Raw genomic sequence first — 57,671 nt, 5'->3', positions numbered from 1 at the left:
AGTGAAATTGCATTTATCATTCTGGCAATCTTAGGTACGTTTATGTTTGTCAATAAAGGTGGGGTAGGTAACTCGACATTATTAGGAAGTCTATTTGCTCTTTTATATACATTCTTTTTTGCATTGACTAACATTTTTATTAAGAAAACTCTCTCTAAAGATAAAAACTCAAATTCTATATTATTTACAAACAATTCTATCACGCTGATTTTTGTCTTGATTTATGCAGTATTAGTTGGTGATTTATTTGATGGTAATTATTCGTATAAGGGCATATCATTAATTATTTTATCCTCAGTTATAACTGGATTTATTGGAACAATTTTATTATATGAAGCACTTAAATATTTGCGCTTTTCTATTGCCAACGTTACTAGGGCGTTTAGCCCTGTTATACTTGCAGTAATTTCATTTCCGTTTTTCCCTATCGAATTAACTGTCCTTAATATTATTGGAGCCATCCTCTTGGTAGTATCTATTTTATTACTTTCATTGGGAGATAATAAAAAACATAGAGAAACTGAAAACCAACCATCTTGATTAAATACTCTTCAACTAACGGGTGCCGCTCGACAAGTTCTGTTATAAGCGCTCTTAACGTGAAAGACAGAAGATAATCATAGATTAATCTTAACTTTATAACCAAGAATGGGAATGATAGAACCATGTTTCTTGAAACCATTCCGTCAATACTCCTGCATGCGCCTCGACTGACAGGTCAAGGGGTTTGAAGTACAGGTAGATTCGGCAGAATGGAGGCTGAAGCCATTCCTTCGGAAAAGGTATGCCAACAGATATGCCGCACGGCTGAAAAACTAGATATGGTGAGAATTGTTCTACTGCAAAAGAACTGACGAATAACCGAAGGTAAGGGTCTAAAGTTTGAACATAAGGAAACTTATGGACCATCCAACGATGGTGTGAGTGGTGTAGAGTAAAAATGCACCCTATGAAACACGCTATACCGAACAATTGGCGGTATCCAGCTCACAGGCTTAAAGGTTACACCTACGTCTAGAAACGATAGCTAGGTTATAAGGGACTTGGAAAACAAGGAACGTTGCAATAAGGACTGTCATCCTAAACGGTTGCTATAAGGTAAAACGAATTGCATTTATCCTTGTGAGGGTAGGGGCATGACTAATGAACCTCTTGTAATGAGAGTGGAGGAATAGCCCCAAGTCTAAGGATATGGAATAATTATTTTTCAAAAGTGTATTGCACCGATCGGGTAGGAATGTGGGAACATTAACTCCTAAAGGAGTGATGCCACAGTGCAAACTTTACGATATTGGGATTACTACGGCATGACCGAGACTTTTACGAAATTATATGATGAATCATCCAAACAAAAGTCCTTTTCACAGTTGTACGATATTATAACATCAAGAGAAAACATCTTACTGTCCTATCGGATAATAAAGTCTAATAAAGGTTCCAACACTCCTGGTGCAGATAGAAAAACCATAAAAGATATTCAAAAGCTATCTGAGGATGAACTGGTAGAAGAAATTAGAAGCAAGTTGAAGCATTATCATCCCAAGAAAATAAGAAGGAAGCTTATTGAAAAAGAAAATGGTAAATCGAGACCACTTGGAATTCCTTGTATTGTAGATAGAATTATACAACAATGTTTTAGGCAAATTGTCGAACCTATTACCGAAGCGAAGTTTTATAAGCATAGCTACGGCTTCAGACCACTTAGGTCAGACTGCCCAAAGATGGTTTCATGCTGTAAGACTATATATAAAACAACGTCTGAGACTAGATATTTCTCCAGAGAAGTCACAAGTTATAAATCTGCGAAAGCGAGAGTCTGAATTTCTTGGATTCACGATTCGTGCGAATCGAAAAGGGAAAAAGAGAGTAGCACATACAGGTATTAAACCTAACAAGAAGCGAAAAATCAAGGCTGAAGCTAAGAAACAAATTCAAAGAATTAAAGCCTCTCCTACCGCTCAAAATGCACTTCTTTTTAATAGTTTTGTTTTAGGAATTCATAATTACTTTAATCGAGCAACACATGTAAACATCGAGTTCTCACGTCTTGCCTATGAGTTGCAAGCATTTATATATAATCGTCTTAAACCAGTTGGGAAATATGAACATCCTACAAACCCACCACCAACTTATAAAAAGTTTTATAGTTTGGGTTTCAAAACATTTAAAATAGCAAATGTGTATCTATTTCCTCTCGCTAATGTAAAAACGAGAAATGCTATGAACTTTAGCCAAGCTCTTACACCTTTTACTAATGCGGGAAGAGAGAAGATACATAAAACGCTTCGTTCAGATATTCAACAGGAGATTTCGCAACTGATGAAATCTAAACTCCCGACACGAAGTGTCGAGTATATGGATAATCGAATAAGTCGGTACAGTATGAAAATGGGCAAATGCGAAATTACTGGCATGTTTCTATCCGCTAGCGAAGTTCACTGCCACCATTACATTCCGACACATCTCGGAGGAAGCGATAAATTTAGCAATTTACGTATCCTGCACAAAGAAATACACAAATTTATCCATCAAACAGACACAACGACGATTGACTCGCTCAAAAATAATCTTGGAATCACTGAACTTATGGTTCAGAAGATAAATCAATACCGTCAGCAATGTGGTATGGAACCAAGTATATAATCTCGATTGTATGAGTAACTAGGAACTTATAATTTAGTACATATCTTTAGATGGAACGCGGGGTGCTGGGAAACTAGCACGCTCCGTGTGGAGCAGGGGAAAAGCTGGAGATAATCTCAAATGCTTACCTATTGCTGACTTTCCTTGAATAAGGAATTGCATCCTTGTTCAGCTGTAGTAGCAGGATTTATAGAACAATAGGTTGATGTTATTAAGTAAGATAAACTAAACAAGTGAGAGGATGGATACAGTTAATGTTATTTGGAGGTGTTGGTATTGGCTCGTTGTACTAATTGTAATTATAAATGGAAAGCAAGAGATGTTTTAACAGTTGGATTATCCAAGAATGGGAAGGATTGTTCTAATTGTGGTGACAGACAATATGTTTCTGCTAAAACCCAAAGAATATTAACTTTAGGATATCTAAGCCTTATTTTTTAGCCATTGTTTCCGTTTATAATCAAGTTTAGCAATAAAAATGAAACAATGTTGGACTAGCTTATTGGTGCTCTAATATTGGTGGTTAGCAAGTTCGTATAGTATGAACAAAAACGCATTGCTCTAGTGTCGCTAACGGGTGCGTTAGTTCAAGAAGCAGTTGAAAATAAATAGATGAAAAATCTCAGTTCAGTGAACTGAGATTTTTAACTTTTAATTACAAATAACACTACAAGTACGATGCAAATAGTTATAGTTTACTTCTCAGTTTATACCTACCACGTATTAGATCCAACCATTGAAAATGAAATTCTATTCATATTCATCCTTAAAGTGGAAGGTTTTATATGTCCCAGCCTCTTCCTTTTAATCTATGAAGCTGTTCACGCCCACCACATCTCTCCAACAGACTCTTTCACCATAACAGGCTTCAGGTTCTCGACAGCTTTGGTGAACCCTTCATCAATGGACATTAATCCATCCTCATGTTCAATGCTAACGACATAATCATAATCCATAAGACGTAGTGTACTGACAATGTCTGCCCATGTTTTGACGTCATGGCCAAAGCCAACTGTTCTGAAATACCATGCCCGATCACGCATTTCTGAGTAGTCAGTCATATCAGTGAGCCCATTTCGGTTCATGTTTTGCTGATCGATAATTGTATCTTTTGCATGGAAGTGATGGATCGCATTTTCACGTCCCAGAATTTTAATTGCCTCTACAGGATCAATACCCTGCCACCACATATGACTCGGGTCAAGGTTGGCACCAATTGCAGGACCACATGCTTCACGTAAACGCAGCATGTTACCTGGTGTATGGACCGAAAAACCACCATGCAATTCCAAACCGATTTTCACGTTATGTGCTTCTGCAAGATCATTTTTATCTTTCCAATATGGAATCAGTTTTTGTTCCCATTGCCATTTCAGTACTTCCTGAAAGTCATGTGGCCATGGGGTTACAGGCCAGTTTGGATACAGTGCTCCTTCATGGTCGCCAGGACAGCCTGAGAACGTATTTACAACTCGAACATCAAGCTTTGAGGCGAGACGTATTGTCTTGTTCAATAATTCATCTGCAGGCTCAGCAATTTTCTTTTGGGGATGAAGTGCATTACCATGACAGCTTAGTGCACTTATTTCTAAACCATATTCTCCAATCTTCTGTTTAAATTGCTGAAGCTTTGTCTCATCATTCAATAGTTCATCAACCTTGCAATGTGCATCCCCTGGGTATCCACCGGTACCTAACTCGATTGCTTCAAGTCCTTTTGAGGAAACATAATGTAACATATCATCAAAAGTCTTATCGGAGAATAATACTGTAAAAACACCTAATTTCAATGAAATGACCTCCTATAAATATAATTATCAGAATATACTGCCTTGTAATCCATTACATTACTAACATATATAATTTATCCTATGAAATCAATAGTTTTATAGAATTTAAATTTTTGTATTGACAGATAATTTGATATCGATTACTATAAAAATTGTAAACGATTTCAATGAAATAGTAAATTGATATGATGGGGAGTAGGACATACAAGATGGCGAACATCCAGCAGGTTGCTAAACAAGCAGGAGTTTCCGTAGCAACAGTGTCCAGAGTATTAAATGGGCAAAGTACGGTAACCGCTAAAACAAGAATTAAAGTAGAAGATGCAATTAAAAAATTAAATTATGAACCTAGTTTGCTGGGGAGAAACCTACGAAACTCGGAAAGTCGAATTCTTTTAATTCTAATACCTAAGATTGCAAATCCATTTTATTTGGACATAATTAATGGAATTGAAACTGCAGCATTAAGTCAAAATTACAATATTCTTTTATGTGAAACGGATTCGAATCCTGAGCGGGAGAATATTTACTTTGATCTGGTAAGGAAAAAAATGGCTGACGGAATCATTTCGATGGATCCGGCTGTTAACATTGATACTTTAACTGAACTGGCCGAGCGTCATGCAATTATCCAATGTAGCGAATACTCAGAAGACAGCGGAATACCATATGTAACAATTGATAATGAGGAAGCTGCATATCGAGCAGTAAAACATTTAATTAAAATTGGCCATGAAAATATTGCTTTAATAAATACAGATGAAAAATACTTATACGCACGACAACGTAAAGCAGGGTACAGAAAGGCATTGGAAGAACAGAACATACCGGTTAATGAAGACAATATTTATTACACACAGCATTTAGGATTTGAGTATGGTCAGCATGCAATGAAGAAAATATTAGGTTCAAAAAACCGACCGACAGCAGTGTTCGCAGTATCAGACTTATTAGCAATTGGGGCATTAAAGGAAATTAACAGCTATGGCCTAAGTGTACCTGAAGACATTGCAGTTGTAGGGTTTGATAAAATCGATTTTTCCAATATGACAAATCCAACACTGACAACAATCGCACAGCCAATGCACAGGATGGGCACGATAGCCGCGGAAATGCTGATTGATAAGATAAAAGGTGCGGATGTTGAAAGTATTATATTAGATCACGAACTAGTTATACGCGAATCTACCTCAGGATAAGGCAGCTAAGAGTAGCGCTCTGTTATTGAATAGTATTTTGATAATAGAGCGCTGGCCTTAGATGTTGATGTAATCGATTACATTAAGGGGAGCGTTTCAATAAAAAACTAAGGGGTGAAATTTGTTGAAAAAATTACTAGTTTTATGTTTGGCATTAGCAACGGTAATTAGTTTAGCAGCATGTAGTGAAGAAGGAAATAGTGAAAGCGGGGAAGATAGTCTTACAATTGGGATTTCATTACCATCAGCAACACATGGCTGGATGGGAGCACTAATTGATAACGCAGAAAATCAGGCAAAAGAAATCAAAGATAGTGAAGGCATTGATTATGTAATGACAAATGCAGCAGATCCAAATAAACAGGCAAATGATGTTGACGATTTAATCTCACAAGGCGTTGATGTTATTGTAATGCTTCCAATCGAGTCAGCAGCACTGTCACCAGTAGGACAGAAAGTAAAGGATGCTGGAATTCCATTAGTAATTGTCGATCGTGAACTTGAAAACGATGCAGCAACTGTTGTTGTTAAAGGTGACAACGAAGGAATCGGTGTGAACGCCGGTAAATATTTCATTGAACAGTTAGACGGGGAAGGCAAAGTTGTTGAAATAACAGGTCCTCCAAGCTCAGTAACAGAGCAGCGTGGTGCTGGATTTCAGGAAGCAATGGAAGGTGCAGAAGGAATTGAGGTAGTCGCTTCACAAAGTGGTGAGTTTTCAACTGAAACATCATTAGAGGTTATGTCAAATATTCTCCAGGCTCAGCCGGAAATTGACGCTGTATTCACGCAGGATGACGGAATGGCTCTTGGTGTCGTTCAGGCAATTAAAGAAGCAGGACGTGAAGATATCCAATTTGTAACTGGTGCAGGCGGAGCTAAAGGGGTATTCGAAAGCATTAGAGATGACGGTTTAATTTCAGCAACATTCCTTTATTCACCAACAATGGTTAGAGATGGTGTGAAAATTGCAGCAGATTTAGCACAAGGTGAAGATCCAGAAGAATCAATGGTGGTAAAAGAAGCAACGAAGGTTGTAAAAGATAATGTTGAAGAGTATTACAATCCAGATTCAAAATTCTAATAAAATATTAGGAAATACAGTATGTGTGAAAACCACTACTGTATTTCCTCTTTTCCTATAAAAGGAGAGAATTATACATGTCTGCAAATCCTTTCATGACCATGAAAAACATCAAAAAATCATTCAACAACGTCCCTGTATTAAAGGACGTTTCATTACAAGTGGAGCACGGTGAGATACATGCATTGCTTGGAGAAAATGGCGCCGGTAAATCAACCTTAATGAACATTTTGGGAGGAGTTCATCAACCTGACAATGGCACTATACAGATGAATGGAAATGCCGTTAAAATGACCAACCCTATTGTATCGCAGCACCAAGGGATAAGTTTTATTCATCAGGAACTTAACGTGGTCTCAGATCTCAGAGTTTATGAAAATATGTTTCTGGGGTCAGAACTTCGCAATAAAATGGGTTTTGTAAAAGTAGAAGAAATGTGCGATCAAACAAGAGATGTACTTGCCAAGTTAGGTGTTGACATTAATCCGAAAGAGTATGTACGAAATCTGGATACCTCGTATAAACAATTAATAGAAATTTCAAAGGCTCTACTACATAATTCCACACTTATTATTATGGATGAACCAACATCAGCATTAGCAGAACATGAAGTTGATCGGTTGTTCGAACTCATGAAAAATCTAAAAAAATCAGGTGTTTCAATTATTTATATTTCCCACAAACTGAAAGAAATAAAAGAAGTTTGTGATCGCTATACAGTACTTCGTGACGGGGAATTGGTGGGCAGTGGAAGTATGGAAAATGAAAACCTGGATACAATCACCAACCTGATGGTAGGAAAATCAGTATCTGAGGACCGGTTTGTACAAGATCATGATTTTGGGCCGGAAGCATTAGAAGTGAACAACTTAACAGATAAAGATTTCTTTAAGAATATTAGTTTTACTGTTCAAAAAGGTGAGATTGCCGGTTTCACAGGGTTAGCTGGCGACGGCAGAACAGAGTTGTTTGAAAGTCTGTTTGGTTATCGCAAAAAATACACCGGTGAAATAAAGATAAACGGCCAGGTGGTAAATATAAGTCATCCAAAAGATGCATTAAAGGCGGGATTGGGCCTTGTCCCAAAAGATCGGAAGGAAAATGCAATTATTAAAGATTTAAGTGTGGTTCATAATATGAGCTTATCCTCTATGGCACATTTTGAAAAAACAGGCTTTATCCAGGAAAAAGTGGAGAAGAGTAAGTTTCAATATTATAAAGACAAATTAAATATCAAAGTAGCTAATCCAGGAGTAACAATTGACAAGCTAAGCGGTGGTAACCAGCAAAAGGTTATAATAGCCAAATGGCTAGAGGTGAATACTGATATTATTATTTTCGATAACCCTACCCAAGGTATCGACGTAGGGGCTAAGCGGGAGATTTATCAGCATATTATAGATTTAGCTGAACAAGGAAAAGGCGTTATTATATTATCCTCGGAGGCACCTGAACTATTAAAGGTTTGTCATAATATACATGTCATGTACCAAGGTGAAATCACTGCGGAATTTAAAGGAGAAGAAGCAACAGAAGATGAAATCATGAGTTATGCAACTGGCTCGAAAAGGGAGGTCGTAACAATTGGCTAATACAGAACGAAAAGAAACCAATCATCAAACAAGTCCATCGAATACACCAAGTCGGCTTTCCTGGTTATGGTCGGAATACAGTGTAATAATTGCATTCCTGATTATATTTATAGCTGCATCGATAATGAGCCCAAGGTTTTTGGACATCAATAACCAGTTGAATATACTAATGCATGTTTCGATTATCGGAATTATTGCATTAGGGATGACCGTTGTTATGCTATCAGGAGGTATTGACTTATCAGTTGGTTCCGTCCTGGCACTAGTTGGTGTGATTACGGTAATAGCATTAAATGCATCAGGCAGTATTTTTGTGGCTGTATTGACTGCCTTTATAGTTGGATCATTCGCAGGACTACTCAATGGGTTAATGGTCGCCAAGGGAAAAATTGCCTCATTCATTGCCACGCTTGGGATGATGGCGGCAGCTCGTTCCATTGCATTATATATTGCCGATGGTGGAAGCATGTCCGGGGAAGTATCCGGATTTACAGCTATCGCGAATTCAGATTTGTGGATGATTGATTACCCGATTATTATATTCCTTATTATGACGGCACTTATATATATTTTAATGCATAAAACACGGTTCGGACGTTATGTATATGCTATTGGCAGTAATGAGAAAGCAGCTGTTTTATCAGCAATTCGTGTTGATCGTGTAAAGCTTGGCGTATACAGTCTAGCAGGTTTACTTGTCAGCGTGGCAGCAATAATTGAAACGTCACGTCTGAATTCAATTTCATCATCAAGTTCTGGCATGCTCTATGAATTAGATGCTATCGCTGCAGTTATCATCGGTGGAACTCGAATGACCGGAGGCAAGGGAAAAATCATTGGAACATTTTTTGGTGTGCTGATTCTGGGCATTCTCAATAATACAATGAACTTGATGAATGTTTCTCCACACCTTCAAGGACTAGTAAAAGGTTTAATTATAATTATAGCAGTAGTATTTCAAAAGAGAGAATAGGAGGCGGTCATTTGAATATAAAAGCAGGTATTATCGGATGTGGTTCAATCGCTAAGTTTCGTCATGCACCAGAGTATAAGGCAAACCCATATGTAAGTGAAATTGTTTTTTATGATAGAAACCCGGAGCGTTCAGCGGAATTAGCGGAGCTGTTTGACGGAAGCGTTGCAGCAACCGTTGATGAATTGTTAGCAGACCCCTCAGTACAGGTTATTAGTGACAGTTCTTCAAATGAAAATCATCACGTTTTTTCAACCAAAGCATTGCTTAGTGGCAAGCATGTCTTATGTGAGAAGCCTATCTCCCTTACAATCGATCATGCAAATGAAGTGGTCGAGGCCCAAAGGAAATCCGGGAAAAAGTTAATGGTGGACCACAATCAGCGATTTACCCGCGCCCACCAAAAAGCCAAGGAAATACTCAACAATGGTGAACTTGGTAAAGTTCTCACATTTAGAACTACTTTTGGGCATCAGGGGCCAGAGCATTGGGGTGTAAATAAAACAAACTCAACATGGTTCTTCAAAAAAGACCGCTCAGGCTTCGGTGTTGCAGGTGATTTAGGTATTCATAAGCTGGACCTGATCCATTACCTATTGGATGATGAAATCGAACAAGTCAGCGCTTTTCAAGGAGCACTTGATAAGGTTGATGAGAACGGTAAACCGATTGAAGTTTGTGACAACATTGTTTCCAGCTTGAAGACAAAACAGGGCCGACTAGGTACAGCAGCTTTTTCCTGGACTTATTATGGTGAGGAAGACAATAGCACAATCATCTATTGTGAAAAAGGAATGCTGAAAATTTATCATAATCCTGAGTATCAAATTGAGGTGATTACCAAAGATGGTGAACAGATAAATTATCAGCTTGAAACCATCCAAACGAATGATAACCAGACAAATACAGGGGTTATCGACGCATTTATTGATTGTGTCCGCCTTGATGAGGAGCCGCTTGTAACTGGCCAGGATGCACTGTCATCACTCAAAGTGGTCCTCGGTATTCTGGAAGCCGCAGAGAAGAATAGTGTTGTAAAGATTTAAGCGCGCAGTTTAATATTTAAATAGTCTAGTTAAGTAGCCCCTTCCTGAAAATATTCAGGAAGGGGTTTTTAAGTTGCTAAGTTTTCTAACACAGTTAATTATAACTGGATAATATTTACTATATTTTTACTGAACATAGGTGAAAGGAATGATTTTGGGGAAACAGGGTTAAATTAAGATAATATTTTAGTATAATTGAAAATATTCAAATAAGTTAAAAGGATGTGAATATTTTATGATCACAAAGGGGTATATTAAGCAGTTATTTCTGTTTTTCCTTCTGGCAATGGTTGTTGTTATACTATTTGCCAGTCAGGAAAAGCCCTTTGTAACAGCATCTGAAGATACGGCAGAAACAGTAAATGAGAATGATCAGTTAGCGGACAAGCTTGACGAAATTCTCCGTCACGAAAGTCTGGAAGGCACAAGTACAAGTGTCAGTGTTCGGGAAGCTAATACTGGTGAACAACTCTATGCGCGTTCTGGTGACGAACGCCTTCATCCGGCATCTAATATGAAGCTATTGACAGGTGCGGCAGCTATGGAGACATTGGGGCCAGATTATCGATTTACCACAGAGATGCTGACGGATGGTAATATCAATGGAAATGCCCTTCAGGGGAATTTATACCTGAAAGGAAAAGGTGATCCGACACTGATGAAAGGTGATCTGGATCAATTTGCAAAAGAATTAAAAGATCAAGGTATCAATGTCATTCAGGGCGATTTAGTGGGTGATGATAGCTGGTATGATGATGTCCGCCTGTCACTGGACCTAAACTGGTCTGATGAACCTTATTACACGGGTGCACAGGTTTCAGCACTGTCCTTATCGCCAAATGAAGATTATGATGCGGGAACGGTAATTGTTGAGGTTTATCCGGCTGATAAAGCTGGTAGTAAACCTGACGTCAGCGTTACGCCTGCGACCGACTATGTCACGATTGTCAATGAAGCCAAAACAGTCCCGGCTGGCGAAAAAAAGGACATTTCTATTGAACGGCAGCACGGGACAAATGACATCTTAATTGAGGGCACCATTCCTGTTGACGGGACACGCTCCAGATCATGGGTTTCTGTTTGGGAGCCGACAGGATATGCACTTGATGTATTTAAAAAATCGCTTGAGGAAAATGGGATTAAACTGACAGGCAATTCGGATGTGACAAAAGGTGTAGCGCCTAAGGATGCAACTGTTCTTGCTTCAAGAAAATCGATGACTTTGGAAGAGCTCTTTATTCCGTTCATGAAATTGAGCAACAACGGACATGGTGAAATTCTAGCAAAAGAAATGGGGAAAGTGGTACATGGCGAAGGAAGCTGGGATAAAGGGATCGATGTCATTGAAGATGTGGCAGCTGATCTTGGCGTAGACCGTGATACAATCCTTTTGCGGGACGGATCAGGTATGTCCCATAAAAACATGATTCCGAGCAATGAACTTACCAAGTTTTTGGCTGCAGTTCAGGACAAGAGCTGGTTCCCGGCATTTGAACACTCCCTGCCAGTTGCTGGAGCACCAGAACGTCTTGTTGGTGGCACACTCAGGTATCGTATGACGTCATCGCCGGCCCAGGATAATGTTGTAGCCAAGACCGGCTCATTAACAGGTGTTTCAACACTTTCCGGCTATGTCACGTCACAGGATGGAACAGAATTGGTGTTTTCCATTATGCTTAACAATTATCTAGGCAATTCGGATACTTCCATTGAGGATTCAATTGCAACAACATTGGCAAAGCATGAATTCCAGTAATAACGAAAAAGCCTGGGACATAACTAAAGACAAATAATAACAGGATAATATGTTAAGAACGTTCATTTTCAAATACGTAATTATTATAAATTGCGAAGTAACTTTTGCCTCAATCACTTCCGTTTTTAGGATATACTGCCAATTCAGCCAAGACATCATGAAAATCAGCCATCACAGCGATTAACTCAGTATCTTTAAATTTACACAAAATTGTCGATATTTTATTGCCACTTCTTTGTCCTGAAAATCGAATATAGTTACACAAAGTATTATTTTTGAAAAAAATAATACAAACAACATAAAATGTCGTATAACCATGAGAAAGACTGTATATATAGGTTAAACGACTTATAGTAGATTAATTGTTGGTACCCCTATTGTTATTGTTGAATGAAAGCAAAAGGGTAGCGAGGAAATGCCTGAAGCAACTTTGGCGGACATGAGGGACCTTATTTTATGGAAAACAAGCAATATTAGGGTTTAGGCGGACACCAGATACCTTATTTGCTGGAATCACCATTATTTCATTTGGATATATGTTAAATAAGTGCACCTGTGTCCGCGTATTCCTCAAAAAGCCCTTTTTTACCGAAATAGCAGCTCCTGTGTCCGCTAAATATCTGGAAGCAAATGACGTACAGCTATTAGAAAGAAAAAAGGCTTGTAGAAATACCAAGCCTTTTTTAACAGTGCATTTAATTGTAAAAATTGTGCAAGTATCAAGTGTCTCCTAATCTAATCAGCAGCTTTTTAATAGCCTACCTCAACAGCAGCATTGACGATATACATCAAATCATTGTCATCCTGTTTATCTTCGAGAATAATTCCACTCGAAGTAGCCATTCCGCCATCTGTAACATCGACAGTTACCGTACCATATGGAATGATATCTTTTACTTTTTCAACGTTTAAGTTATCACGGTCGAGCGGAACAGCCAAGCGAACATTTACTTTCATATTTTCAATCCGCTGATCAGGAAGGCTCTTCGCAATCCCTGGCATTGAATTTCCGTATATCGCATCTTCAACTGCACGAATTGAGGCCTTTGTGACATCCTGGCCATGCACATCTATTCCGGTACCAGTTTGAATAAAAAGAATTTTTTCCATGCTGAATCACTCCTTGTCGAGTTGTTTTATAGGTAGAATTCCCATTTTAAAAATCTCATAAACACAAACTCGCCATTATTAGCCAAATTAGTGTAAAACTTATATCAAAGAAACATTGGGATGTGAGTTCTCTTATAGGGAGTACTTTCATAAAGATAAGAACTATCAGGGTCCATTTTATTTGAAATTCTAGTAAATAATGTAGCATAGTAGATGTAGTAGTATTTATAAAAGTTACTTTAATAGGAGGATTATAGATGAGTACAATGGATGAAGTTGTTGATGGTTGGTTGAAACATAGGCTAGTAGTTCAAGAATTGCTGGAACAAGTGGATGACGAACAAGTTCAGTACAAACCTTGGGATAATGCGAAGTCACTAGGTGATTTGGCGATTCATATAGCAACATCGATGGACATGTTTGTTAAAACAGTGAAAAACGGGGAGTTCACTCCTCCGCAAGAGGAATCAGATTATGAGTCAATGCGTGATGTACGGGAAATTCTTAAGAAATATACGGAAACAACCAAGCAGGATCTGAAATCTCTTTCCAAATCACAACTAACAGATGAAGTTGAGTTCAATAAAGATATTGCACCAGGAAGTTTCTGGCTTTCTAATGCAATTGATCATGAGATACACCATAAAGGTCAATTATTTACATACGCTCGTATGGCGGGTGTTAAAGCAGTACCATTTTTCATGAAGCATCCTTCAGAATTGAAATAAATGGTTTATCAACTAAGAAGAGGCTGACTTTAAATTCAGCCTCTTCCTAGTTAATTTTATTAGGTAATACCGTGTGCCACGATAGCATCAGCCACTTTTAGAAATCCAGCAATATTTGCACCTGCCACCAGATTGCCAGGTGTTCCAAACTCCTCTGCAGCTTGCATACTTTTCCGGTAGTTATCTTTCATGATTTCTTTTAACTTAATATCAACTTCTTCAAATGACCATGATAGTTTCCCGCTATTTTGTGCCATTTCTAAAGCAGAAACAGCTACGCCTCCAGCGTTGGCAGCTTTTGACGGCGCAAAAAGAATATCATTTTCCAGAAATACATTGATAGCTTCCAATGTAGACGGCATGTTCGCACCTTCACCGACGACACTAACACCATTCGCTACTAGCATTCTTGCAGTCTCTTCATCAATTTCATTTTGTGTCGCACATGGCAAAGCAATGTCACATGGGATGGACCAGATATCCTTGCAATCCTCGGAATACAGAGCATGAGGATGGTCTTTCACATATTCACTGATTCGTTCTGATGCATCTTCCTTCAGTCTTTTTATCGTATCAAGATTTATTCCATTTTCATCAAAAATAAAGCCATCAGAATCACTGCAAGCCACAACTTTTGCGCCAACTTCTATAGCCTTTTCAATCGCATAAATGGAGACATTACCTGAGCCTGAAACAACTACAGTTTTTCCGTTGAAGTCGAGATTTTTGTCCTTCATCATTTCCTGAACAAAATATACAGTGCCATAGCCAGTAGCTTCACGACGCGCTAAACTTCCACCATATTCAAGTCCTTTACCTGTTAATACGCCTGCTTCAAAGCCACCGCTTAATTTTTTAAACTGCCCAAACATGAAGCCAATTTCTCTGGAGCCGACTCCGATATCGCCTGCTGGCACATCGATTTCCGGACCGATATATCGGTGTAATTCGGAAGTAAAGCTTTGTGTAAATCGCATTATTTCCATCTCTGATTTACCCTTAGGGGCAAAGTCAGATCCGCCTTTTCCGCCTCCAATTGGCTGTCCTGTCAGTGAGTTTTTGAAAATTTGTTCAAACCCTAAAAATTTAACAATGCTGGTATTCACAGAAGGATGGAAGCGTATACCACCTTTATATGGACCGATTGCACTGTTGAATTGAACACGGAATCCACGATTTACCTGTACAGTGCCAAGGTCATCTACCCATGGCACCCTAAATGTTATAACTCGTTCCGGTTCGACGATTCTTTCTAATATGCCGTAATTAATATATTTAGGATATTTATCAAATACAGGGATTAGAGAGTCGAATATTTCCTTTACTGCTTGAAGAAATTCGTATTCGTTGGGGTTACGTTTTTCAACTGTGTTATATACTTTATTTACATAATCTTCGGCAATTTGGTTTTCCTTTTTTAAAACTTCTTGCACTGTATCCATGCAGCTCCTCCTTTAATATTTCAATATCATAGTTAGGTAATGATAACAAGGAAAAAAATCTGAAGCTTACTATATGTTTAAATCCTTAATCGACATGGGATATGCTCCGAAAGTGACTTTATTATTACTATGAAAACAAAATGGATTCATTTTGATGAAACTACTATTATATACTTATAATCTAAAGAGTGCAAAAATTGATGATCCAGAATTACGCTTATCTTAAACTTTTAATTTAACTAAACTTTCAACTATACTTAAGTTACAGACTTTGATTTTGAAGGAGGAATCAAATGGATAATACGATACAGACTTATTTTGAAAATTTACAATCCGGCGATAAGAACCTACAATATGAGGCTTTTAACAATATTATTGACGCTACAAAAGTTGAAGTGGACTGGGCATACGAGGTTTGGGATCAATTGGTGGATGATTTAACGAATTCTAATAACCACCAAAGAGCCAGAGCTGCACAGTTTTTATGCAGTTTGGCAAAAAGTGACCCCGAAAAGAGGATGTTACATGACTTTTCAGCAGTATGGGAAGTAACAGAAGATAAAAAATTTGTCACAGCCAGACATAGTCTGCAATCAATGTGGAAGGTAGGTCTTGCAGGTACTGAGCAAAAAGAGATGGTTATCAAGCACCTCGTTAATCGTTTTAATAATTGCCCTTCCGAAAAAAACTACACATTAATTCGCTTCGATATTATTAAAAACCTTAGTAATTTGTATGACGTATTGAATGAAGAAGAGATAAAGAACACAGCACTGAATTTAATTGAAAAAGAAGAAGACAAGAAGTACAGGAAAAAGTATTCCTCTGTATTTTAGGTTTAATGATTTAATTTTCTAACTATTGATATTATAATGAAAATATAGGAAAATAGTAAAAATATATTTAATAATTCATAGTATAAGAGAAATTAGGAGGTAGAAAGATGCTTATAAAAAATGATTATGTAAGTAAACATGATGTTGAATTTGTAAAAGAAAATGACAGTATGGAAGATGCGTTAGATAAACTGGAGGAAACCGGTTATCGCTGTATTCCGGTATTGGATGAATCAGAGTCTAAATACGTCGGTAATATTTACAAAGTTGATTTACTTGAATATGAAAGAGAACATTCCCTCGAGGGACCCATCAAGGAGCTTGTTTCTGATCAAGGTGGCTTTGTGAAAGAAGATGATCCATTCTTTAAGGTATTTTCTTCGATTAAGCGTCTCCCTTTTCTTGCAATCATTGATGATTCAGAAGAATTTATTGGGATATTAACAAACGGAAATGTTATTCAGGTGCTGGAAAATGCCTGGGGAGCAAATATTGGAAGTTATTCCCTGACAATTGGAACGCTTGAATACGCAGGGGTCCTAAGAAAGATGCTTAAAATTGTTAATAAATACTGTAATGTGCAGAGTGTTATTTCGCTGAATAATGGATCTAAGTATGTCAGAAGAGTTTGTATTGTACTCCCAGAAGAAGCTGACGAAAAAATGGTAAACAGCATTAAAAAAGATATGGATAAAAATAATTTTACTGTAACAGACGTAGAAAAATTGAATTAATCAATTTTGCAGTTTTTATCTTTTTGTCAACAATCTTTCAAATAAAAATAAGAGAATATTGTAGACATTTCTCTTTAACATGGTAAAATTTAATAGAGTACATTAAAGGGGATATTTCTATGAAACTATGGTTCAGAAAAATTTCAGTTATCCTTATTGCAATTATGACCTTAGGGATCTATGTCCCGCAAATTTCTCTGGAAACCGAAGCAGAGGAAAGTAGTGAGGCTATTTCACCGAAGTCGGATATTGATGAATCCGTTTCAGTTGCCTTACCCGAGGTCAGTAATGAAACGGAACCTGATCAAATTTCTGACGAAGAAGTCCTCATTAATGAAATAACCAAAAAAGCCAAAGAGCAGACATTTACCAAAATGGGACCTAAGATTGTAACACATGTAGAAGATGATTTCTTGACTGCTATTTTGCCTAAAATTGAGGAATCCCTTAATTTGATTTTAGCAGAAGCAGGAGAAGATGAAGTCCCTTATTACAACATTACGGAACGGCCATCACAGGGCCATGGGGAAAAGATTTTTAATATATATGATAATCGAACAAAAAAAGATATTGCACGATTCCATGTTCGGCGTGATAATCGACCTTTGGAAGGGTTCTGGTTTAATTTCCATTATCATTTAAGCAGTGATGGGTTTGAAAATCACCATGAAATTGGTGAAATATACTGGGATAAAAACAGTCCGCCTAAATGGATGACATAATGATAAAAAGCCTGGTTTTTACGCCAGGCTTTTGTTTTTATCTAGGAAACTATAAAATTTAAGTGCTCTAGATAACTGGACTCCCGAATCAGCCACGTCCAGCTCCAGCGCCTAGCGCCTAGTGGACTTCCCTCCCCGTGACTACGATAAGTCAACATCGAATCGCTTACGCTCTTCGTGTATCCTTTATCTCACACGGGTCAGTCCAGTCCATACGGCGCTAAACAGGCGCTTGCGCTTTTGTTTGTCTAAGGTATCATTATATAATGGATGAGTATAGTGATTAATGAAGCTATAAAAGGAAGGTAGTTTATGTCTGAAGAGAACATTACCAGGATAAATATAGATGATAAAGAATTAATCCTCATTGGAACTGCGCACGTGTCAAAGCATAGTGCAGAACAGGTGAAAGAGGTTATCGAAGCAGAAAAGCCTGACTCTGTTTGTATTGAATTGGATGAACAACGATATAAGTCAATTGTCGATGGTAACAAGTGGAAGGATATGGATATATTTAAAGTTATTAAAGAAAAGAAAGCGACCCTGCTTTTAATGAACCTTGCTATCTCATCCTTTCAAAAACGCATGGCAAAGCAGTTTGGTATTAATGCAGGACAGGAAATGATTCAAGGGATTGAATCAGCAAAGGAGCATGGTGCTGGCCTTGTACTTGCGGATCGGAATATCCAAACCACCTTTTCCCGTATTTGGAGTGGTATCGGACTAAAGGGTAAAGCTATGCTTCTCATGCAAGTTATTGGTAGTATTTTTACGAAAGAAACAATATCTGAAGAAGAATTGGAAAAAATGAAGTCACAGGATATGTTAAATTCAATGCTGCAGGAGTTTACCGATAGTTTCCCTAAATTAAAAAAGCCTTTAATTGATGAGCGTGATCAGTATTTATCCCAGAAAATTAAAGAGGCACCAGGCACGAAAATTGTTGCTGTATTGGGGGCGGCACATGTTCCCGGGATAAAACAGGAAATTAATAATGAACATGATTTGGAACGTTTGGATGAGGTACCTCCTAAATCTAAGATTCCTAAAATTATTGGTTGGTCAATCCCAATTCTTATTCTGTCAGTTATTGCTTATACCTTTTATGCAAACCCCTCAGCAGGTATCCAGCAAACGATAAGCTGGGTATTATGGAACGGTTCTGTTTCAGCGATTGGAGCCGCAGCTGCCTTAGCACATCCGCTTGCAATTCTTACTGCTTTTGCAGCGGCCCCATTAACCTCACTTAATCCGTTAATCGCTGCTGGCTGGTTTGCCGGAATTGTTCAAGCTTATATTCGCAAACCAAATGTAGCTGATTTTGAAGCTATTTCAGAGGATGTATTTAGTGTGAAGGGTTTTTGGCATAATAAAGTAAGTCGTATTCTGCTTGTCGTTGTGTTGGCAAATTTGGGGAGTTCTTTGGGAACATTTATTGGTGGAGCCGATGTGATCCGTTTATTCATCGAAAACTTGTAGCACAGTAAGAAAGCTGGAGGGTGTCCATGTATTTAATTGCTGAACAGCCGTATTATAAGGTTCAACGGGAAGTAAGCAGTATCGACCAAAGAGATGTTGAGTATGAACGTACCATCTATATGTATAATGACAAGATTGTAACGCAGCATCGTGAATTTTCGATTGAAAATGTACTTGATATGTCTTATCGGGTTATTGGCCAAAAAGGCGGTCTATTGTATTTACACACCAATAAGGGAGTCTATTCCTATACGGTAAAATCATCTCCGCAACAATTTATTGATGCGTTTAAAGAGCATGTGAAATATAACTAATATAACAACGTCAGAACAATTCCTAATCACAATTGTCTGGCGTTTTTATATTGCATTTCTTAATATAATCATTTATAATTAATTATAATATTCTGAACATACTATCCGGTTAGTAAGTTTAATTAATATAAATAAGCAGGAGATGAAGAGATGGATTTTTCGTACTCTGAAAAAGTTATCGATATGCAGAAGAAACTGACAGATTTCATGGAGGAGCATGTTTATCCAAACGAAAAAGTTTATGATGAGCAATTGAATCAGCAGGAAAGTCGTTGGTCAGCTGTTCCGCCAATTATGGAAACATTAAAAGAAAAGGCCAAGGCACAAGGGCTTTGGAATTTATTTTTACCAGATAGTGAGTATGGAGGCGGATTAACAAATCAGGAATATGCCCCGCTCTGTGAAATTATGGGACGCTCGATGATTGGCCCTGAGGTGTTTAATTGTAATGCTCCAGATACAGGCAATATGGAGGTGTTGCATCGCTACGGGACCGAGGACCAAAAGGAAAAGTGGCTGCTCCCGCTTCTTAATGGTGAAATTCGATCATGTTTTTCGATGACAGAGCCTGATGTTGCTTCAAGTGACGCGACAAATATTGAATCAAGCGTTGTCAGAGACGGTGGCGAGTATGTAATTAATGGCCGGAAGTGGTGGTCATCTGGAGCTGGTGATCCACGATGTAAGGTTGCGATTGTTATGGGGAAAAGCGACCCGGAAGCTGCTCGGCATGAGCAACAGTCGATGAATTTGGTGCCACTTGATACTCCAGGGGTAAAAGTGGAGCGAATGCTTCCTGTGTTCGGTTATGATCATGCACCACATGGGCATGCAGAAATTACATATGAAAATGTTAGAGTCCCTGCTGAAAATATGATCTGGGGGGAAGGAAAAGGTTTTGCGATTGCACAAGGGAGACTTGGTCCTGGACGCATTCATCACTGTATGCGATTAATTGGTGCTGCAGAACGGGCGCTTGAAGATTTATGTAAGCGTGTACAAGATCGCGTAGCTTTTGGCAAAAAATTAGCAGACCAGGGTGTCGTTCAGGTATGGATTGCTGAATCACGAATAGATATTGAACAAGCCCGGTTATTAACGTTAAAAGCAGCCTATATGATGGACACGGTTGGCAACAAAGAAGCTAAAACGGAAATAGCAATGATCAAAGTTGTTGCACCAAATATGGCATTACGGGTAATAGACAGAGCAATTCAGGCGTTTGGTGGTGCAGGGGTTAGTGATGATGTCACGCTTGCAGCACATTGGGCGAATGCGCGGACACTCCGATTAGCCGATGGTCCGGATGAAGTACATCGCAGGCAGATAGCAAAATTAGAGCTTCGAAAACATTCATAAAATGGAGGGAAAGTATCATGAACGTACTAGAACTTTTTAAGCTAGAAGGCAAGACGGCAATTGTTACAGGAGGAGGACGTGGTCTTGGGGCGCAAGTTGCCCAGGGATTAGCAGAAGCAGGTGCTAATGTTGTCGTGTGCTCCCGTAAACTTGAGGCATGTCTGGAAATGAGTGAGGAGCTGAAGAAATTAGGTGTTGATTCACTGGCATTCAGCTGTGATGTTACAAACCAGGAGGATATTAAAAAAGTAGTTGATGAAACAAAAGCTCACTTTGGATCCATTGATATTCTTGTGAATAATAGTGGTGCTACATGGGGCGCACCAGTTGTGGATATGCCGATTGAAGCTTGGCAGAAGGTAATGAATGTAAATGTAACAGGCACGTTTTTAATGAGTCAGGAGGTTGGCAAAGTAATGATTGAGCAGGAAGGCGGTAAAATCATTAACATCGCTTCAATTGCCGGCTTTGGCGGAACAGATCCAAGATACATGGACACTATCGGCTACAATACGAGTAAAGGGGCAATTATGACGTTCACGAAGGATTTGGCGACTAAATGGGGACAGCATAATATTAATGTAAATGCCATTGCACCAGGATTTTTCCCAACAAAAATGTCAAAAGGGTTAATTCACACAGGAAAAGATAAAATTTTAGAAGGAACGCCATTAAATCGCTTGGGAAGTGACGCGGATTTAAAAGGGGCGGCATTATTCCTGGCATCAAAGGCATCTGATTATGTCAGCGGTGATATTCTATCAGTAGATGGCGGTGCACATGCATTATAAATATATCAAACTAGCGAGGAATATAATATGAAAGAAAAAATAACAACGCAGAGTATTATACTTTTTGAGAAAAAAGGATTCAGTCAAACGTCAATCCAGGATATTGTCGATGTGCTGGAGGTAACCAAAGGGACATTTTATTATTATTTTTCAAGTAAAGAGCAGCTGTTAATGGACATTCACTCTGATTACATTACCAATCTATTAGAACGGCAGCAGCTTATTTTGGACAACCAAGATCTTTCGCAAAAAGAGAAATTAAGCAGGACAATCCGGTTACTGGTAACAGATATTGCTGATAAAGGGCCAAGTGCACGGGTGTTTTTCCGTGAGGTGAGGCATTTGGCTAATGACAACATTGAAAATATTAAAAAGAAGCGTGATCAGTTTCGTCTGAATATCGAAAAGACGGTAAATGAAGGTGTACAGCAAGGTGAATTCCGTAAAGGTCTGCGGACAGATATGATTACGTTTGGGATCTTAGGAATTACAAATTGGAGTTACCAGTGGTATAAGCCAGATGGCGAAGTGTCGATTGATGACCTGGTGGAGATCTATGTAGATATGATCCTGAAAGGGATTGAGCAGTAGGAGGTGAGGTAGGCTGGATATTCTGAATATAAAAGTTCGAGTCAGTGAAACAGACCTGTTAGGCCACATTAACAATGCGAGTTATTTTATTTATATGGAAGAGGCAAGAATTGATTTTTTGAAAAAGCTTGGAATTGATATTGAAAATGGTAATTTTGCTTTTATGCTGGTGTCAGCAAAGTGTGACTTTATCAGGCAAGGTTATTTCGGAAAGACACTCAAAGTCGCCACTGAGGTATTAAAGATTGGAACAAAAAGTATAACGCTGACAAGTAGGATGACGGAGAGTGAATCCGGTGATTTGATTGCTAGAGGTGAGGTAGTACTTGTTTATTTTGACGTACATGCAGAGCAAACAATAGAGATTCCGGAGTCATTCAAGGATAAGCTGCAGGCGCATATGAAGGGAGATGACTGAGATGAAATCCGGTTTTAAAGATACAATTCGCGTCCGGAATGGTGAAGAACTCAATAAAGATCCACTATTGAAATTTATCAGAGAAAATATCGCAGGAGTTCCTGATGGACCGCTTGAAGTTGAACAATTCGGTGCTGGCCACTCCAATTTGACATATTTATTGCGAATAGATGACTGGGAAGCAGTATTGCGCAGGCCACCATTAGGTCCAGTTGCCCCAAAGGCACATGATATGGAGCGGGAGTATACGGTGTTGTCGGGTTTACATCCATCATACCCGACAGCACCAAAGCCTTATGTGTTTTCGGATAATACTGACATTGTAGGCAGCCCTTTTTTTATCATGGAACGAAGAAAGGGGATTGTACTGGATACCGAATTTCCTGAGGGGATAGTGTATGATAAACCGCTGGGACGCAAGGTTTCAGAGTTAATGGTAGACAAGTTAGTAGAATTGCATCAAATAGATTACACGAAAACCAGCCTCGTCAACATTGCTAAGCCGGATGGATTTATGGAGCGTCAGGTGAAGGGATGGATTAAGCGGTACAATCGTTCAAAGACTGATGATGTACCAGGGATAGCTGAGTTAACAGACTGGCTTACGGATAATATTCCGATATCGCCTGACCCAACGATTATCCATTACGATTATAAGTTGAACAATGCTATGTTTTCCGAAGATTTTAGTGAAATGACAGGGTTGTTTGACTGGGAAATGACAACTGTAGGTGATCCATTGGCAGATCTTGGGGCTGCCATGAGTTATTGGATAGAAGCGGGTGATCCAGAATTATTAAAAAAGGGACTTGGAAAGCCACCTGTGACCGTAATGGAAGGATTTTTTACCCGTGCGGAGTTTATCGAGGATTATGCAAAGAAAAGCGGTCGTGATGTCTCAAGTATTCACTTTTACCAGACATTCGCGTACTTTAAGCTCGCAGTAATTTGTCAGCAGATTTATTTCCGATACAAACAAGGGCAAACAAGTGATTCAAGATTTTCTCAATTTGATAAATTTGTATCCAACCTGATTCAATATGCGTTGCATACTGCCAAGGGTGTGTGACGTCTTTGAAGGTCCATCTTCTCTGGAAAAAAGAAGAAATCGATGATCTGCAAATGAATGAGGATAAAATTGCGGTCGTGTTTGATGTGCTGCTTGCCACATCAACGATAACAACGTGTTTGGCCTATGGAGCAAAACAGGTAACGCCAGTACTGAATGAAAAGGAAGCGTTAGAAGAAGCGGAAGTAATGGAAGAGGATGATGTTTGTCTTGTTGGAGAGCGTGATGGCATAACGATTAAGGGGTTTTTGGACCCTGTTCCATTATATCTTAAGAACCATATAGCTGGAAAAAAGGTGGTGTTGTCAACAACGAATGGAACCGTAGCTATTCGAAAAGCAGCAAATGCAAAAAAGGTGTATATGGCATCCTTGTTAAATGGCGAGGCAGTCGCTCGCCGTTTGATTGAAAGATATGACAATGAATCGATTGTCGTTGTTTGTTCCGGATCAAACAATTCATTTTGCATCGAGGATCTTTATGGAGCTGGATATTTTATTGATCAGCTTGTAAGTGGCTATAGCCATGAACAGGTAGATCTAACGGACAGCGCCATGGCAGCAAAGCTGTTTTATGAAAATTTAAGTGATCAATCGGAAAATGTGCTTCGTAAATCACATGTAGGAAAGATGATGGCTGCATATGGTGTTGAAAATGAAGTGGAATTTGTTAGCAGAAAGGGCATATTGTCCGTTGTGCCAAGGTTATTTGACGGGAAAACAATTGTTGCAGAAGACTAAATTTTATATGGAGGATTGCTATAGTTATGAAAGCAGTACAATTTAACGAATATGGTGGACCAGATGTGCTGGAGGTTATTGATACAAAAGCACCAGCATTCAGCGAAGATGATGTATTAATTGAAGTACAAGCGGTTGGTGTTAATTATGCAGACACTGCCAGGCGTGAGGGTCAATATGTAGTACCAACTAATCTTCCGTTCATCCCAGGTGCAGAGGTAGCAGGGGTGGTCAGCGAAGTTGGTTCCAATGTAAAAAGTATACAAAAAGGTGCAAGGGTTGTCGCACTAATTGAATCTGGAGGCTATGCTGAATATGCAGTCGTACCGGCAGCATCAGTAATTCCTGTTCCGGATGGTGTGGAATTTGAACGTGCAGTCGCACTTCCCTTACAAGGATTGAGTGCCTATCACATCTTAAAAACGATGGGCCGATTAGAAGAAGGTGAGACGGTTCTTGTCCATGCAGCTGCTGGTGGGGTTGGTTCGTTGGCTGTCCAGCTTGCAAAGTTATTTGGAGCAGGAAAGGTAATCGCAACTGCCAGTAACGAGGAGAAATTGGCGTTTGCGAAGAAGATGGGTGCAGATCATGCTGTTGATTATACCAAGGATGACTGGGAATTAGAGGTTCGCGAATTAACGGGTGGAGAAGGTGTTGATGTTGCACTGGAAATGGTCGGAGGTGAAGTTTTTCATAAAACGATTGAATGTTTAGCGCCATTTGGCCGTCTGGTTATCTATGGAGCAGCAAGTGGTGAACAGGCAAAATTTTACCCAGGTGCACTAATGAAACGTAATCAATCTGTTGTAGGATTTTTCCTGCCGCAAATCATGCGAAAGCCAAAGCTTTTTCAAAATAGTCTAAGTGAACTTTTAATATATGTACAAAAAGGAGAGCTAAAACTAACGGTAGGCGGAACATACCCATTAGCAGATGCCGCAAATGTTCATGCTTTAATGCAGGGAAGAAAAACAAAAGGAAAACTTGTTTTAATTCCGTAGTATCATCGTAGGGAACTTTTCTTGGAGGATTTGTTGCATATTAGTCTTCGTAGTTGATCTAACCTTTGACAACAATTTATGATAGTTTCCTTTCATCCTTTATAAGATGAGTGCTAATCCAACGCTGCGGAAAAATACTCGCTTTCCATGGGGAACGCTTCAGCCTCCTCACGAGCAAAAACCGCTCGTTGCGGGGTCTTCAGACTGTTCCGTTTCCATAGGAGTCTCGCATTTTTCCGCAGCTTAGAATAACTCTACGAACCGTTAATCTTATGGAATATAACTGCTTATTAATCAGGAAATCTCTATCAGTGGAGGCAGAATACACAGACTCCTACAGGAACAGCACGAGATAGTTTTTCAGTGGCCTCCTCGCTGTCCCACAGGAGTCTCGCATGATTCCAATTGCTGGTTTAAATGGTTAAAAAATATAGTGACACAAAACCCAGCGGAGGAAATACACGGAGACTCCTGCGGGAATAGCAACAGCTGAAGATCCCGCAGGAAGCGGTTTTTGCTTCCGAGGAAGCTGAAGCGTTGCCCGCGGAAAGCGAAGTGTATTTCCGGAGCGGTGTCATAGCACTTTAGTAATTTTCTGCATTTAACAAGAAACTTTTATATAACAGCCTATCGTAAAATATGCAAATAACGAATAAGTTTAATGTAAGCGTTACCAAATTAAGGGGAGGAATACTAATGAATAAAACATGGTTAAAGCACTACCCGGAGCATATTAAGAAGGAGCTAGAAATACCCAACGACTCGGTCCCAGATATGCTAAAGAATGCAATTGCCAATTATGGGGATCATCAAGCACTTTATTTTTATGGAAAAGAAATCACCTATAAGGAACTTGGAACACAAACAGGAGCATTCGCTTCGTCTCTTCAGCAAGATGGCAATGGCATTAATAAGGGAGATCGCGTAGCTCTCATGCTTCCAAACTGCCCGCATTACGTCATAAGTTATTATGGAACGCTACAAGCCGGTGGAACAGTTACACAGGTGAATCCGATGCTCGTTGGAAAAGAACTTGAGCATATATTAACCGATTCAGGAGCAGAAACAATCGTTATCTATGAACCATTACTTCCCGTCTTGAACCAAATTATTGATAACACATCTGTTAAGCGCGTGATAAAAGTAAACCTCGAAGGACGAGACACCGAAGATAGCATAGCAGTGGGATTCACAGCTTTTCTGAAACAAGCCCAGCGACCACCCGAGCCGGTAGAAATTGATCCGAAAGAAGATTTGGCTGTACTGCAATATACTGGTGGAACGACAGGACGTTCAAAGGGAGTTATGCTTACACACCGTAATATATTGACGAATACGCTGCAAGTCTATGAATATTTTAAAGACGAAATTCAGTCCGGGAAAGACCGCTATCTGACGGTAATACCTCTTTTTCATGTGTTTGGGATGACAGCCTGCATGAATCTTTCCATTTACACCGGATCACTAAGTATCATGCTGCCAAAATTCGAGTTGGAGGAAGTGCTGCAAACGATCAAAGACTTGAAGCCAACCTCGTTCCCTGGGGTTCCGACGATGTATGTAGCATTAACAAGTCATCCAAAAGCAGAAGAGTATGGAATTGACAGCATACGTATTTGTAACAGTGGCAGTGCTCCAATGCCAGGTGAATTACTGCGTTCTTTTGAAGAAAAAACCGGGGCTAAAATCCTGGAAGGTTACGGTCTTTCAGAGAGTGCACCAGTTACACACTGTAACCCGTTTTTTGCCGAGAGAAAACCAGGCAGTATCGGCATAGGAATCCCGTCTACTGACTACAAAATTGTTGATTTAGCAGAGGGAACTGAGGAAGTCCCTGTTGGCGAAACTGGCGAAATAGTCATTCGGGGTCCACAAGTAATGAAGGGATACTGGAATATGCCGGAAGAAACGGCCAACACGCTTCGTGATGGCTGGTTATACACAGGAGACATTGCCCGTATGGACGAAGATGGCTATGCCTATATTGTTGATCGTAAAAAGGACCTGATTATTGCAAGTGGGTTTAATATTTATCCTCGGGATGTGGAAGAGGTTATTTATGAGCATCCAGCCGTCCAGGAAGCGGTTGTTGTTGGCATCCCTGATGCATATCGGGGAGAAACCGTCAAAGCAGTTGTTGTATTAAAAGATGGCAAGCAATGTGATGAAGAAGAGCTTATCGCATATTGCAAAGAAAATATGGCGTCCTATAAAGTGCCGCGGGTAGTCGAATTCCGGGATGAACTTCCAAAGACAAATGTAGGAAAGATTTTACGACGGGCAATTAGAGATGAAAGTTTACAGAAATAAGTAACTGGAGGTAATAGGGTGTATTGAAGCGCCCTATTAGCTCCCTCTTACATTAAACATACTAACTAGTTGGTTAGTAAGGAGGAATAAATCTATGACGAACAAAACGATACATAAGGTTGCAGTTATTGGATCAGGTTCCATGGGTCATCAAATTGCCATGCTTAGTGCACTTGGAGGGTTTGAAACACATCTGCAGGATATTCAGGAAAGCGCACTGGACAAAGCGAAAGAGCAGTTGGAAGGGCACATGGTAAAATGGGTGAATAAGGAAAAAATTACTGAGGAAAAGAAGAACGCTGCTTTTGCTAGTCTTCACACGACAACAAGTCTAAAAGCAGCTGTGCAGGATGCCGACTTGGTTATTGAAGCAGTAGTTGAAAAACTGGACGTAAAACGAGAAGTATTTTCCGAACTGGAAAAGCTTGCACCGCAAAAAGCTATACTGGCAACAAATAGCTCAACAATAGTCAATTCCAAGCTAGCTGAGGTAACAACAAGGTCTGACAAAGTACTAAATATGCATTTCTTTTTTCCACCGCTTGTAATGGATTGTGTGGAAGTGGTTAAAAGTGATCAAACGTCAGATGAAACTGCACAAACAGCAATGAATTTTTGCGAGCAGATTGGCTGGACCGGAGTGCTATTGGAAAAAGAAATCTATGGTTTTATAGCAAATCGTCTGCTATTTGCCATATCAAAAGAAGCGCTTTACTTGTACGAGGAAGGCTATGCGGATTTTGAAGCAATTGATTTGATAACCAAAAAGGCTTTAAAACATCCGATTGGACCATTCGAGTTGATGGATCTGTCTGGAATTGATGTTGGATATTATGCAAACCTCCAGCTTTATCAGGAAACAGGAGATCCAAAAGACAAACCGGCAAAATCGGTAGAGGAAAAGGTGAAAGCAGGAAATCTTGGCAGAAAAACAGGTAAGGGCTGGTATGACTATACGAAAGGGGAGAAATAAATGGGACAACTTGTTTCCTTTAAAAAAGAAAATGGTATTGCGGTGATAACGATTGATAATCCACCATTAAATGTAATGGGACAACAGGTACAACAAGAGTTAAAAGAGGTTACAGAAAAGGTGGAAGCCGATCCAGAAGTGGTATGTGTTGTACTTACTACTGCTGGAACGAAGGCATTCATGGCTGGAGCGGATATAAAGGAATTTCCAAACATGATCGGAAATCCTGATATGCGTTCAGGTGTGATGGAAATGCATAACATGTTAAATAATCTGGACAACTTGCCAAAGCCAACAATTGCGGTACTTGACGGACTTACCTTTGGCGGTGGCTGTGAACTTGCATTAACTTTTGATATTCGTATTGCCGAGGAACATACGACAATAGGTCTTCCGGAAGTAAAGCTTGGCTTGTTCCCGGGTGGCGGTGGAACCCAAAGACTGCCCCGACTTGTTGGAGAAGCAAAAGCCAAAGAGCTTATGTTTACCGGCGAACCGATTACGGCAGATGCAGCCGAGAAAATAGGCTTGGTGAATCATGTTGTTCCAACTGGTGATGGGCTGAATAAGGCTATGAATCTAGCAAATCAAATTGCTGACAAATCACTCCAGTCACTATCAAGAATTAAACAAGCCGTCGACGAAGGAATAGAAATGAACCTAAAGGATGGCATTGACCTAGAGGCAACTCTCTTTACAGATGTCTTTCAAACCGATGATGTTAAAGAAGGTGTACAGGCATTTATTGAAAAAAGAAAAGCGAACTTTAAGCATCAATAGGGAGAGTGAATAATTTGGCAACTATTAAAACCGGAAATTATGGTGGTTCTTACTTAGTTAATCAGATAGAAGCGAATGAAGCGTTTTTCCCGGAAGATTTAACGGACGAACATAAGATGATTGAAAAGACAGCACAGCAATTTGCCATTAAAGAGGTTGAACCACGTCACGAAGAGATTGAAGCACAGCAGTTTAATGTTGTCGTTGACCTGATGAAGAAGGCGGGAGATCTTGGACTGCTTGCCCACAGCATCCCGGAAGAATTTGGAGGCTTAGGACTAGATAAGATTAGCAAAGGTATTGTCGGGGAGCAGATTGGACGGACTGGAAGCTATGGCGTAGCACACTCCAATCATACCTGTATTGCAACACTGCCAATTACCTATTACGGTACAACCGAGCAGAAAGAAAAGTATCTTCCTAAACTTGCAAGCGGAGAATATATTGGTGCTTACTGTTTAACAGAGCCTGAAGCAGGGTCTGATGCGATGTCAGGGAAGACAACTGCAGTCCTGAACGAAGCAAAAACACATTACCTGTTAAATGGTACGAAAATATATATTACGAACTCCTCTTTTTCGGATACATTTATTGTTTATGCTAAAGTAGATGGGGAAAAGTTCACTACTTTTATCGTGGAAAAAGACTTTCCAGGATTGAAGCTTGGACCCGAGGAGAAAAAGATGGGAATTAAAGGCTCGTCAACAAGATCCGTAATTTTAGAAGATTGTGAAGTCCCTGTTGAAAACCTGCTTGGAGAGATTGGCAGGGGTCATATCATTGCGTTTACGGTCTTAAATCTTGGACGGTTTAACCTTGGATCAGCCTGTGTCGGCGCATCCAAATATGCATTGAAAGAAACCGTATCCCATATTAAGGAACGGAAGCAATTCAAGCAAGCACTTGCTGACTTTGGAGCTTCCAAGGAAAAAATAGCAAAAATGGCAGCACGAATTTATGCGTCTGAATCAATGCAATACAGAACGTCTGCATTATTGGAGCAAGCAATGAAAGGACTTGACCAGGAGGCGGATAAACGAGTTGTCGCGGCCGGTTTATCGGAATATGCCCTGGAATGTGCAGTGTGTAAGGTATATGGCTCGGAGACATTGGATTATCTTGCTGATGAAGGCCTTCAGCTACACGGCGGAGCAGGATTTATCAACGAATACCGGATTGAACAGATATACAGAGATTCTAGAATCAATCGTATATTTGAAGGGACGAATGAAGTAAATCGACTGCTCTTAACAGGACAGTTTTTGAAAAAATCACTGAAAGGAGAGCTACCTTACGAGCAAGCGGTAACGAATGCCTTTCAACGGTTGAAAGAGGAGCACAATGGCCAGGATAAGCACGTAAAGCTAATCGAGGATTTAAGGGCGATGTATCTTGTACTAGTAGAGCTTGCCCGTCAGAAGTTTGGCGAACAGCTGGAAACACAGCAAGAAGTCCTCATGAAACTATCAGACGTGGCTATCCACTTGTATGCATCCGAGTCAGCAGTGCTGCGTACCAAAAAAGAAATAGATTCCAAAGGTGAAGCACCACTAAAGGAAATGCTGATGGAAACGTCACTTGAAGAAGCATATAACCAGGTGCTGATCATAGTAAGGCAGCTTGATCAGGAGCTCTTCGAAAATAACGATGTAATCAGAAAGCAGGTTTATTCTATGCTCATGAGTCATTCTTTCTCAGGCTCAATCAATCGAAACAGGAGTATTGCAGCGAGGATATATGAGGACGACGGGTATAGCAGCTGATCTTTTGATAAATAAGTGGTTCAATCGGGGAGTGCAGCCCCTTGATTGAACCGCTTTTTTAATCTTGTATCTCGGTTGGTTGATATACCGCATTTCGCGGTTGATATACGGCGTTTTGAGTCGATATCTCGAATTCCCGGTTGATATACCGAATTCCCAGTTGATAAACCGATTTCTCGGTCGATATACCGCATTCCAAGTTGATAAACCACATTCCAGGTCGATATATCACAATTCCAATTAACAAAAGCCTATTGCATCAAAAGAAAGAGCATTAAATTGCGCCTGTGCAATCCAATGCTCCACTCTACTATACATTTATTGTTTCAATTTCATCCCGATAAACTTCAACTCGGTCATATCTTCAACAGCATATTTTACGCCTTCCTTACCGATACCGCTTTGTTTAACACCGCCATATGGGTGATTGTCCTGGCGGTATGTTGATATTTCGTTAATCCATACGCCGCCCATTTCAAGACTATCGGCAACACGCAATGCCCGGTCCAGGTCTTTTGTAAAAACACCTGCCTGCAGCCCGTAAATAGAGTCATTGGAAAAGCCAACTACTTGATCTTCTGTATCAAATGGAATGACCGATACAATCGGCGCGAATACTTCTTCTGCGATAATTTTCATGTTTTTATCAACATCTGTCATGATAGTGGGCGTTAATATTGTCCCGTTTTGTTCACCGCCTGCTGCTATAGTTGCCCCATTCTCTACGGCATCGTCAATCCATTGCTTGGCCCGTTCTGCTTCTTCTTCACTTATCATTGGCCCTATATCAGTGTCTTCATCCTTGGGGTTTCCAATTTTTAAGTCATTTGTCTGTTTAACATATTGCTCCAGAAACTGATCATAGATATTTTTCTGGACATAAACCCGCTGTGCTGAAATACATACTTGTCCTGAAAAAGCAAAGGCCCCTTTGACTAAAAGCTTAACCGCTTGTTCTACATCTGTGTCGTCGAATAGTATATTCGGTGAGTTCGAACCAAGCTCAAGGGTAACCTTTTTTAGCCCGGCAGTTTTTCTAATTGATCTGCCGACGGGCAAGCTTCCCGTGAATGATATTTTGTGAACTTTATCGTGTTGCACAAGTGGTTCTCCGACGTCCTTACCAGTTCCAAGTACAAGATTTAATACACCATCCGGGAGGCCAGCTTCTGTAAATAATTTTGTAAGCATATGAGCAGATATTGGTGTTTTTTCAGCTGGTTTAAAAATGACGGTATTTCCTGCAGCAATTGCTGGTGCGATTTTGTGCAGTGATAAATTTAATGGAAAGTTAAAGGGAGTGATTGCGCCAACAACGCCGAGCGGTATTCGTTTAACTAATCCCAGTCGTCCTTCACCGCCTATTGCTGCATCCATTGGAACTACCTCACCAGATATGTGTTTTGCCTGTTCTGATGCGAAGCGGATAACCTGGACTGCACGCCCGACTTCACTCCGGCTGAACGTAATTGGTTTTCCAGCTTCTTTAACAATTGTTTGTGCAAATTCTTCGGTGTTCTCTTCCAGTAAATCTGCAGTTTTGCGTAGAATATCAGAACGCTCATGTGCTGCCAGGCTTTTCATTGTGTTATGGAACGTATCAAATGAATTAGTGATGGCATCCTCAAGATCATCCCGGGAAGCTAGCGCTATCTCTTCCACTTTCTCATTGTTATATGGGTTTATAACAGCCTTGGTATTCTCGCTGGTAGTGCGCTCCTGACCATTAATAATCGAACCTATCATTGATATCCTCCTTCCTTATAGCTAACATATAATATCGCCTAATTTCTCGGTTAATTTCATGTTCTCACTGTAATCAACCGGGCAATCGATAAACACAGGTTTATTCATTGCTATCGCTTCTTCCAGTGCTGGCTTCAAGTCTTCTGCTTTCTCTATTTTCATTGCTTCGAATCCATATGATTCAGCAAGTTGAATATAGTCAGGGTTGCCAAATTTAATATAGGCTGAACGGTCGAATTTCTTTAACTGGTGCCATTCTATTAGCCCGTATCCATCATCTCTCCACATTAATACAATAATTGGCAGGTTCAGTCGCTTAGCTGTTTCCAGTTCAGCACCTGTCATTTGAAAAGAACCATCTCCACATACTGCCACAACATTACGTTCCGGGTGAACCATTTTTGCAGCAATTGCACTTGGAACAGCCACCCCCATAGAAGCAAGGCCGTTCGATATTAGACATGTGTTCGGCTCGTAACAGTGATACATTCGGGCCATCCACATTTTGTGTGCACCAACATCAGATATAGCAATATCGTCTTCTTTTAAAACAGACCGTAAATCGGCAATGATCTTTTGTGGCTTTACAGGGAAACTGGAATCATCCTTAAATGATTCAAATTCATCCAAGGCCTTCTTTCTTACCCCTGCCACCCATTCCATATTTCTTTCCTTGGACTCAAGTTGTTCCCCTAACTGTTGAAGGTTTGCTTTTAAATCTCCTAAAACACTTAGAATAACTGGATAATTCTCATCGGTCTCAGCTTCCTCGGTATCGATATGAATAACCGACTTTTTGCCATCCGGATTCCAATCCTTAGGAGAATATTCAGCCATATCAAAACCAATGGTAATAATTAAGTCAGAACTGTCAAAGCCACATGTAATGTAATCCTGTCCGCCAATCCCTGCTGTTAGCAAGCTGTGCTCGTTTTCCCAGGACACAGTTCCTTTTCCCATAAAAGAATTGACAATAGGCAAGTGGCTTTTATCAATCAGGCTCCGCATTTCAGTTATAGCCTCTTGCCTGGTAATACCATTTCCGGCAAGAATAATTGGGTGCTTTGCCTCCTCAATCAATTTTACAGCACGTTTAATTATTTTAGGGTTTGCTTCAGTGTGCGGTCTGTCAGTTGGTTTTATTGGAGATGCATCAACCTCCATGTCAGCAATATCTTCAGGCAGGTCAATATGTGTTGCTCCCCATTTCTCCTGTCCTGCTACTTGGAAAGCTTTGCGAACGACTTCCGGTGTGATTTCGCCTGTCTTAATTTGGGCATTCCACTTTGTTACAGGTTCATACATGTTTATCAAATCATAGTACTGGTGGGAAATTTTATGATGCCGGCTTAGTCCAGCTTGGCCGGTAATTGCAACCAAAGGATCATGATCCATATTAGCATTGGCAACGCCTGTCATTAGGTTTGTTGCACCTGGACCTAATGTAGCTAAACAAACACCTGGTTTCCCAGTTAATCTGCCGTATGTACCTGCCATAAAAGCAGCGCTTGTTTCGTGTCTTGTTACGATAAAGTCAATAGTAGAATCGTAAAGTGCATTAATGACATCGATATTCTCTTCACCTGGAACTCCGAAAATATATTCAACTCCCTCGTGCTCCATACATTTAACGAGTAATTCCGCAACGTTCATCAGCATCCATCCTTAATTTTTTTATTAGTTAAAAAAGTCTTCCTGCCTTAGTACTTTTCACCATTAAAAGCCAAGTTTGCTAATAGTTTTTGTTAAAAGATGATTAATTATAAGTACAAAATGAAAAGTTAGGAGGGATTTACCCAGGATTCCGATAAACTAGTCAGCATGATGAATAAGCTATCCGCATAAGATTATATTAACCACGCCCTAGATGGAGGGAACAGAATGGATATACTAAACAAGGTGAAAAGCCACCGTGAAGAAGAAAAAAGGCTAAATTGGGAAGGAACATTTGCTGAGTACCTGGATATTGTAAAACAAAGGCCAGAAGTTGCCCAAACGGCTCATTCACGCGTTTATAATATGATTAAAAGTTCCGGTCTATCTGAAAAAGATGGAAAGAGGATGTATGACTTTTTTGGTAAAGAGATATTTGGTCTTGAAGATTCGATTGAAAGACTAGTAGAAGAATACTTTCATCCTGCAGCAAAGCGACTTGATGTAAGAAAGCGAATATTATTGCTAATGGGTCCTGTTAGTGGTGGTAAGTCAACAATAGTGACAATGCTAAAGCGTGGTCTCGAAAGTTATTCCAAAACGGATGCAGGTGCGGTTTATGCTATTAAAGGCTGTCCGATGCATGAGGATCCACTTCATCTTATTCCAAAGCATTTGCGTGAGGATTTTTCAAACGAATATGGCATTCGTATCGAAGGCAGCTTGTCCCCATTAAACGCGATGCGACTTGAAAAGGAATATGATGGACGTATTGAGGATGTAATGGTTGAACGGATTATTCTTTCAGAGGATAAACGTGTAGGGATTGGAACGTTCAGTCCGTCTGACCCCAAGTCACAGGACATTGCTGACTTAACAGGAAGTATTGACTTTTCAACGATTGCTGAATTTGGTTCCGAATCAGATCCCAGGGCATATCGATTTGATGGTGAGTTGAATAAAGCAAACCGTGGGATGATGGAATTCCAGGAAATGCTGAAATGCGATGAGAAGTTTCTCTGGCACTTGCTATCACTGACTCAAGAGGGCAATTTCAAGGCAGGAAGGTTTGCCTTGATTTCGGCGGATGAACTTATTGTAGCGCACACGAATGAGGCAGAATATCGCTCCTTTATTTCTAATAAAAAAAATGAGGCCCTTCATTCAAGAATTATTGTAATGCCTGTTCCATATAACTTAAGAGTGAGTCAGGAAGAACGTATCTATAAAAAAATGATAAATGAAAGTGATATGGCACATGTCCATATTGCCCCACATGCACTGAGGGTTGCCGCTATTTTTTCTATTTTGACGAGACTAAGCGATTCCAACAAGCAAGGGATAGACCTTGTCAAAAAAATGCGCTTATATGATGGTGATAGTGTCGAAGGGTTTAACCAAATCGATATTGATGAACTAATGAATGAATTTCCGAACGAGGGTATGAATGGAATTGATCCGCGTTATGTGATTAACAGGATTTCATCGACAATTATACGTAAAGATGTTCCTGCAATTAATGCCCTTGATGTTTTACGATCTTTGAAAGAAGGATTGGATCAACACCCATCCATATCAGAGGAAGATCGAGAGAATTATATGAATTATATATCTGTTGCACGAAAAGAATACGATGAAATTGCCAAAAAAGAAGTTCAAAAAGCTTTTGTTTATTCCTATGAAGAATCAGCTAAAACACTAATGAATAATTATCTTGATAATGTTGAAGCATTTTGTAATAAAAATAAATTGCAGGATCCATTAACCGGTGAGGAAATGCAGCCAGATGAAAAACTGATGCGTTCTATCGAAGAACAAATTGGTATTTCAGAAAATGCGAAAAAGGCATTCAGAGAAGAGATTCTCATACGCATTTCTGCTTACGCAAGAAAAGGAAAACGCTTTGACTATAATTCGCATGACCGTCTGCGGGAAGCGATTCAGAAGAAATTGTTTGCCGACTTAAAAGATGTTGTTAAAATAACTACTTCTTCAAAGACACCGGATGAATCACAACTTAAGAAGATAAATGAAGTGGTTGCAAGGCTAATCGATGAGTATGGCTATAACTCCATTTCAGCAAATGAGTTATTGCGTTATGTAGGAAGCTTACTCAACCGTTAAATCGAATTGTTGGAAATAACAAGACTAATTGTTCACGAGGTCTTGTTATTTTTTTACCATTTTAGAAGCAAAGAACTGCATAAGTGTAATTAAGCGAAATAAACAAATGCAAATCAACACCTTAATATGTGTCAATATTTGTCTGTAATTGCATAGAATAAAGAAAACTAATAGCAGGAGGGGATTGATATGAAGGAAGATAAGGAAAGTTTTGCGGTCTCCAAGGAAGATTGGTCCCTCCATCGTAAAGGTTATCAAGATCAACAGCGTCATAATGATAAAGTAAAGGATGCCATCAGGAATAACTTATCGGATTTAGTAAGTGAAGAAAATATTGTGATGTCTAATGGTCGCGATATTATTAAGATCCCGATTCGTTCTTTAGATGAATATAAAATCCGTTACAATCATGATAAAACTAAACATGTGGGTCAAGGGGATGGAGATAGCGAAGTAGGCGATATCATTGCTCGTGATCCGAGTGGAGAGAATGGTGATGGGAACGGGAAACAGGCGGGCGACCAGGCTGGAAAAGATTATTATGAGAAAGAAGTTTCACTAGCAGAATTAGAGGAGGTTCTATTTAAAGAATTGGAGTTACCTAACCTGCAGCAAAAAGAACAAGCTGAAATTAAGACAGAGAAAGTCGAATTTAATGATGTCCGTAAGAAAGGACTTATGGGTAATATTGATAAGAAGCGGACAATATTAACGGCAATTAAAAGGAATGCAACAGAAGGAAGACCCGGAATTGAACCTATCAGTAATGATGACTTACGATTCAAGACGTGGAATGACGTTGTTAAGCCAGAATCAAAAGCAGTTGTTCTAGCGATGATGGATACGAGTGCATCGATGGGTAAGTTGGAAAAATATCTGGCCAGGAGCTTCTTTTTCTGGATGACAAAATTCCTTCGCTCCAAATATGAAACTGTAGATATCGCGTTTATTGCCCACCACACAGAAGCAAAAGTTGTAACAGAAGAGGCATTTTTTTCAAAAGGTGAAAGTGGCGGTACAATATGTTCTTCTGCCTATAACCAAGCATTGAATTTAATTGATGATAAATATAATCCGAATCGTTATAATATCTATCCATTTCACTTCTCGGATGGTGAAAATATAACGTCAGATAATCCGAGATGTATTAAATTAGTGAATGAGATCATGGATGTTTCGAATATGTTTGGTTATGCGGAAGTAAACATGTATAACCGTCAGTCAACACTAATGAGAGCCTACAGCGGTTTTGATAATCCAAAATTCCGCCATTACATCCTCAAAGGAAAACAGGACGTCTACCACGCACTAAAAGAATTCTTCCAAAAACAAGAAGTAAACGCATAAAAAAGAACCCGGGGAGTACGCACTTCCCGGTTTTTCCTTTTGTTGGTGCCTTTTTTTCGTGCCTGTTTTTCTGCTGGTGCCTGTCACTCCCCGTTATTTGTCGAATACTATTTCTTATGCAGTTCAATTTTATAAACTCCTCTAGATGTGCTCAGTAAGAAACTCGATCCGTCAAATTCATATAATGAGGAGTCTTCCAGTGGTATTTCATAAATTTCTGAAGGCAAAGGCTGGTGTTCCTTGGAATCGGTATTAACATTACCTGTGCCATTAAATTGCAATGCATGCATCGGTTCATAGTCATCAATTCTTCTCGTGTTAGTAGAATAAGAAATATTTTGCAGCTGTATTAATGTTTCGTCTACATCGTCAAGTTCAATTTTTGAAATTTTAATTGTTTGTCCATTCCAATTATTTAATAACTCGTTAAATTCCTCAATCGATAAAAAATGCTGATCCATGGTAATCCCTCCTAGACTTTATATTTTCCATGATTGAATTAATCATTCAAGAAAGGAAATATCTTTTCATAGGCAGATGTGTGCTCCGAACCTCCAGCTGTCTAAATGAATAATCTATAGGCAGAAGGATGAAGATTCGTTACTAAATAATTCAGGAGTGAATATTATGCAACTTTTTTACACGGTCCGTCCTGGCGACACATTGTATCAAATTGCAATTCGCTGGGGGTTACCAGTTGATTCTCTAATCGCTGCGAACAATATACAGTCCCCTTACACGATATTTATTGGGCAACAGCTTTCTGTACCACCAGGTGTTGATATGATACGCGTTAGGGCAGGAGATACCGTTTATAATCTCTCGCAAATTTTCAAAGTTCCACAATCTGTCATTATCGAAGCGAATGGACTTGAGCCTCCTTATATTATTCAGGAAGGACAGCTATTGAAAGTACCGCCCGGCGTACCTTACTATATTGTTCAGCCTGGAGATACGCTGTTTCAGATTGGCAGAAGATTCAACGTTACTACAGGTGGACTTGTTAATACAGAGTTGATCAGAAATGTGAACCGTTTACCAACTAATGTTATTTTTCCTGGGATGAGATTAATCATTCCTTATGCACCACCTGGGACGAGCGGGGCAATTGCTTATACAGCAAACACCGGAGATGGGTTCGATATTTGGTTATATGACCTTACAAACGGTGTTACTTCACGGCTTACAACAGGTTTAGGTGAATCCTTTTCTACACCTTTTTGGTCCCCAAATAGCAGCAAGATAGCTTTTGTTGGAAAAAACGCAATCCTCTATGTCGTTGATGTAGAAGAAGGAACTGTTGCACGTATTGATCAATTTGATGAAGGGTTTGGCATTTTTGTAAGCTGGTCGCCAGATAGTCTGAAGCTAGCTTACACAAAACAAGATGAAATTATTTTGTACAATGTTAATACACACGAAGCACAGCGAATAAGTCAGCCTGATGCGACAGATGTACAATGGTTTCCAAATGGTTCGGAACTTCTTTTTCAGGCACCTGATGAATCAGGGGTAAGCCAGCTTTACCGTATCAGGCAGGATGGATCTGATAAGCGACAAATCACGCAAAACACAGGTGGAAGGCATAATAATGTACGTCTTTCTCCAGATGGTCTGTATGTGTTATATACAACTCCTGGCGCTAGCATTTCGCTGATATTTATCATACAAATTGCAACAGGCAGCCTCTTTGAGGTAGTGGGTGGTCCACTTGCAAAAAATTATTTCCCTGAGTGGTCACCTGATTCAAGAACGATTCTTTATAGTGCTACTGCGTTTGAAGACAGGGGGTATTTTTCATTAATTCGAACTGCTGGTAATCAAGGGCAGAATGATCGTACAAGAGCAATCTCTAATTGTTTTGCTACACCTGTGACATGGTCAAGTGATGGTAGAAGAATCGCCTATTTATCAGGCTGTAACGAGCAGGAATTTGCCAACGAAATGTGGATGATGGATTTAACAGATCCAGTACCGATACGGTTGATATCGGGTGTGTCGATTATGGCATTACAGTGGTCACCAACACCTAGATCCTCATTGAAAAAAACGTATACTAACGCTGAATATAACGTTCAGTTTCAATATCCGGCAAATTGGCAAAGTGTAACAGCAGAAAGATATGAGGGGCCAGATGGATTTTTTCAGATTTCGGCAATATCCTCAGATAGTCCGCTCAATCAGGTTTGCCAAAACGAAGCATTCCACCAGCTAATGCCTTATGGATCTGCCCCACGGATTGTTAACACGCAGATTCAGTCTCAAGAGGCGTGCTTTATTTTCCCATCTGCCGACCAGCCACCTGACATGGAGAATCAGGCAGCCTTAATTGTCCGATATCCGAATCCTGTTCAAATAGGTGGAGACACGTACAATTACTTTATTTTATGGGCAGATGAAAACCATATAAATGAAATTAGTGCATCACTTTCTTTTATTCAATAGTTCATTATTCCCTCCTATCGTCATAAACTATAGAAAGCACACCTGGAGGGATTATTTTGACAGAAACAAAGGCACTTAATCGCGCGATAGATGAAATCACGGAAATCGCGACTGAATTTGGTCTTGATTTTTATCCGATGCGTTATGAAATTTGTCCTGCTGATATAATTTATACATTTGGTGCATATGGCATGCCAACACGGTATAGCCATTGGAGTTTCGGAAAACAGTTTCACAAAATGAAGCTGCATTATGATCTTGGTCTGAGCCAGATTTATGAACTTGTTATTAATTCTAATCCCTGCTATGCATTTTTACTCGATACAAACAGTCTCATTCAAAATAAGCTCATAATTGCCCATGTACTCGCTCATTGCGATTTCTTCAAAAATAATGCCCGATTCGCAAATACAAGACGTGACATGGTCGAGAGTATGACTGCGACCGCCGAGCGAATTGCTAACTACGAAATGATATATGGAAAAGATGAAGTCGAGCAATTTCTGGATGCTGTCTTATCGATTCAGGAGCATATTGACCCATCTATAATACGACATAAGCTCCCAGCACAGAGTGAAGAGGAAGAAGAGACAACGCCAAAGGTTAGAACAGCCTATGATGATTTATGGAACTTGGATCAAAGTGAAGCAGATAAACAACCAAGTCCAAGGAATAAACGAAAAAAGTTCCCCCCAAATCCGGAAAAAGATATATTGCTATTTATCGAGGAGTACAGTCGTGAACTTGAAGACTGGCAACGCGACATATTAACAATGATGCGGGAGGAAATGCAGTATTTCTGGCCACAGCTCGAGACAAAAATCATGAACGAAGGCTGGGCTTCCTACTGGCACCAACGAATCTTACGGGAGATGGATTTAACAACTGATGAAGTAGTGGAGTTTGCCAAGTTGAATGCTGGAGTTGTGCAGCCTTCCAAACAACAGATCAATCCATACTATCTAGGATTAAAAATGTTTGAAAATATTGAGGAACGCTACAATAACCCGACAGAAGAAATGAGGAAGTTAGGGGTTGAGCCTAAATCAGGCAGAGAAAAGATGTTTGAAGTACGTGAAGTTGAATCTGATATTTCCTTTATTCGAAACTATTTAACAAAAGAAATAGTGCAAGAAGAAGATATGTATTTGTTTGAAAAGCAAGGAAGAGACTACCGGATTACCGAAAAGGATTATGAGAAAGTCAGAGATCAGCTTATCTCGATGAGGATCAACGGCGGCTTCCCGTATATACAGGTTGAAAACGGAGATTACTTGCGAAATGGTGAACTTTATCTAGTCCACGGCTACGAGGGAATAGAGCTTGATCTAAAGTATTTGGAAAATGTAATACCATACATCTACCAGCTATGGGGTCGTGATGTGCATATGGAAACCTATGTGGAGGAAAAACAGGTTGTATTTTCGTATGATGGGAATAAGATGCACAGGCGATTTGTGTGAAGCTAAAGCAGGAGGTATGTTTAATATATCTCCTGCTTTTAAAAATAAGTACATCCGCAAGCTCCACACTGACATGTTAACCAAAAACAATTAAAGCATGGATTATTACTGTAAGTGTTCACAGAATTCCCGCATCTAAAGCAATGGTTAGAGTAGTTGTTTACGGGCTTGCCCCTTTCTTTTTGGTTGTTAATGAATACCCCTACAAAAATTGCCTTTCCGGTGTTAATATCATACTCAACACCTTTTCCATGCCTTTTGAAATGCTTGAATTCACCTGAATAGGATATGTTGTATTCATTATTTAACAAGGAATATTCATCACCATCAACTAGTTCACCTGAGTTAAAGTTACCATCAAACAATTTTGATTTAATATAAAGCTCACCATTGCCGTGTCTCTTGCCTTTTTCATAGTATCCTTCATAAACTAACTCACTGTTGATATCGTCATAAACTCTGAAAAACCCATTTCTAATATTATCTTCAAAGTTGCCATGATAATCAAATCTACCTACTTTTTCTTTACCCTTTCCATGTCTTTTATTATTTAAAAAGTTCCCCTTGTAAATCCTTTTTTTAGTCTTTCTATTATACTCTACACCTCGTCCATGTTTAGTTCCATTTTTGAAATGTCCTTTATAAACTACATCCTCACCAATTTCCATTCCTTTTCCGTGTCTACGGTTATTGACAAACTCCCCCTCATAAACCTTCTTTCGTGTTAATGAATCAAACTCCTTATCATTCTTTCTATACGTGCCCATAGATTAAGTACCACCAATCATTTTTGTAGAATATTGTGCAAATCAAATAAACAAAAACGCAATATCCGTAAAATTCAGAATAATACTAATTAACTTTTCTTACAACTGATAAGTATAATTAACTTTGTATAGCGAAAGGATCAGATATTATAAGATTGAATTTTAAAATTGCTTAGAAAAAATAATAACACCTGAGCGGGATAAGCTGTTTCTTCTCGTTTAGGTGTTTTTTAATTTAATTTTGCCTTATTCAATTAGAGACAATTGTTCTTGTTTATTAATTAGTATAATTGGTTCATCTACAAAATTTCTAACAAAACTATAAAATCCAGAATTAATTTTAATTCCACGATACCATAATTCAGTGAATGGAACTTTAGAGACATATTTGTGGACAAACTTATATTTCCCATGTTTTAAGTAGTGTAAAATAATTAATATCTATAATAAGAACTTTAGTGTTAAAAATATTTCAATTTATCACCGCAATTTTAATCTAGAAATTAAATTTAACCTTTATACACCAGGTATTGATTTTTCTGATAAATGTATACATTAATAACAAAAAAGGGCTATAATTAAATTTATCGATTTTTAAGAATATAGATTAGATTGTTAGGGGATGAGGTAATGAATTATAAAAAAGAATCTACTGATTATATGAGTGACTATTTGAATTCGAAGTATGAAGAATATTCTAATGATATTTTATCAGAAGGTTTGAAGAAAGACGCAACATTTGGGGGGGATTTCTTAAATATAAATTTCACTACTTTATTAGACAAAATAATTTTTGTGCTATTTTATGAATTTGATAAATATGACCAGGTATTAAAGGAAATTTATAGTAAGATTTATAAGAAACTTGAAATGTTTGAAGAAAGTGAAGTTGATTTTTTATATGCAAAATGTGTAGAGGAAATTTATAATAATAACATTGATCATTGGAATGTTGAAGGAAGTTATAGTAATGATAAAAATCCACATATTGCTAATGAGTTTGTTAGAAAAATAAACCAAAATATAGTAGATAATATATCAGAATATTCTGGTTTGGAATTAAACCCACTTCTAAAGGAAATACAATATGATATTGAAAACTTTTCATTTAATGGTCCTTCCGAAAGTGACGATTACAATATAAATAATTATTGGGAAGAGTTTTGTTTTCAAATGCAATATGGGGAAGGTATGTTACTAGATACTATATTGGGAGATATTGAGAGTCATTTGTACTCCAAGTTAGCAAATGCTCCAATTAAAGACATTATATTATTATATATTACAACTGATGAATTTAATTATGAAAATTACCATATGGAAAATAATATTCCGCTACCACCGAGAGACGACATGCTTGATGAAGTTGTATGTAAATTATTAGATGAAATTAAGGATATTGCAGCTAATACCTTTATTCCTGATTTCTCGTCTGGAGAAGATTGGGAGGATGAATAATCTAAGTAGATTTTATGCTACTTAATAACTAGGGATAAAAAATATGAGGAGGGTAATATTGTGGAAAAGAATAAAGTTGTTGAATATATGAAACAAATGGGTATTAAGAATCCAGAGAAACCCTCAGAAAAGGAAATTCAGAAGTTATTAGGAATGATGCTTAAGAGTAAGGATGATGTGGAAATAGAGTTTTTTAAAAGTTATTTTACGTCCATGTCATCTGTAGGATCAGCAGTAATAAAAGGGTTAAAAGGTTTGGCTGATGCACATGTTAGTAAGGAGTATATTGATTCCGTTAATAAGGTTATTAATCAATTGAATAAGGATTATGAAAATGCTAAAAGTGAAGAAGAAAAGGAAAAAGTTTATTATCGAATCATACAGCAGTTGGATCGAATAAAACAAGAATCGAAGGATCATAGAGATTTTCTTAAACAGTTAGGTTTATACGCGTCAGGAACAGCAGTTTTAATTGCTGGAATTGCTGTTGCGGTACGTAAACCCGAGGTTGGACGAGAAATGGTAAGAAAGGGAATAGAAGTTTTTAAAGGGTAATAAATTAAAACACCTCTGCGATACGAAGGCTGGGCTTCGTATTGGCACCAGCGGATATTGCGGGAGATGGATTTAACAACTGGTGAGGTCATCGAATTTGCACAATTAAATGCAAATGTTGTGCAGCCTTCCAAACAGCAGATTAACCCGTATTATCTTGGCTTGAAAATATTTGAGGATATTGAGGAGCGCTATAACAATCCAACGGAAGAAATGATCAGGCTAGGGGTTGAGCCTAATTTAGGCAGAGAGAAAATGTTTGAAGTACGCGAGATAGAATCAGATATATCTTTTATTCGGAATTATTTGACGAAAGAATTGGTTCAACAGGAAGATATGTATTTGTTCGAAAAGAAGGGCAGAGATTATCTTATTACCAATAAGGATTACGAAAACGTAAGAGACCAGCTTATTTCAATGAGGGTCAATGGAGGATTCCCGTATATAAGTGTAGAAAACGGCGATTATTTACGAAACGGAGAACTCTATCTGGTCCATGGCTTCGAAGGAATTGAGCTTGATCTGAAGTATTTGGAAAATGTGCTTCCGTATATTTATCAGTTATGGGGGCGAGACGTTCATATAGTAACCAATGTAGAGGAAAAGCAGGCTGTTTTTTCTTATGATGGGAATAGGATGCACCGGCGGTTTTTATAGGATAAAGCAGGAGATATCATATCTTCTGCCTTTTTATATGTTAAATAAAATAACCATTCAGCTAGTTTACCACCATTTTATTGTAAAGAGTTTGAGCAAAAACATTATCCTTTGCAGTTTCCCATGTCATCGATGAAAAATCATTTTCTCATATGTATTCTAAACTGTTTTTAAATAACTTATCTCCAATTTTTTCCATCTTGCATTAGGAACTACAAATAAATCATTTAAAATTGCTTGTCTCCTCACGCTTAGTGTACTGAAAGTGAAATGCAACGTATGAAAACCTAATTGTGCCCCCATCAAATGAATGAAAATATAAACTGTCTAGATAAAACTAAACTGATTCATTAACATAAAAAGCTAATAGAAAGGCACTCGTGAAAAATTTAAAACACAAGTGCTTAAGACTTTTTACTTTTTAATTATATCCTTTCGTTCTTCCATCTGCGGTGGTTCTTCCATCCATTCGTTCCTAATCATTATTTTTGCACCTTCATGGGCATATTCGAAAATATCTTTCGTGAAAATTGACATTTTTGCTGCCAAGTCGTTCCGTAAACTAAAAGCACTTCCTACTGCATTTCCTCCCATAGAAAAACTGCAAAACAAACTGGTACAATACATCATAACCTTATCGGAAAACGGAGCAACTGTTGATCGTGTCGCATGCCCGCCCGAAGTAACAGGTATTTGAATACCATCTTCGAGGAATGTTTCACTCATCTCTTTAATAACACTTTTGGAGAGTTCTGCTCCTTTTGAAAAGAAATTCTGTACTTCGGAATTATTGGCACACTGGGCAAAACCAGTAATCATTTGTAGCCCCGTAACATTTGCTTCAATACCATGATAAACATAAGCAACCTCTATCGTATTTAATGTTCGTTTTTTACCAAGTTTGGTAAGTGGATTAAGTCCACCCAAATAACTTTTATCTTTAACAAACTCAACGGAATCAGGCATTGAAACATAAGGAGATCGAGCAATCAGCCCTTTTTCAATCAAATATTGTGTACAAGAATTGTAAGTTGCTTGAGTAATTGAGGTAAGGTCCTTTAAGATCAATACAATATCTTCACGGTACGCCATGTTTATATTTAGCGTATGTAATCCCATACTTATTTCTTTTAGTAACCGGACGAACATGATATCAAAACCATTGTCATACAGCTTTGGAACATCTTTATTGACATCTTTAGAAGTGTATCCAATTGGGATTGCAGCTCCCTCACTTTTAAAAATATCTGTTATTTTATCAACGTAATTATCCAATTCACTATATAAATCATCCATTATTTTTTTAGCTTTATCATCGTCGGCTTTTTCAATAAAGTATTCTAACATTCGCAGAATCATCGTTTTTTCTTGGTATGTAAGCCATAGGATACCAAGTTCGGATGACGTTATGGCAGGTTTCTCAGGCATATTGCATTCCTCCTATATTTTGTCTTCTTTTATTTTGCCCTAAAAATCAAGAGTTATTTTTCCTTTAGCTAGAATATTTCAATGCTGTATTAAGGAGAATAAACTTACCTGAAAAATTCGATGAAGAGAATTGTAGGTTGTTGGGGGTGGTTGGAATAATAACCCATAATTACAAATTATTAAAAAGGAAAGTGATTGAAGTGGAAACTAATGATAACAAAAGATGAGCTGGAAAAAATCCTTTGGAGTATAGCTTTACCTGGGTTTGCCCAAATTCTGAACGGGAAGCTTTTCAAGGGATTACTTTTCATTGGATTAGAAATATTGATTAATGTCCAATCCAACTTTAATGATGTAATTATTCTGAGTTTTCATGGTGAAATTGAAAAAGCCATTGAACAAACGAATTATCAATGGTTGATGTTTTATCCTTGTCTTTATTTTTTTGCGATTTGGGATGCTTACAGTGATGCAAACGGTAAAAAAGCACCCTTAGCGTTTCTTCCGTTTGTGTTTTCCGCTTATTTCGTTACAAGTGGTCTCATTTATTCGGCAACGTTTAAAGTAAACGGAATATTACTCGGACCAATTTGGTTACCTATGTTGTCATTACCCATCGGAATACTGATTGGAATTTTTTTGAGGTATATGCTTTTACAATTTATATTTAGTGCCGGGAAACCTTAGATACACTAGCTTAAAGAAGTTTATGAAGCCTTCATAACAAAACACGCCAATGGTGGAATACTCCTTACGAGGTTGGGAAACATACTTGTAAAATCTATATTTGTAATGGAGGGGAAAAATGTGAAAGCTCCCAAAACCAGCCATAAAAATGAACTTACATCAGCAGAAATCGCAAACCTTTGGTCATCATATCAGAATGATACGTTATCAATTTGTACCATAGGGACTTTTTTGTCTCATGTTGAAGATAAAGAAATCTGTTCTGTTCTTGAACTTGCAATGAAGCAAGCCCAGGCACATGTTAAAAAATTAAAATCATTTTTCACGGAAGAACAACTTCCCATTCCTGATGGTTTTTCAGAGGAAGTAGATGTTCATAAAGAAGCCCCACGTTTGTACACGGATGATTTTTACCTATTCTACATTCAAAATATTGGAAAAATCGGTTTGGAAACTAACTCATTGGCTTTGTCAAATTCCGCTCGTTTGGATATGTGTGAATACTTTACCGAATGCTTACATGAGTCGACAAAAGTGCTTAACAAAGCAACAGAAGTCATGTTGTCCAAAGGAACATTCATCAGAGCACCTTATATTCCAGCACCTAAAAAGGTGGAATATGTCCAAAAAGAACGTTATCTTGCAGGATGGTTTGGTAACCGCAGACCCTTAAATGCTATTGAAATGTCAAATATTTATTTTAATTTGATACAAAATCAGTTAGGTCGAACCCTAATTATGGGATTTAGTCAAGTGGCAAAGTCCCAACAAGTTCGTGATTACATGGTAAGAGGAAGAGATATTGCAGATAAACATGTTGAAACTTTTGGTTCTGTATTAAGCAAAGACTTTCTTCCATCGGCAAGCTCATGGAGTATTTTACCTACGGACTCCAGTGTTGCCCCTTTTTCAGATAAACTGATGATGTTCCATGTTACTGCTTTAAATTCTGCTAGTATTGGACATTATGGACAAAGCATGGGAACGAGTCCGAGACATGACCTGGGAGCACATTACGTTCGACTAACTGCAGAAGTTGCGAAGTACGCAAATGATGGAGCAAATATTATGATCGAAAACGGTTGGATGGAACAACCACCACAAGGACCCGACCGTGATGAGATAGCTAGAACTAATAAGTAATTATTAAATTACTGCTGAGTAGATTTTTGAATAATATCTTAGTACATTTATAAGAAAACTTTTTTATAAATATAAGAGCCTAGTTATGTCCCAGCCTCTTCCTCGGCTTAGCCGAGGAAGGTCGATGCCAATTGTACCAGATTTGTAAGCAAGCCACGGGGAACCTTGATCTCGATTGAGATTATTCCAATCTGTTTAGCTTAACAATAAAATCTGGCAGCTTCTTGTTTGGCTTGGCATACAGGATTTCGTAAATAACACCTCTGCAATACGAAGGCTGGGCTTCCTACTGGCATCAACGAATCTTACGAGAAATGGATCTAACAACTGATGAAGTAGTGGAGTTTGCTAAATTGAATGCCGGGGTTGTGCAGCCTTCCAGACAACAGATCAATCCATACTATCTAGGATTAAAAATGTTTGAAAATATTGAGGAACGATACAATAACCCGACAGAAGAAATGAGAAAGTTAGAGATCAGCTTATCTCGATGAGGATCAACGGCGGCTTTCCGTATATACAGGTTGAAAACGGAGATTACTTGCGAAATGGTGAGCTTTATCTAGTCCACGGCTACGAGGGAATAGAGCTTGATCTAAAGTATTTGGAAAATGTAATACCATACATCTACCAGCTATGGGGTCGTGATGTGCATATGGAAACCTATGTCGAGGAAAAACAGGTTGTATTTTCGTATGATGGGAATAAGATGCACAGGCGATTTGTGTGAAATAAAAGCCGGAGATATCATATCTCCGGCTTCTTCAATTAAAATGTGTTTGGTCCTACAAAAAGGGTAAATGAGTATCATAGTGTTTCTAAAACGTAATAAATTGTAAAACATACCCACCTGCTACACCTAAAATAACAATTAACCAAGCTGGTACTTTCCATATATTTAATAAACCAAATAAGATGACACCTAAAGCAAAATCAGTTGTACTAAAAATAGAGCTATTAATCACTGGGTCATAAAATGCAGCTAATAATATACCTACGACACTAGCATTTACTCCCATTAAGACGCCTTGAAAAGTTGCTCTCTGACGTAATTCGTTTAGAAATGGTAAAGCTGCAACAATGAGTAAAAAGGAAGGAAGGAATATTCCGATCGTAGCTACAATCGCTCCAGTTATGCCTTCCATCATCGTTCCAAGGTAACTAGAGAAAGTAAATAATGGTCCTGGAACAGCTTGTGCCATTCCATATCCAGCTAAGAATTCATTAGCTGTTAACAAACCTTGGGGAACTACTTCTCGCTCAATCATTGGTAATACCACATGCCCGCCACCAAATACTAGCGAGCCAACTCTATAAAAGATATCAAAAATATTTAGTAAGGGATTATCCAATACTTTATTTAATAACGGAAGTAAAATAAGTGAACTTATAAAAATTCCTAAAGAAGTCAAACCAAGTTTCTTGGAAATATTAATGGAGAATGGCTGTACTTTTGACTCGGCTTTATCTTTAAATAATTTTAACCCTAGTAAGCCAGCCCCTAAAATAATTAAAATCTGCATCCATGCGGATGGATATAATAACATTATAGCAGCAGCCACAATTGCTATTGCTAACCGAGGCTTATCAGGTGTCAGCTTTTTCCCTAACCCGATCAACGCATGTAGGACAACAGCTGCAGCAACAATCTTTAAGCTGTGTATGAAACCTGCATCTTCTAATGAGAATGTCTGATACATCATCGCAAATACAATCAACACAATAATCGATGGGACTGTGAAACCGAACCACGAGACAAGTCCTCCAAGCAGACCCCCACGCATCATACCGATTGATATCCCTACCTGACTACTAGCTGGACCGGGTAAAAATTGACACAATGCAATGATATCCGCATATGTTTTATCATCAAGCCATTTGCGGCGATCAATATATTCATCTTTAAAGTATGCCAGATGGGCAACAGGTCCCCCAAATGATGTCAATCCTAATTTTGTAGAGGCAACTAATATTTCAATGAGCGTTTGTATTTTACTTTTTAATTTTGACATTGTTGTTAACCTCCTCCTTCTATTTTATTTCTTTAAATAACTCATAAGCTTTCTTTCTTGCCTCTGTAAGAACTTCGCTCCCTTTGTTGGTAATCGTGTAGTATTTTCTTATCTTCCCCTCAACGTTTCTCTCTTCCTTCTGCAACAGTCCATCAGCCTCCATGGAATGTAATATCGGATAAAGTGTACCTGAGCTAATGTTATAACCGTGTTCTTGCAGTTCATCGACCATCCAAACACCATAAATGGGGTGTTCCTTTGCGTGGTGCAAAATATGAATGTGTATAAACCCAAGAAACAGCTTACGCAATACTTTATCTTCCAATCAATCACCTCCAATTGATTAAAGTCAATTCATAATATCGAAGTTCGATATCGGAAGTATATATTATATCTTGTGCCCATTTCAAGAACATGATTAAAAACTTTACAGTATTTTTACATAACCAGGTTGAGTTTTTATATGATGGGAAAAAGATGCATAGCATTCTTATAAAATAAAACCGGAGATATGATTGAATATCTCCGGCATCATCAACTTATCAACATAGGTGTAATGTTACGTCTCTTCTTTTTTCTATTTGCAGTTAATTAAAAAGTTTCTATCTTCAGGAAAACTTAAACTAAGCTCCTTTAATTGTTCTATGTTTTTCCAAGCAATATCATATATTAAATTATCAGGATCTTGAATTTTTCTGTCCCCACCAATAATCTTTACAAAGAAATAGTGAACCTCGAAAGAAATATTGATTTTCTCATAAATACCCTTTTTCACCTTTATTTCATCAACCACTTCTGCAACATACCCTGTTTCTTCCTTGATTTCCCTAACACAACATTCTTCAAAAGATTCATTTTCTTCTAGTCCGCCTGATGGTACAGACCAAGTTTTATCCTCTTCAGGCTTTCCTTGTAATACCATAAGTAATTCACCGTTTTCATTGATGCATACACCTGACGAACCAAACCATTTTCTCACTCAAATTCACACTCCCTGTTTTTAACTAGGAATAGTTAAGAAAAGTTGCTGATATAATCTTTAATTACAAGGAGGAACATAACGAAAGATACAACAATATAGGAATATCCTGACTTCTTTTGGTTATCCATTACATACTCTAAACCACGTAAAAATATAAATAATGTCAGAAAAAGAATAAATATAATCCAAGAAAATTCATTTCTATCAATCAAAAAATAATAGATGACAACACAAAGAATTGATATTGCCATAATCAAATTTATTCTACGCAACATTTTCATTCCGTTTCTCCTCCTTTGTTTAACTATCCAGCATCTCAATGTTCAACTCTTATACTCGTCAGTTTAAGACTTTCCAATCTTCATAAGTAGTAGCCTCAACACCTAAATTCCTTGTTCTTAGCCAATCAAAAGCTTTTAAGACTAGTGGTGAAGCATTGTCCAATGAGACATCTTTTTCCGATAGCCACATTGTCCCCAGTGAATCTTGTCCATCAAATTGTTCTGGTACACTTAACAATCCATCTACCTTTTTAACAGAGTAATAAACAGCTATATGGTGGATATCAGTAAAGTCTCTCCACAGCCAAGGGAGTTTGAAATCTTTGACACCAATGTTATCTTCAATTTCGATTACAAGGCCTGTTTCTTCAAGGAACTCTCTTTTCATTGCTTCGGACAAAGATTCTCCCTCTTCTAAGCTCCCTCCAGGAAGGTCATATCGGTTTATGTACGGACCGCAATTCTTATTTATTACTAGTAGTTTGCCATCCTTTACATATATTCCATATACACCAAAAGCCCTGTGATATCTCTTTTCAGACACAATAATCCCCCTCATTCTTGTTCAACTGCCCGTTTTAGTTAAGTACATTTACATTACAATTATTCTCGAAAGGTATCAGCCACTAAATTACTAAATTCTCTTAGGTAGTAAAGGTAATTGTCATCACCATAGTTGTATCGCTTGTTATACATTTTAGCTACAACAACATTGTATTCTGGAATCACTAAAAGAGTTGGTCCTGTTATTCCTAATATTTGATAAGAACCCTTAGGGACTCTTTCCCCAATCTCACTGTAAGCGGCAGGATTGCCTTGTACATACCAAAAAAGTCCATTTTGTGGGAGGTTAATGTCTTTGAAGATAGGGCTTTTGAATTTGAGTTGCAGTTTCTATCACTTCTTTTGGAATAATTTGTTTCCCGTTCGCAAAGCCTTTATTTAAATGAAGATTCCCCCATTGTGCAAACTCTGATGCAGTCGTATGAAGGTTTGATTCAGTACCATTATTGGAACTGCCCAACTTATAGGAACCATCTTCATCTGGATTAATAATTTCCGTTACTAAAGCTTTGCTCTCCGTAGTTTGCCAGCCTGTTTTCTTTAAGCCTAAAGGTAAAAAAACTCGCTCATTTAAAAGTTCTGGAAAACGCTTATTAAAAAGTCTATTTACCAGCCAAGTCATCATTAACACATTTATTCCTCTATAAGCCCAGCCATTACCTGGTTCAAACTCTCTAAAAATAGTGCCATCATTTTTTTCGTGTAAACCATGTGAATGAGTTACTAAATGCCGTAATGTGGTTTTTCCAAGTAGTTGTTCATCTATATCTTCAAAATAGTCAATTGCATAATCATCAAGGCTTTTGATTTTTCTTTCATAAAGAGCATAAGCCACTGCTAAGCCAAGATAGCTTTTTCTTGCAGATGCGACGTTAAATAGCGAGGATGAATTGATTGGAGCTGCTTCAGTAGAATTAGAATGATAACCACTATAATGTTCCAATATTACTTTGTTATCTTTCAGTATATATAATGAAGAAGCGCTACTCTTGTTTTTTTCTTTTATAACCTCAACCCAATCAATTAATTTTTCAAGCTTCTTCATTATAATTTCTCCTTTCCTTCACAATCCCGTACTTATTTCAGCAAAAATAATCAGAAAAACTTGTAAAATCATCGAATTCATTTCACAGATTGTGTTATAATACGAACAAACGTTCTTAAAAGGTGGTTTAAGAATGAAGGGATTAATCCAGCGTTCAATTGATACTAAAGAAAAGATCGTTATCTTTTATATTGATTATGAGGACAACGTAACGGAGCGCTATATCCGTGTAATCAATTATAATGATGATAAAATTCTTGCCTACTGTTACTATCGAAAACAAGTGCGTACATTTAAACGTAATAATATTCTTTCCGTTGGGCCAGCTAGAAAACAAATGGAGGCGTAGACGTGGGTGAAAACAGTAAATCCAAATACACAGGGCTTTACTGTCATAACAAATCAGGAAACAACCCAAACCCTCCAGACTGAAATGCAAAGTAACCAACAATAAGCACAAATATTAATTGGAAGATAGTATACAGATAATCATTTTGTCCTTTTTTATACTTCCATTCGATGATTGCGTGAAATACCTCTTGCAAAAATAAAAATACCATCGATACCATAAAGACTGCCAATGAATTATTAATAGGTAAACTTGGAAGGTCATAAAATATAATAGCTGCAACAATAGTCGCAATCACAGTTAGTATTACAATAATCCGATCACCTTTTTTATGTAAATCATTCACATGAGTTTGCGAAAAGAATTTGGTTCGTTTAACTTTAAGTATTTTTCGCATGATTGTATTAAAGATAAATATTATTAGAGATAGCACGACTATTAGCACGATTAACTTCCCAAATATAGGTTCTTGCCCCGGATACATAACGATTCTCCTTTTTAAAACTGCCAACGATATATTTCGATATTTTCATTTGAATTCCTTTATTCAATACGGATTAACAAGCAAAAAGTTTCCATACAATCGCTATTCCACATAGAAAAGACGCATGATCACTCCATGCGTCTGCTTCCTTATACAGAATTGAAATTCACCTTCACCTGTACCAAATCCTGTATTTCATTATTTCTTGGGCTGCGTGTATATACCCAAATCTCCCCGGTGCTTGCGGTTGGCTGCCTGTCAAAAGGTAAAGTACTTTCAAACCTTCCATATGCAGGTGCTCCTTGATCCGCCATTACAGCTCGCTCTTCAGAAACGATTACACCATTACTATCGCGGACTTGATGCAGGACGTTCGCTTCAAAAGCCCGTGCATATCCTGTTACCCGTTGTCCGCTTTGAATGACGGTTCCAGGTAGAGGATCCATCACTGCAATATTTTCTGACGTTTCAAGCGGTATAATCAGCGCATATCCCGGCCAGATGGTGGTTGGTGAGAAACCAGGCCGATTCTGATTAGCACGAATGATGTTGGCTCGTGGAATACCAAATCGTTGTTGCAGTTGATAAATCGTGTCGCCTGGTTCTACAGTGTAAATAAATGCAGGAACAACTAATGGTTGACCAGGATAAATCAAACCGGGATCCTGAATATCTGTGTTGATTCCAGCAATCAGCTCGATAGCTGTTGAGAACCGTAGAGCAATTCGAGTAAGTGAGTCACCAGGCGCCACTACGTAAAATGTGGAGTTGGCATTTGTTGAATTTGAAGGGACGACTAACAACTGTCCGGGAAAAATCATATCAGGTGTGGTTACGGGAGGATAAAGATAATTAGCATCTGCAATTGCCTGTGGCGTACTGCCAAACCGGTCAGCAATGGCATACAATGTGTCGCCTGGCTGTACGTGATAAATAAAGTATGTGCCTGTTGCAATACCCAAACATATCACCTCCTAATGTGATGAAATCTGCTTATATAATACGTAACAAACGGGCGAATGTGTATAGTGTATTTGCAAAGTAAAGGAGCGGGGTTAATAATAATTGGTTCTGTTTTCTATCACATAATTAAGAATTACACTTTAAATTGGTTTTTCCAAACCATTTTTATGTATTATAATCGTTATAACAATTATAACGAGGGTGTGATCTTTTGGAGCCATTCGAAAGAAAAGTTACGAAGGTTGGAAATAGTTTTGGAATCACTCTTCCTAATGAATTACTCAAACAAGTTGGCTTAGCACATGGTGACGATGTTCAAGTTGAAGTAAAAGATGGGGAAATTGTTTTGAGAAAAAAAGAGCAGGTAACACTTCCTAAAGGTGTTGATGCAGAATTCATGGATATTTTAAATGATGTCATTAACGAGCATGACAAAGCGTTTAAAGGATTAGTGAACAGATGATGGATGACGTCATCTATCTCACAACGAACCAAGTGGTTGCTATCCGTTTATACCCCCCTGATGAACCATTGGGTGTAAAAGAACCAAACTTACTTGACTCAGCTATTAATCGTCCAAAACAATCTGTGTTTGGTAGTGACGCTTATCCCTCCATTCATGAAAAAGCTACTGCACTTTTTGACTTCATTGCAAAGAACCATGCTTTTCATAATGCCAATAAACGAACAGCTTTAGCTTCATTAATTGTTTTCTTAAAAATAAACCATTATCAATGGACGATGGGAATTAAAGAACAAGACTTCACAGTTGATGTAGTTAATCATAGATACACATTTGAAGAAATAGTTTCAACAATTAAGAACCATACCGAAAAACCATAAATCCATTCTCATTTAAATTGAGAATGGTTTTTTTTAGCAGTTAAGAAAGCATAAATACTTTCTTACTGCATAAGTGCAACTAAGGCTTATCTATATTAAAGCTTGCACTGCAGAGTAAAAGGGGTTCTAAGAAAGCAAAATACACTTTCATAAGAATCCCTTTAACGAATGCCAAGTTTTCTAATATTTATTTTCAAATGCTTTATTAAACTAACCCTATCCATTAGTCTAAGAAGAGCTACTTATTAAACTATCGCGCCCGATTCTGAAGTGATTTGGATATTTCTCTATTGTTACTTTTCACTAAAGTATGTCGCATAATTGACAAATTTTTCTGCTTCCGAGGAATCGGAAAACGCTCGTTTCGGAATAATAATGTCTTTTCTGGGTTTCTTTTTAGGTACTAAAAAATGAATGAAGTCTTTATTCTCCGTAATCTTTTCTATGTACTTCCATTCTAATGAGAACTCGGAATTCTTATTTTTAATGTTTATTACTCTCGAGGTAATAGTCGCAGTGGAAGGTTGCAAAACATTACTCATATGCCCAATGTTGTTAAGCCAAATAAAGATTAAAAATGAAAACATAATGAGGATTAAAATCCCAACTCTTATCTTGCCAGTTTGGTCCTCGACGAAAAATAAAAAAAACATTACAAAAAAAAGAATAAGAACAGCCACTCGTGATATTTTTTCCGATTGAGTACGAAATACTTTCCTAGCTTCTTTATACTCTTTTTCTGTAAGTGTGTATTCTACTGTATGATGGTCGTTCAAAGTAATTCTACCTCCTTTTAGCTATTATTCATTTCAACTAAATGAGCCAGATTGTTGAACAAAGATTTTCTGTACGCTTCCACTAACCTGCTAGTTAGTTTAAGTGTGAATATTTGTATTTATTTTAACATCAGAATACCTTGTAGAATCAAGCGAAAAAGTAAACTTATTTGTAATTTTGTGTATGGCAATTCACACTACAATTTTAATAGATATTAAGCCGAAAATCCTATTAAACCAACAAAAAAATGACCATCAAAAAAATGATGGCCATTTTACTAACGGGTTCCGTTTAGAGGTGCGCACACTATAATTCACTGTGCGGTTTTATTGATATAACAATAATCTTGGTACATTTAATAGCAAAATTCACACTACTATTCATCTGTATAGTAATAATTATTTCAGGGTATGTGAATCGTTTGTGAAAAAGTTGTGATTTCAATAAAAGTTTTCTGCTATACATTAAAGGAGTCAGAATCTTATGTTAGAATAAAAATAAACATTGTGAAGGATTACACTTAAACTAACGCAGCAGTTTAGTGGAATAAGCATTAGAGTAGGGGATAAAAATTAGCTTAAAAAAATTGCTGTTTCCTATAATAGTTTTGGCTATCGTTATTTCTGTATCAGGGTGCTCTGAATCAGGAACTATT

At 38.2% G+C, this 57,671-nt stretch carries 52 protein-coding genes and 3 pseudogenes (1 of these 55 running past the window's edge); 38 read left to right on the top strand and 17 right to left on the bottom strand.

The window, feature by feature from the left end; all coding sequences use genetic code 11:
* Positions 1–540, top strand: the 3' portion of a protein-coding gene (locus tag J2Z82_RS11410) for a DMT family transporter (protein ID WP_209480920.1). It extends 357 nt beyond the left edge of the window; only the last 540 of its 897 coding nucleotides appear in the window; its start codon lies beyond the left edge, outside the window; its stop codon occupies positions 538–540.
* A gap of 1,104 nt (positions 541–1,644) precedes the next feature.
* Positions 1,645–2,643 (top strand): group II intron reverse transcriptase, encoded by a 999-nt coding sequence (locus J2Z82_RS11405; protein ID WP_390313654.1) that lies wholly within the window; start codon positions 1,645–1,647, stop codon positions 2,641–2,643.
* Positions 2,644–3,464: 821 nt separating this feature from the next.
* Here J2Z82_RS11405 and J2Z82_RS11400 read toward each other — a convergent pair.
* Entirely contained in the window at positions 3,465–4,433 is a 969-nt protein-coding gene (locus J2Z82_RS11400) for a sugar phosphate isomerase/epimerase family protein (RefSeq protein WP_209480919.1), read from the bottom strand.
* Between the two features lie 209 nt (positions 4,434–4,642).
* On the opposite strand from J2Z82_RS11400, the gene J2Z82_RS11395 reads away from it, so the two are divergent.
* The 6 genes from J2Z82_RS11395 to dacB all read left to right on the top strand — a co-directional run bounded on the left by J2Z82_RS11395 (position 4,643) and on the right by dacB (position 12,083).
* Positions 4,643–5,632, top strand: coding sequence for a LacI family DNA-binding transcriptional regulator (locus J2Z82_RS11395; RefSeq protein ID WP_209480918.1), 990 nt, complete (start codon positions 4,643–4,645; stop codon positions 5,630–5,632).
* Between the two features lie 124 nt (positions 5,633–5,756).
* The gene (locus tag J2Z82_RS11390) at positions 5,757–6,716 is read left to right on the top strand and encodes a substrate-binding domain-containing protein (RefSeq protein ID WP_209480917.1); all 960 of its coding nucleotides are present in this window, start codon (positions 5,757–5,759) and stop codon (positions 6,714–6,716) included.
* 77 nt (positions 6,717–6,793) lie between these two features.
* Positions 6,794–8,308: a sugar ABC transporter ATP-binding protein gene (locus tag J2Z82_RS11385; RefSeq protein WP_209480916.1), complete on the top strand. Its 1,515-nt coding sequence runs from the start codon at positions 6,794–6,796 to the stop codon at positions 8,306–8,308.
* Complete coding sequence (locus J2Z82_RS11380) at positions 8,301–9,281, top strand: ABC transporter permease (RefSeq protein WP_209480915.1); 981 nt, start codon at positions 8,301–8,303, stop codon at positions 9,279–9,281. The genes J2Z82_RS11385 and J2Z82_RS11380 overlap by 8 nt, the downstream gene beginning before the upstream one ends.
* Positions 9,282–9,292: 11 nt before the next feature.
* On the top strand, positions 9,293–10,327 hold the full coding sequence (locus tag J2Z82_RS11375) for a Gfo/Idh/MocA family protein (protein WP_209480914.1): 1,035 nt from the start codon (positions 9,293–9,295) through the stop codon (positions 10,325–10,327).
* Between the two features lie 235 nt (positions 10,328–10,562).
* The gene (gene dacB, locus J2Z82_RS11370) at positions 10,563–12,083 is read left to right on the top strand and encodes a D-alanyl-D-alanine carboxypeptidase/D-alanyl-D-alanine endopeptidase (RefSeq protein WP_209480913.1); all 1,521 of its coding nucleotides are present in this window, start codon (positions 10,563–10,565) and stop codon (positions 12,081–12,083) included.
* A gap of 750 nt (positions 12,084–12,833) precedes the next feature.
* On the opposite strand, the gene J2Z82_RS11365 is transcribed toward dacB, so the two are convergent.
* On the bottom strand, positions 12,834–13,193 hold the full coding sequence (locus J2Z82_RS11365) for a Lin0512 family protein (RefSeq protein WP_209480912.1): 360 nt from the start codon (positions 13,191–13,193) through the stop codon (positions 12,834–12,836).
* 257 nt (positions 13,194–13,450) lie between these two features.
* On the opposite strand from J2Z82_RS11365, the gene J2Z82_RS11360 reads away from it, so the two are divergent.
* Positions 13,451–13,921: a DinB family protein gene (locus J2Z82_RS11360; protein WP_209480911.1), complete on the top strand. Its 471-nt coding sequence runs from the start codon at positions 13,451–13,453 to the stop codon at positions 13,919–13,921.
* 59 nt (positions 13,922–13,980) lie between these two features.
* Here the strand turns inward: J2Z82_RS11360 and gdhA are convergent, their stop codons facing one another.
* Positions 13,981–15,363 (bottom strand): NADP-specific glutamate dehydrogenase, encoded by a 1,383-nt coding sequence (gene gdhA / locus J2Z82_RS11355; RefSeq protein WP_209480910.1) that lies wholly within the window; start codon positions 15,361–15,363, stop codon positions 13,981–13,983.
* A 293-nt stretch (positions 15,364–15,656) separates the two neighbouring features.
* Here gdhA and J2Z82_RS11350 point away from each other — a divergent pair, with 293 nt between their 5' ends.
* The 16 genes from J2Z82_RS11350 (at position 15,657) to J2Z82_RS11275 (ending at position 31,243) form a co-directional block, all read left to right on the top strand.
* Entirely contained in the window at positions 15,657–16,199 is a 543-nt protein-coding gene (locus J2Z82_RS11350; protein WP_209480909.1) for a hypothetical protein, read from the top strand.
* A gap of 107 nt (positions 16,200–16,306) precedes the next feature.
* Complete coding sequence (gene cbpA, locus J2Z82_RS11345; RefSeq protein WP_209480908.1) at positions 16,307–16,933, top strand: cyclic di-AMP binding protein CbpA; 627 nt, start codon at positions 16,307–16,309, stop codon at positions 16,931–16,933.
* A gap of 119 nt (positions 16,934–17,052) precedes the next feature.
* Positions 17,053–17,655, top strand: coding sequence for a YpjP family protein (locus tag J2Z82_RS11340; protein ID WP_209480907.1), 603 nt, complete (start codon positions 17,053–17,055; stop codon positions 17,653–17,655).
* A gap of 312 nt (positions 17,656–17,967) precedes the next feature.
* The gene (locus J2Z82_RS11335) at positions 17,968–19,134 is read left to right on the top strand and encodes a TraB/GumN family protein (RefSeq protein WP_209480906.1); all 1,167 of its coding nucleotides are present in this window, start codon (positions 17,968–17,970) and stop codon (positions 19,132–19,134) included.
* Between the two features lie 26 nt (positions 19,135–19,160).
* Positions 19,161–19,448, top strand: coding sequence for a hypothetical protein (locus J2Z82_RS11330; protein ID WP_209480905.1), 288 nt, complete (start codon positions 19,161–19,163; stop codon positions 19,446–19,448).
* A 150-nt stretch (positions 19,449–19,598) separates the two neighbouring features.
* Positions 19,599–20,807 carry an acyl-CoA dehydrogenase gene (locus J2Z82_RS11325; RefSeq protein WP_209480904.1) on the top strand — a complete coding sequence of 403 codons (1,209 nt, stop codon included), beginning with the start codon at positions 19,599–19,601 and terminating at the stop codon, positions 20,805–20,807.
* 17 nt (positions 20,808–20,824) lie between these two features.
* Entirely contained in the window at positions 20,825–21,598 is a 774-nt protein-coding gene (locus tag J2Z82_RS11320; RefSeq protein WP_209480903.1) for an SDR family oxidoreductase, read from the top strand.
* A gap of 27 nt (positions 21,599–21,625) precedes the next feature.
* Complete coding sequence (locus J2Z82_RS11315) at positions 21,626–22,189, top strand: TetR/AcrR family transcriptional regulator (RefSeq protein WP_209480902.1); 564 nt, start codon at positions 21,626–21,628, stop codon at positions 22,187–22,189.
* Positions 22,190–22,202: 13 nt separating this feature from the next.
* Complete coding sequence (locus tag J2Z82_RS11310) at positions 22,203–22,607, top strand: acyl-CoA thioesterase (protein ID WP_209480983.1); 405 nt, start codon at positions 22,203–22,205, stop codon at positions 22,605–22,607.
* Entirely contained in the window at positions 22,600–23,676 is a 1,077-nt protein-coding gene (locus tag J2Z82_RS11305; protein WP_209480901.1) for a phosphotransferase family protein, read from the top strand. Before J2Z82_RS11310 ends, J2Z82_RS11305 begins: the two co-directional genes overlap by 8 nt.
* On the top strand, positions 23,673–24,416 hold the full coding sequence (locus tag J2Z82_RS11300; RefSeq protein WP_342453631.1) for a 2-phosphosulfolactate phosphatase: 744 nt from the start codon (positions 23,673–23,675) through the stop codon (positions 24,414–24,416). The genes J2Z82_RS11305 and J2Z82_RS11300 overlap by 4 nt, the downstream gene beginning before the upstream one ends.
* Positions 24,417–24,442: 26 nt before the next feature.
* Complete coding sequence (locus tag J2Z82_RS11295; protein WP_209480900.1) at positions 24,443–25,417, top strand: quinone oxidoreductase family protein; 975 nt, start codon at positions 24,443–24,445, stop codon at positions 25,415–25,417.
* A gap of 696 nt (positions 25,418–26,113) precedes the next feature.
* The gene (locus J2Z82_RS11290; RefSeq protein ID WP_245251551.1) at positions 26,114–27,727 is read left to right on the top strand and encodes a long-chain-fatty-acid--CoA ligase; all 1,614 of its coding nucleotides are present in this window, start codon (positions 26,114–26,116) and stop codon (positions 27,725–27,727) included.
* 94 nt (positions 27,728–27,821) lie between these two features.
* On the top strand, positions 27,822–28,700 hold the full coding sequence (locus tag J2Z82_RS11285) for a 3-hydroxyacyl-CoA dehydrogenase family protein (RefSeq protein WP_209480898.1): 879 nt from the start codon (positions 27,822–27,824) through the stop codon (positions 28,698–28,700).
* Positions 28,701–29,480: an enoyl-CoA hydratase gene (locus J2Z82_RS11280; protein ID WP_209480897.1), complete on the top strand. Its 780-nt coding sequence runs from the start codon at positions 28,701–28,703 to the stop codon at positions 29,478–29,480. It abuts the gene before it with no gap.
* A 14-nt stretch (positions 29,481–29,494) separates the two neighbouring features.
* The gene (locus J2Z82_RS11275; protein WP_209480896.1) at positions 29,495–31,243 is read left to right on the top strand and encodes an acyl-CoA dehydrogenase family protein; all 1,749 of its coding nucleotides are present in this window, start codon (positions 29,495–29,497) and stop codon (positions 31,241–31,243) included.
* Positions 31,244–31,561: 318 nt separating this feature from the next.
* Here J2Z82_RS11275 and J2Z82_RS11270 read toward each other — a convergent pair whose 3' ends face one another.
* Both J2Z82_RS11270 and J2Z82_RS11265 read right to left on the bottom strand, forming a co-directional pair.
* A complete protein-coding gene (locus J2Z82_RS11270; protein ID WP_209480895.1) occupies positions 31,562–32,989 on the bottom strand; it encodes an aldehyde dehydrogenase family protein in 1,428 nt (475 codons plus the stop codon).
* Positions 32,990–33,010: 21 nt separating this feature from the next.
* Positions 33,011–34,642, bottom strand: a complete 1,632-nt coding sequence (locus tag J2Z82_RS11265; protein WP_209480894.1) for an acetolactate synthase large subunit — start codon at positions 34,640–34,642, stop codon at positions 33,011–33,013.
* 228 nt (positions 34,643–34,870) lie between these two features.
* On the opposite strand from J2Z82_RS11265, the gene J2Z82_RS11260 reads away from it, so the two are divergent.
* Together J2Z82_RS11260 and yhbH are read left to right on the top strand one after the other, a co-directional pair.
* Entirely contained in the window at positions 34,871–36,766 is a 1,896-nt protein-coding gene (locus J2Z82_RS11260) for a PrkA family serine protein kinase (RefSeq protein ID WP_209480893.1), read from the top strand.
* 189 nt (positions 36,767–36,955) lie between these two features.
* Entirely contained in the window at positions 36,956–38,113 is a 1,158-nt protein-coding gene (yhbH, locus tag J2Z82_RS11255; protein ID WP_209480892.1) for a sporulation protein YhbH, read from the top strand.
* Between the two features lie 107 nt (positions 38,114–38,220).
* Here yhbH and ymzB read toward each other — a convergent pair whose 3' ends face one another.
* Entirely contained in the window at positions 38,221–38,574 is a 354-nt protein-coding gene (ymzB, locus tag J2Z82_RS11250) for a protein YmzB (RefSeq protein WP_209480891.1), read from the bottom strand.
* 166 nt (positions 38,575–38,740) lie between these two features.
* Between ymzB and J2Z82_RS11245 the strand changes: the two genes are divergently transcribed.
* Together J2Z82_RS11245 and J2Z82_RS11240 are read left to right on the top strand one after the other, a co-directional pair.
* On the top strand, positions 38,741–40,558 hold the full coding sequence (locus tag J2Z82_RS11245; protein ID WP_209480890.1) for a LysM peptidoglycan-binding domain-containing protein: 1,818 nt from the start codon (positions 38,741–38,743) through the stop codon (positions 40,556–40,558).
* A gap of 56 nt (positions 40,559–40,614) precedes the next feature.
* Positions 40,615–42,021: a SpoVR family protein gene (locus J2Z82_RS11240; protein WP_245251549.1), complete on the top strand. Its 1,407-nt coding sequence runs from the start codon at positions 40,615–40,617 to the stop codon at positions 42,019–42,021.
* 38 nt (positions 42,022–42,059) lie between these two features.
* On the opposite strand, the gene J2Z82_RS11235 is transcribed toward J2Z82_RS11240, so the two are convergent.
* Positions 42,060–42,788 carry an MORN repeat-containing protein gene (locus tag J2Z82_RS11235; RefSeq protein ID WP_209480889.1) on the bottom strand — a complete coding sequence of 243 codons (729 nt, stop codon included), beginning with the start codon at positions 42,786–42,788 and terminating at the stop codon, positions 42,060–42,062.
* Positions 42,789–43,418: 630 nt separating this feature from the next.
* On the opposite strand from J2Z82_RS11235, the gene J2Z82_RS11230 reads away from it, so the two are divergent.
* From J2Z82_RS11230 to J2Z82_RS11220, 3 genes and pseudogenes are all read left to right on the top strand, one after another.
* The gene (locus tag J2Z82_RS11230) at positions 43,419–44,246 is read left to right on the top strand and encodes a hypothetical protein (protein ID WP_209480888.1); all 828 of its coding nucleotides are present in this window, start codon (positions 43,419–43,421) and stop codon (positions 44,244–44,246) included.
* Between the two features lie 60 nt (positions 44,247–44,306).
* Positions 44,307–44,801, top strand: a complete 495-nt coding sequence (locus J2Z82_RS11225) for a hypothetical protein (protein ID WP_209480887.1) — start codon at positions 44,307–44,309, stop codon at positions 44,799–44,801.
* A gap of 18 nt (positions 44,802–44,819) precedes the next feature.
* A pseudogene (locus J2Z82_RS11220) lies at positions 44,820–45,458 on the top strand (SpoVR family protein); the annotation flags it as partial.
* Between the two features lie 414 nt (positions 45,459–45,872).
* On the opposite strand, the gene J2Z82_RS11215 reads toward J2Z82_RS11220, so the two are convergent.
* Complete coding sequence (locus J2Z82_RS11215; RefSeq protein ID WP_209480885.1) at positions 45,873–46,886, bottom strand: DUF3231 family protein; 1,014 nt, start codon at positions 46,884–46,886, stop codon at positions 45,873–45,875.
* A 210-nt stretch (positions 46,887–47,096) separates the two neighbouring features.
* Between J2Z82_RS11215 and J2Z82_RS11210 the strand changes: the two genes are divergently transcribed.
* From J2Z82_RS11210 to J2Z82_RS11200, 3 genes and pseudogenes are all read left to right on the top strand, one after another.
* The gene (locus J2Z82_RS11210; protein WP_209480884.1) at positions 47,097–47,573 is read left to right on the top strand and encodes a hypothetical protein; all 477 of its coding nucleotides are present in this window, start codon (positions 47,097–47,099) and stop codon (positions 47,571–47,573) included.
* Positions 47,574–47,693: 120 nt separating this feature from the next.
* Positions 47,694–48,716, top strand: coding sequence for a DUF3231 family protein (locus J2Z82_RS11205; RefSeq protein ID WP_342453630.1), 1,023 nt, complete (start codon positions 47,694–47,696; stop codon positions 48,714–48,716).
* A 257-nt stretch (positions 48,717–48,973) separates the two neighbouring features.
* Positions 48,974–49,446, top strand: a pseudogene (locus J2Z82_RS11200) (SpoVR family protein); the annotation flags it as partial.
* A gap of 88 nt (positions 49,447–49,534) precedes the next feature.
* Here J2Z82_RS11200 and chrA read toward each other — a convergent pair.
* The 6 genes and pseudogenes from chrA to J2Z82_RS11170 all read right to left on the bottom strand — a co-directional run bounded on the left by chrA (position 49,535) and on the right by J2Z82_RS11170 (position 53,600).
* The gene (gene chrA / locus J2Z82_RS11195; RefSeq protein ID WP_209480883.1) at positions 49,535–50,728 is read right to left on the bottom strand and encodes a chromate efflux transporter; all 1,194 of its coding nucleotides are present in this window, start codon (positions 50,726–50,728) and stop codon (positions 49,535–49,537) included.
* 19 nt (positions 50,729–50,747) lie between these two features.
* The gene (locus J2Z82_RS11190) at positions 50,748–51,053 is read right to left on the bottom strand and encodes a PadR family transcriptional regulator (protein ID WP_209480882.1); all 306 of its coding nucleotides are present in this window, start codon (positions 51,051–51,053) and stop codon (positions 50,748–50,750) included.
* Positions 51,054–51,305: 252 nt separating this feature from the next.
* Positions 51,306–51,707 (bottom strand): NUDIX hydrolase, encoded by a 402-nt coding sequence (locus J2Z82_RS11185; RefSeq protein WP_209480881.1) that lies wholly within the window; start codon positions 51,705–51,707, stop codon positions 51,306–51,308.
* 35 nt (positions 51,708–51,742) lie between these two features.
* Positions 51,743–51,991 carry a hypothetical protein gene (locus J2Z82_RS11180; protein ID WP_209480880.1) on the bottom strand — a complete coding sequence of 83 codons (249 nt, stop codon included), beginning with the start codon at positions 51,989–51,991 and terminating at the stop codon, positions 51,743–51,745.
* Positions 51,992–52,049: 58 nt separating this feature from the next.
* On the bottom strand, positions 52,050–52,535 hold the full coding sequence (locus J2Z82_RS11175) for an NUDIX hydrolase (RefSeq protein ID WP_342453629.1): 486 nt from the start codon (positions 52,533–52,535) through the stop codon (positions 52,050–52,052).
* Between the two features lie 59 nt (positions 52,536–52,594).
* A pseudogene (locus J2Z82_RS11170) lies at positions 52,595–53,600 on the bottom strand (serine hydrolase domain-containing protein).
* 133 nt (positions 53,601–53,733) lie between these two features.
* On the opposite strand from J2Z82_RS11170, the gene J2Z82_RS11165 reads away from it, so the two are divergent.
* Complete coding sequence (locus J2Z82_RS11165; RefSeq protein WP_209480878.1) at positions 53,734–53,949, top strand: hypothetical protein; 216 nt, start codon at positions 53,734–53,736, stop codon at positions 53,947–53,949.
* Positions 53,950–53,992: 43 nt separating this feature from the next.
* Here the strand turns inward: J2Z82_RS11165 and J2Z82_RS11160 are convergent, their stop codons facing one another.
* The gene (locus tag J2Z82_RS11160) at positions 53,993–54,433 is read right to left on the bottom strand and encodes a DUF4181 domain-containing protein (protein WP_209480877.1); all 441 of its coding nucleotides are present in this window, start codon (positions 54,431–54,433) and stop codon (positions 53,993–53,995) included.
* A gap of 149 nt (positions 54,434–54,582) precedes the next feature.
* Entirely contained in the window at positions 54,583–55,404 is an 822-nt protein-coding gene (locus J2Z82_RS11155; protein WP_342453628.1) for a LysM peptidoglycan-binding domain-containing protein, read from the bottom strand.
* Between the two features lie 203 nt (positions 55,405–55,607).
* Between J2Z82_RS11155 and J2Z82_RS11150 the strand changes: the two genes are divergently transcribed.
* Positions 55,608–55,859, top strand: a complete 252-nt coding sequence (locus J2Z82_RS11150; RefSeq protein WP_209480876.1) for an AbrB/MazE/SpoVT family DNA-binding domain-containing protein — start codon at positions 55,608–55,610, stop codon at positions 55,857–55,859.
* Complete coding sequence (locus tag J2Z82_RS11145; RefSeq protein ID WP_209480875.1) at positions 55,856–56,239, top strand: type II toxin-antitoxin system death-on-curing family toxin; 384 nt, start codon at positions 55,856–55,858, stop codon at positions 56,237–56,239. Before J2Z82_RS11150 ends, J2Z82_RS11145 begins: the two co-directional genes overlap by 4 nt.
* Before the next feature lie 293 nt (positions 56,240–56,532).
* On the opposite strand, the gene J2Z82_RS11140 is transcribed toward J2Z82_RS11145, so the two are convergent.
* A complete protein-coding gene (locus J2Z82_RS11140) occupies positions 56,533–57,015 on the bottom strand; it encodes a YcxB family protein (RefSeq protein ID WP_209480874.1) in 483 nt (160 codons plus the stop codon).
* Positions 57,016–57,671: the final 656 nt, after the last annotated feature.

This window comes from Virgibacillus litoralis (assembly GCF_017873675.1).
Taxonomy (GTDB): Bacteria; Bacillota; Bacilli; order Bacillales; family Amphibacillaceae; genus Lentibacillus; species Lentibacillus litoralis.
This window is presented reverse-complemented; position numbering and strand designations above follow the sequence as displayed.

What these genes read in the sequence shown, in the direction of transcription:
- J2Z82_RS11395 (WP_209480918.1), top strand. Translation starts at nt 4,643, where the DNA reads ATGGCGAACATCCAGCAGGTTGCTAAACAAGCAGGAGTTTCCGTAGCA.
- J2Z82_RS11385 (WP_209480916.1), top strand. Translation starts at nt 6,794, where the DNA reads ATGTCTGCAAATCCTTTCATGACCATGAAAAACATCAAAAAATCATTC.
- dacB (WP_209480913.1), top strand. Translation starts at nt 10,563, where the DNA reads ATGATCACAAAGGGGTATATTAAGCAGTTATTTCTGTTTTTCCTTCTG.
- J2Z82_RS11365 (WP_209480912.1), bottom strand. Translation starts at nt 13,193, where the DNA reads ATGGAAAAAATTCTTTTTATTCAAACTGGTACCGGAATAGATGTGCAT.
- J2Z82_RS11360 (WP_209480911.1), top strand. Translation starts at nt 13,451, where the DNA reads ATGAGTACAATGGATGAAGTTGTTGATGGTTGGTTGAAACATAGGCTA.
- gdhA (WP_209480910.1), bottom strand. Translation starts at nt 15,363, where the DNA reads ATGGATACAGTGCAAGAAGTTTTAAAAAAGGAAAACCAAATTGCCGAA.
- J2Z82_RS11350 (WP_209480909.1), top strand. Translation starts at nt 15,657, where the DNA reads ATGGATAATACGATACAGACTTATTTTGAAAATTTACAATCCGGCGAT.
- cbpA (WP_209480908.1), top strand. Translation starts at nt 16,307, where the DNA reads ATGCTTATAAAAAATGATTATGTAAGTAAACATGATGTTGAATTTGTA.
- J2Z82_RS11340 (WP_209480907.1), top strand. Translation starts at nt 17,053, where the DNA reads ATGAAACTATGGTTCAGAAAAATTTCAGTTATCCTTATTGCAATTATG.
- J2Z82_RS11335 (WP_209480906.1), top strand. Translation starts at nt 17,968, where the DNA reads ATGTCTGAAGAGAACATTACCAGGATAAATATAGATGATAAAGAATTA.
- J2Z82_RS11330 (WP_209480905.1), top strand. Translation starts at nt 19,161, where the DNA reads ATGTATTTAATTGCTGAACAGCCGTATTATAAGGTTCAACGGGAAGTA.
- J2Z82_RS11325 (WP_209480904.1), top strand. Translation starts at nt 19,599, where the DNA reads ATGGATTTTTCGTACTCTGAAAAAGTTATCGATATGCAGAAGAAACTG.
- J2Z82_RS11320 (WP_209480903.1), top strand. Translation starts at nt 20,825, where the DNA reads ATGAACGTACTAGAACTTTTTAAGCTAGAAGGCAAGACGGCAATTGTT.
- J2Z82_RS11315 (WP_209480902.1), top strand. Translation starts at nt 21,626, where the DNA reads ATGAAAGAAAAAATAACAACGCAGAGTATTATACTTTTTGAGAAAAAA.
- J2Z82_RS11305 (WP_209480901.1), top strand. Translation starts at nt 22,600, where the DNA reads ATGACTGAGATGAAATCCGGTTTTAAAGATACAATTCGCGTCCGGAAT.
- J2Z82_RS11295 (WP_209480900.1), top strand. Translation starts at nt 24,443, where the DNA reads ATGAAAGCAGTACAATTTAACGAATATGGTGGACCAGATGTGCTGGAG.
- J2Z82_RS11290 (WP_245251551.1), top strand. Translation starts at nt 26,114, where the DNA reads ATGAATAAAACATGGTTAAAGCACTACCCGGAGCATATTAAGAAGGAG.
- J2Z82_RS11285 (WP_209480898.1), top strand. Translation starts at nt 27,822, where the DNA reads ATGACGAACAAAACGATACATAAGGTTGCAGTTATTGGATCAGGTTCC.
- J2Z82_RS11280 (WP_209480897.1), top strand. Translation starts at nt 28,701, where the DNA reads ATGGGACAACTTGTTTCCTTTAAAAAAGAAAATGGTATTGCGGTGATA.
- J2Z82_RS11270 (WP_209480895.1), bottom strand. Translation starts at nt 32,989, where the DNA reads ATGATAGGTTCGATTATTAATGGTCAGGAGCGCACTACCAGCGAGAAT.
- J2Z82_RS11265 (WP_209480894.1), bottom strand. Translation starts at nt 34,642, where the DNA reads ATGAACGTTGCGGAATTACTCGTTAAATGTATGGAGCACGAGGGAGTT.
- J2Z82_RS11260 (WP_209480893.1), top strand. Translation starts at nt 34,871, where the DNA reads ATGGATATACTAAACAAGGTGAAAAGCCACCGTGAAGAAGAAAAAAGG.
- yhbH (WP_209480892.1), top strand. Translation starts at nt 36,956, where the DNA reads ATGAAGGAAGATAAGGAAAGTTTTGCGGTCTCCAAGGAAGATTGGTCC.
- ymzB (WP_209480891.1), bottom strand. Translation starts at nt 38,574, where the DNA reads ATGGATCAGCATTTTTTATCGATTGAGGAATTTAACGAGTTATTAAAT.
- J2Z82_RS11245 (WP_209480890.1), top strand. Translation starts at nt 38,741, where the DNA reads ATGCAACTTTTTTACACGGTCCGTCCTGGCGACACATTGTATCAAATT.
- J2Z82_RS11235 (WP_209480889.1), bottom strand. Translation starts at nt 42,788, where the DNA reads ATGGGCACGTATAGAAAGAATGATAAGGAGTTTGATTCATTAACACGA.
- J2Z82_RS11230 (WP_209480888.1), top strand. Translation starts at nt 43,419, where the DNA reads ATGAATTATAAAAAAGAATCTACTGATTATATGAGTGACTATTTGAAT.
- J2Z82_RS11215 (WP_209480885.1), bottom strand. Translation starts at nt 46,886, where the DNA reads ATGCCTGAGAAACCTGCCATAACGTCATCCGAACTTGGTATCCTATGG.
- J2Z82_RS11210 (WP_209480884.1), top strand. Translation starts at nt 47,097, where the DNA reads ATGATAACAAAAGATGAGCTGGAAAAAATCCTTTGGAGTATAGCTTTA.
- chrA (WP_209480883.1), bottom strand. Translation starts at nt 50,728, where the DNA reads ATGTCAAAATTAAAAAGTAAAATACAAACGCTCATTGAAATATTAGTT.
- J2Z82_RS11180 (WP_209480880.1), bottom strand. Translation starts at nt 51,991, where the DNA reads ATGAAAATGTTGCGTAGAATAAATTTGATTATGGCAATATCAATTCTT.
- J2Z82_RS11165 (WP_209480878.1), top strand. Translation starts at nt 53,734, where the DNA reads ATGAAGGGATTAATCCAGCGTTCAATTGATACTAAAGAAAAGATCGTT.
- J2Z82_RS11160 (WP_209480877.1), bottom strand. Translation starts at nt 54,433, where the DNA reads ATGTATCCGGGGCAAGAACCTATATTTGGGAAGTTAATCGTGCTAATA.
- J2Z82_RS11145 (WP_209480875.1), top strand. Translation starts at nt 55,856, where the DNA reads ATGATGGATGACGTCATCTATCTCACAACGAACCAAGTGGTTGCTATC.